This window comes from Kitasatospora aureofaciens, from assembly GCF_001188955.3.
GTDB lineage: Bacteria > Actinomycetota > Actinomycetes > Streptomycetales > Streptomycetaceae > Kitasatospora > Kitasatospora aureofaciens.
In genome coordinates, this window is record NZ_JPRF03000052.1 from 1 (window position 1) to 43,203 (window position 43,203).

The 43,203-nt window shown below is 72.5% G+C and carries 45 protein-coding genes and 1 rRNA gene; 14 read left to right on the plus strand and 32 right to left on the minus strand.

Translation table 11 applies throughout. From position 1 onward, the window contains the following. Both HS99_RS29605 and tyrS read right to left on the minus strand, forming a co-directional pair. Positions 1 to 67 (minus strand): 16S ribosomal RNA (locus tag HS99_RS29605); the annotation flags it as partial. A gap of 616 nt (positions 68 to 683) precedes the next feature. After that, the gene (gene tyrS / locus HS99_RS29610; RefSeq protein ID WP_030554564.1) at positions 684 to 1,955 is read right to left on the minus strand and encodes a tyrosine--tRNA ligase; all 1,272 of its coding nucleotides are present in this window, start codon (positions 1,953 to 1,955) and stop codon (positions 684 to 686) included. A gap of 293 nt (positions 1,956 to 2,248) precedes the next feature. On the opposite strand from tyrS, the gene HS99_RS29615 reads away from it, so the two are divergent. After that, the gene (locus tag HS99_RS29615) at positions 2,249 to 2,779 is read left to right on the plus strand and encodes an HNH endonuclease (protein WP_030554566.1); all 531 of its coding nucleotides are present in this window, start codon (positions 2,249 to 2,251) and stop codon (positions 2,777 to 2,779) included. A 39-nt stretch (positions 2,780 to 2,818) separates the two neighbouring features. Here the strand turns inward: HS99_RS29615 and HS99_RS29620 are convergent, their stop codons facing one another. The 7 genes from HS99_RS29620 to HS99_RS29650 form a co-directional block, all read right to left on the minus strand. After that, a complete protein-coding gene (locus HS99_RS29620) occupies positions 2,819 to 4,780 on the minus strand; it encodes an outer membrane protein assembly factor BamB family protein (protein WP_030554568.1) in 1,962 nt (653 codons plus the stop codon). A 110-nt stretch (positions 4,781 to 4,890) separates the two neighbouring features. Next, the gene (locus tag HS99_RS29625; RefSeq protein WP_030554570.1) at positions 4,891 to 5,196 is read right to left on the minus strand and encodes a 4a-hydroxytetrahydrobiopterin dehydratase; all 306 of its coding nucleotides are present in this window, start codon (positions 5,194 to 5,196) and stop codon (positions 4,891 to 4,893) included. A 54-nt stretch (positions 5,197 to 5,250) separates the two neighbouring features. Further along, on the minus strand, positions 5,251 to 5,430 hold the full coding sequence (locus HS99_RS29630; protein ID WP_030285724.1) for a DUF1272 domain-containing protein: 180 nt from the start codon (positions 5,428 to 5,430) through the stop codon (positions 5,251 to 5,253). A 63-nt stretch (positions 5,431 to 5,493) separates the two neighbouring features. Then, entirely contained in the window at positions 5,494 to 6,252 is a 759-nt protein-coding gene (locus tag HS99_RS29635; RefSeq protein ID WP_030285722.1) for a sulfite exporter TauE/SafE family protein, read from the minus strand. 223 nt (positions 6,253 to 6,475) lie between these two features. Then, a complete protein-coding gene (locus HS99_RS29640; RefSeq protein WP_030285720.1) occupies positions 6,476 to 7,528 on the minus strand; it encodes an SPFH domain-containing protein in 1,053 nt (350 codons plus the stop codon). 10 nt (positions 7,529 to 7,538) lie between these two features. Then, the gene (locus tag HS99_RS29645; protein WP_030285718.1) at positions 7,539 to 7,961 is read right to left on the minus strand and encodes an NfeD family protein; all 423 of its coding nucleotides are present in this window, start codon (positions 7,959 to 7,961) and stop codon (positions 7,539 to 7,541) included. 141 nt (positions 7,962 to 8,102) lie between these two features. Next, the gene (locus HS99_RS29650; RefSeq protein ID WP_030285715.1) at positions 8,103 to 8,894 is read right to left on the minus strand and encodes an ABC transporter ATP-binding protein; all 792 of its coding nucleotides are present in this window, start codon (positions 8,892 to 8,894) and stop codon (positions 8,103 to 8,105) included. Between the two features lie 149 nt (positions 8,895 to 9,043). Here HS99_RS29650 and HS99_RS29655 point away from each other — a divergent pair, with 149 nt between their 5' ends. Continuing rightward, a complete protein-coding gene (locus tag HS99_RS29655) occupies positions 9,044 to 9,856 on the plus strand; it encodes an Rv1486c family protein (RefSeq protein ID WP_030554573.1) in 813 nt (270 codons plus the stop codon). A gap of 22 nt (positions 9,857 to 9,878) precedes the next feature. On the opposite strand, the gene HS99_RS29660 is transcribed toward HS99_RS29655, so the two are convergent. From HS99_RS29660 to HS99_RS29670, 3 genes are all read right to left on the minus strand, one after another. Next, on the minus strand, positions 9,879 to 10,544 hold the full coding sequence (locus HS99_RS29660) for a response regulator (protein ID WP_030285711.1): 666 nt from the start codon (positions 10,542 to 10,544) through the stop codon (positions 9,879 to 9,881). After that, positions 10,537 to 11,733: a GAF domain-containing sensor histidine kinase gene (locus tag HS99_RS29665; protein WP_050366518.1), complete on the minus strand. Its 1,197-nt coding sequence runs from the start codon at positions 11,731 to 11,733 to the stop codon at positions 10,537 to 10,539. Before HS99_RS29665 ends, HS99_RS29660 begins: the two co-directional genes overlap by 8 nt. Positions 11,734 to 11,887: 154 nt before the next feature. Further along, positions 11,888 to 14,476 (minus strand): FHA domain-containing protein, encoded by a 2,589-nt coding sequence (locus HS99_RS29670; RefSeq protein ID WP_030285706.1) that lies wholly within the window; start codon positions 14,474 to 14,476, stop codon positions 11,888 to 11,890. 233 nt (positions 14,477 to 14,709) lie between these two features. Between HS99_RS29670 and serB the strand changes: the two genes are divergently transcribed. Then, positions 14,710 to 15,957 (plus strand): phosphoserine phosphatase SerB, encoded by a 1,248-nt coding sequence (serB, locus tag HS99_RS29675; RefSeq protein WP_030285704.1) that lies wholly within the window; start codon positions 14,710 to 14,712, stop codon positions 15,955 to 15,957. A 78-nt stretch (positions 15,958 to 16,035) separates the two neighbouring features. Here serB and HS99_RS29680 read toward each other — a convergent pair whose 3' ends face one another. The 3 genes from HS99_RS29680 to HS99_RS29685 form a co-directional block, all read right to left on the minus strand. Further along, entirely contained in the window at positions 16,036 to 16,563 is a 528-nt protein-coding gene (locus HS99_RS29680) for a SixA phosphatase family protein (protein WP_030285702.1), read from the minus strand. Between the two features lie 70 nt (positions 16,564 to 16,633). After that, on the minus strand, positions 16,634 to 16,756 hold the full coding sequence (locus HS99_RS47940) for an SGM_5486 family transporter-associated protein (RefSeq protein ID WP_094742991.1): 123 nt from the start codon (positions 16,754 to 16,756) through the stop codon (positions 16,634 to 16,636). 116 nt (positions 16,757 to 16,872) lie between these two features. Beyond that, positions 16,873 to 18,156 carry a CynX/NimT family MFS transporter gene (locus HS99_RS29685; protein WP_037830044.1) on the minus strand — a complete coding sequence of 428 codons (1,284 nt, stop codon included), beginning with the start codon at positions 18,154 to 18,156 and terminating at the stop codon, positions 16,873 to 16,875. Positions 18,157 to 18,279: 123 nt separating this feature from the next. Here HS99_RS29685 and HS99_RS29690 point away from each other — a divergent pair, with 123 nt between their 5' ends. Beyond that, positions 18,280 to 18,954, plus strand: coding sequence for a FadR/GntR family transcriptional regulator (locus HS99_RS29690; protein ID WP_030285697.1), 675 nt, complete (start codon positions 18,280 to 18,282; stop codon positions 18,952 to 18,954). Between the two features lie 86 nt (positions 18,955 to 19,040). Here HS99_RS29690 and fabI read toward each other — a convergent pair whose 3' ends face one another. Then, positions 19,041 to 19,808, minus strand: coding sequence for an enoyl-ACP reductase FabI (gene fabI / locus HS99_RS29695; RefSeq protein WP_030285695.1), 768 nt, complete (start codon positions 19,806 to 19,808; stop codon positions 19,041 to 19,043). A gap of 2 nt (positions 19,809 to 19,810) precedes the next feature. Then, positions 19,811 to 20,530 (minus strand): 3-oxoacyl-[acyl-carrier-protein] reductase, encoded by a 720-nt coding sequence (fabG, locus tag HS99_RS29700; RefSeq protein ID WP_030285693.1) that lies wholly within the window; start codon positions 20,528 to 20,530, stop codon positions 19,811 to 19,813. A 317-nt stretch (positions 20,531 to 20,847) separates the two neighbouring features. On the opposite strand from fabG, the gene HS99_RS29705 reads away from it, so the two are divergent. From HS99_RS29705 to HS99_RS29730, 6 genes are all read left to right on the plus strand, one after another. Beyond that, complete coding sequence (locus HS99_RS29705) at positions 20,848 to 21,993, plus strand: MBL fold metallo-hydrolase (protein ID WP_046385993.1); 1,146 nt, start codon at positions 20,848 to 20,850, stop codon at positions 21,991 to 21,993. Between the two features lie 166 nt (positions 21,994 to 22,159). Beyond that, a complete protein-coding gene (locus HS99_RS29710; protein WP_370863316.1) occupies positions 22,160 to 23,722 on the plus strand; it encodes a TldD/PmbA family protein in 1,563 nt (520 codons plus the stop codon). Then, on the plus strand, positions 23,722 to 25,119 hold the full coding sequence (locus HS99_RS29715) for a metallopeptidase TldD-related protein (RefSeq protein ID WP_030285686.1): 1,398 nt from the start codon (positions 23,722 to 23,724) through the stop codon (positions 25,117 to 25,119). Before HS99_RS29710 ends, HS99_RS29715 begins: the two co-directional genes overlap by 1 nt. 33 nt (positions 25,120 to 25,152) lie before the next feature. Continuing rightward, positions 25,153 to 25,701, plus strand: a complete 549-nt coding sequence (locus HS99_RS29720) for an RNA 2'-phosphotransferase (RefSeq protein ID WP_030285684.1) — start codon at positions 25,153 to 25,155, stop codon at positions 25,699 to 25,701. A gap of 145 nt (positions 25,702 to 25,846) precedes the next feature. Continuing rightward, positions 25,847 to 26,230 (plus strand): DUF3099 domain-containing protein, encoded by a 384-nt coding sequence (locus HS99_RS29725; protein ID WP_030285682.1) that lies wholly within the window; start codon positions 25,847 to 25,849, stop codon positions 26,228 to 26,230. 279 nt (positions 26,231 to 26,509) lie between these two features. Beyond that, on the plus strand, positions 26,510 to 26,728 hold the full coding sequence (locus HS99_RS29730; protein ID WP_030285680.1) for a hypothetical protein: 219 nt from the start codon (positions 26,510 to 26,512) through the stop codon (positions 26,726 to 26,728). Here the strand turns inward: HS99_RS29730 and moaA are convergent. From moaA to HS99_RS29750, 4 genes are all read right to left on the minus strand, one after another. Next, positions 26,725 to 27,714, minus strand: coding sequence for a GTP 3',8-cyclase MoaA (gene moaA, locus HS99_RS29735; protein ID WP_030285678.1), 990 nt, complete (start codon positions 27,712 to 27,714; stop codon positions 26,725 to 26,727). The two genes, HS99_RS29730 and moaA, sit on opposite strands and share 4 nt — an antisense overlap. Positions 27,715 to 27,812: 98 nt before the next feature. Beyond that, a complete protein-coding gene (locus tag HS99_RS29740; protein WP_030554582.1) occupies positions 27,813 to 29,420 on the minus strand; it encodes a monocarboxylic acid transporter in 1,608 nt (535 codons plus the stop codon). Continuing rightward, positions 29,417 to 29,773, minus strand: coding sequence for a DUF485 domain-containing protein (locus HS99_RS29745; RefSeq protein ID WP_030285674.1), 357 nt, complete (start codon positions 29,771 to 29,773; stop codon positions 29,417 to 29,419). Before HS99_RS29745 ends, HS99_RS29740 begins: the two co-directional genes overlap by 4 nt. Positions 29,774 to 30,034: 261 nt before the next feature. Further along, complete coding sequence (locus HS99_RS29750) at positions 30,035 to 31,078, minus strand: zinc-dependent alcohol dehydrogenase family protein (protein ID WP_030285672.1); 1,044 nt, start codon at positions 31,076 to 31,078, stop codon at positions 30,035 to 30,037. A gap of 145 nt (positions 31,079 to 31,223) precedes the next feature. On the opposite strand from HS99_RS29750, the gene HS99_RS29755 reads away from it, so the two are divergent. Both HS99_RS29755 and HS99_RS29760 read left to right on the plus strand, forming a co-directional pair. After that, positions 31,224 to 32,219 carry a DEDDh family exonuclease gene (locus HS99_RS29755; protein WP_078938695.1) on the plus strand — a complete coding sequence of 332 codons (996 nt, stop codon included), beginning with the start codon at positions 31,224 to 31,226 and terminating at the stop codon, positions 32,217 to 32,219. A gap of 31 nt (positions 32,220 to 32,250) precedes the next feature. Continuing rightward, positions 32,251 to 33,054 carry an SURF1 family cytochrome oxidase biogenesis protein gene (locus tag HS99_RS29760; RefSeq protein ID WP_030554591.1) on the plus strand — a complete coding sequence of 268 codons (804 nt, stop codon included), beginning with the start codon at positions 32,251 to 32,253 and terminating at the stop codon, positions 33,052 to 33,054. A gap of 42 nt (positions 33,055 to 33,096) precedes the next feature. Here HS99_RS29760 and trxA read toward each other — a convergent pair whose 3' ends face one another. Both trxA and HS99_RS29770 read right to left on the minus strand, forming a co-directional pair. Then, positions 33,097 to 33,429: a thioredoxin gene (trxA, locus tag HS99_RS29765; protein WP_030285666.1), complete on the minus strand. Its 333-nt coding sequence runs from the start codon at positions 33,427 to 33,429 to the stop codon at positions 33,097 to 33,099. Between the two features lie 3 nt (positions 33,430 to 33,432). Continuing rightward, complete coding sequence (locus tag HS99_RS29770; RefSeq protein WP_030554594.1) at positions 33,433 to 33,840, minus strand: MerR family transcriptional regulator; 408 nt, start codon at positions 33,838 to 33,840, stop codon at positions 33,433 to 33,435. Between the two features lie 109 nt (positions 33,841 to 33,949). Between HS99_RS29770 and HS99_RS29775 the strand changes: the two genes are divergently transcribed. Next, positions 33,950 to 34,711 (plus strand): SDR family oxidoreductase, encoded by a 762-nt coding sequence (locus tag HS99_RS29775; RefSeq protein WP_030554596.1) that lies wholly within the window; start codon positions 33,950 to 33,952, stop codon positions 34,709 to 34,711. Position 34,712: 1 nt separating this feature from the next. Here the strand turns inward: HS99_RS29775 and HS99_RS29780 are convergent, their stop codons facing one another. From HS99_RS29780 to HS99_RS29820, 9 genes are all read right to left on the minus strand, one after another. After that, complete coding sequence (locus HS99_RS29780) at positions 34,713 to 35,345, minus strand: Asp23/Gls24 family envelope stress response protein (RefSeq protein WP_050366519.1); 633 nt, start codon at positions 35,343 to 35,345, stop codon at positions 34,713 to 34,715. Next, the gene (locus HS99_RS29785; protein WP_191093567.1) at positions 35,342 to 35,968 is read right to left on the minus strand and encodes a DUF6286 domain-containing protein; all 627 of its coding nucleotides are present in this window, start codon (positions 35,966 to 35,968) and stop codon (positions 35,342 to 35,344) included. The genes HS99_RS29780 and HS99_RS29785 overlap by 4 nt, the downstream gene beginning before the upstream one ends. Then, the gene (locus tag HS99_RS29790; protein WP_030554601.1) at positions 35,965 to 36,318 is read right to left on the minus strand and encodes an Asp23/Gls24 family envelope stress response protein; all 354 of its coding nucleotides are present in this window, start codon (positions 36,316 to 36,318) and stop codon (positions 35,965 to 35,967) included. Before HS99_RS29790 ends, HS99_RS29785 begins: the two co-directional genes overlap by 4 nt. Beyond that, a complete protein-coding gene (locus tag HS99_RS29795; protein WP_030285647.1) occupies positions 36,318 to 36,509 on the minus strand; it encodes a hypothetical protein in 192 nt (63 codons plus the stop codon). The genes HS99_RS29790 and HS99_RS29795 overlap by 1 nt, the downstream gene beginning before the upstream one ends. Before the next feature lie 27 nt (positions 36,510 to 36,536). After that, a complete protein-coding gene (locus HS99_RS29800; protein ID WP_223885946.1) occupies positions 36,537 to 37,076 on the minus strand; it encodes an Asp23/Gls24 family envelope stress response protein in 540 nt (179 codons plus the stop codon). Between the two features lie 167 nt (positions 37,077 to 37,243). Beyond that, a complete protein-coding gene (locus HS99_RS29805) occupies positions 37,244 to 38,050 on the minus strand; it encodes an enoyl-CoA hydratase/isomerase family protein (RefSeq protein WP_030285642.1) in 807 nt (268 codons plus the stop codon). A 230-nt stretch (positions 38,051 to 38,280) separates the two neighbouring features. Continuing rightward, a complete protein-coding gene (locus HS99_RS29810) occupies positions 38,281 to 38,514 on the minus strand; it encodes a helix-turn-helix domain-containing protein (RefSeq protein WP_030285640.1) in 234 nt (77 codons plus the stop codon). A 328-nt stretch (positions 38,515 to 38,842) separates the two neighbouring features. Then, entirely contained in the window at positions 38,843 to 40,441 is a 1,599-nt protein-coding gene (locus HS99_RS29815; RefSeq protein WP_030554603.1) for an ABC-F family ATP-binding cassette domain-containing protein, read from the minus strand. A 243-nt stretch (positions 40,442 to 40,684) separates the two neighbouring features. Beyond that, entirely contained in the window at positions 40,685 to 41,683 is a 999-nt protein-coding gene (locus HS99_RS29820) for a PQQ-binding-like beta-propeller repeat protein (RefSeq protein WP_030285637.1), read from the minus strand. Positions 41,684 to 42,051: 368 nt separating this feature from the next. Here HS99_RS29820 and HS99_RS29825 point away from each other — a divergent pair. Further along, positions 42,052 to 43,203: glycoside hydrolase family 26 protein (locus HS99_RS29825; protein ID WP_107406521.1), on the plus strand; the 1,152-nt coding region annotated here is incomplete at its 3' end.

Sequence of the window (43,203 nt, forward strand, 5' to 3'; positions counted from 1 at the left end):
GTTCGACTTGCATGTGTTAAGCACGCCGCCAGCGTTCGTCCTGAGCCAGGATCAAACTCTCCGTGAATGTTTACCCGTAATCGGGTCCACACCCGCGTTGAGCGGCACGGCAACCACCGGAATAGGGTGATCCCGCGCACTGCGTCCTCGCTAGTGTTTGTTTCAAAAGGAATCTCCAACCCCGATTCAGATGATCGAGGCCGGGGATGTCAACATATCTGGCGTTGACTTTTGGCACGCTGTTGAGTTCTCAAGGAACGGACGCTTCCTTCGGACCGCCTTCCAGCGGGCCCTCCGGGCGCTTCGTTCTTTCGTGTTTCCAGCTTATCAGATGTTTTCCGCTCCATTTTCCGGAGTTTCATTCATCCAATTTCCCGAACTGGCCGGGGTCGCTTTCTGCGACGACCACCACTTTAGCGCATTCCGACAGTCAATCGAAATTCACACTCACACCCGTTGGCGGCAACGCCGACAGACCCAAGCGAATGGGCTTCGAGGTGTGAGGGTGGGTTGTGCTGAGTGAGGTGGCCGCTCCAGCGACTCGTTCAACACTAGGCCACCCGGAGGACATCGTCAAACGTCGAGGGCCGGATCTGTCCAGATCCGGCCCTCGGGGCTCAAAGCCGCAGCTCAGAGCGGGTGCGCTTTCGGCCAGTTGATCAACTGGCGGGTCCTCGGACCGGTCAGCCGGCCGCCGGGACCAGCTCCGCTGCCGCCAGGTTGCGCTTGCCACGGCGCAGCACCAGCCAACGGCCGTGCAGCAGGTCGGCCTCGGTCGGTACCGCCTCCTCGTCCGTCACCTTGACGTTGTTGAGGTAGGCACCGCCCTCCTTGATCGTCCGGCGGGCGGCCGAGCGGCTCGGCGCCAGGCCGACGGCGACCAACAGGTCGACCACCGGCTGGAGTTCGGTGACCTCGGCCTTCGGGACCTCGGCGAGGGCCGCGGCCAGGGTCGGGGCCTCCAGGTCGGCCAGGTCGCCCTGCCCGAACAGCGCCTTGGACGCGGCGACCGCGCGCTCGTACTGCTCGGCCCCGTGCACCAGCGTGGTGAGCTCCTCGGCCAGGGCACGCTGGGCGAGGCGGGCGGCGGGGCGCTCGGCGGTCTCGCGCTCCAGCTCCTCGATCTCCTCCTTCGAGCGGAAGCTGAAGATCCGCAGGAAGTTGGAGACGTCCCGGTCGTCCGCGTTCAGCCAGAACTGGTAGAAGGCGTACGGGGTGGTGAGTTCCGGGTCGAGCCAGACCGTGCCGGACTCCGTCTTGCCGAACTTGGTGCCGTCGGCCTTGACGATCAGCGGCGTGGCCAGCGCGTGCACGGACTTGCCGTCCGCCTTGCGGATCAGGTCCGTACCGGCGGTGAGGTTGCCCCACTGGTCGCTGCCGCCGGTCTGCAGGGTGCAGCCGTAGCGGCGGTTCAGCTCCAGGTAGTCCATCCCCTGGAGGATCTGGTAGCTGAACTCGGTGTAGCTGATGCCCGCGTCGGAGTTGAGCCGTCGGGCGACGGCCTCCTTGGCGATCATGTTGTTGACCCGGAAGTACTTGCCGACGTCGCGCAGCAGGCTGATGGCCGACATCCCGGAGGTCCAGTCCAGGTTGTTCACCATGCGCGCCGCGTACGGGCCCTCGAAGTCGAGGAAGCGCGAGACCTGACCGCGCAGGCGCTCGACCCAGCCGGCCACCGTCTCGGGGTCGTTGAGCACGCGCTCGGCGGTGGGCTTCGGGTCGCCGATCAGACCAGTGGCTCCGCCGACCAGGCCGAGCGGGAGGTTCCCCGCCTGCTGGATGCGGCGCATGGTGAGGATCTGGACCAGGTTGCCGAGGTGCAGGCTGGGGGCCGTCGGGTCGAAGCCGCAATAGAACGTGACCGGGCCGTCCGCGAACGCCTTGCGCAGTGCGTCCTCGTCGGTGGACAGGGCGATCAGCCCTCGCCACCGCAGCTCGTCGACGATGTCCGTCACGGTCACGCTTCTCCTTCGATCGGGCGTCCGCCCGCTGTCGGCCCGGTTCGGTCGGGCCCCGGGGTCGGTACGACTCCAGCCTGATAGAGCCTACGCGGTTCCGGCCAGCGAGTTTCCCCCGAGGCACCTCGGGCGGGCAGCCCCGTTCCCCCCGGGCTCCTCCCCCGACACCGGAAATTCCGTTGTTCGTCGGCTGTGGGCCCATTCAGAGTGGGTTCACCGCCGTGCGGCGGCAGTGACGTGTGTGGAGACGGTCGTGCCGCCGTGGCACGCCCGTGGGAAGGGTGTGCCGAGTGCGCAACACGCTGGTTCTGAACGCTAGCTACGAGCCCCTGACGACGGTGTCGCTCCAGCGCGCCGTCGTCCTGGTGCTCCAGGACAAGGCGGTGGTGGAGCAGGCGCACCCGCTGCGCTCGATCCGGGGGACGGGCGTGGCCGTCCCGGTGCCACGGGTGATCAGGCTGCAGAGGTACGTGAGAGTGCCGTTCCGACAACAGGCCCCGTGGTCGAGGCGGGGTGTCCTGGCCCGGGACCAGCACCTTTGCGCGTACTGCGGGCGCCGGGCCACCACGGTGGACCACCTCCAGCCCCGGTCGCGCGGTGGCGAGGACAGCTGGATGAACACGGTGGCGGCGTGCGCCGAGGACAACCAGCGCAAGGCCGACCGGACTCCGGAACAGGCCGGGATGAAACTGCTGCGGCGGCCGTTCGTGCCGACGCCGCAGGCCACCCTGATGCTGGCGCTCGGCCTGCGCGGCTCGGAGGCCCGCGAGCTCGCCGACTGGCTGCCCGCCGTACCGGCCCAACCGGTCACGGCGGCCTAGCCCGGGCCGGCCCGGGTGCCCTGGCCTGTCGGGCCCGGCTCAGTCCTTCGCCTGGTAGCCCGCCGCCGTGCCGTAGTTGGCCGCGTGTTCGGGCACCACGACCACCTGCCCGCCGCCGATCAGTACCCGCCCGGAGAGCAGCAGCGAGCCGGTGCCTGGCGGGAAGTTGCCGCCGACGGTCTCCTGGCCGCCCACCAGCGGGAAGCGGCCGAGGCGGGCGGGCTGGTCGCGACGCTCGTCGGCGGCGAGCACCAGCGAGCCGCCGTCGATGCCGACCGCGCGGGAGGTGCCCTTGGCGGCGGTCGGCGTCTTCCAGCGCTGCTTGCCGGTGTCCAGGTCGTAGCCGACCGCGGACACCGACCCGCCGCTGTTCGCCGGGGTCATCGCGGCGACCATCGTGCGGCCCTCGAAGAACACCTCGGGCGTGGCCGAAAACGTTCCGTGGGTGACGTTCAGCCGGCCGCCGTCGGTGACCACCGGGATCTCTACGGCCGGATCGCCGGCGGCGCCCCAGCCGAACACCCGGTCGTCCTCGGGCTTCCCGCCGGTGGTGAGCACCACCGCCGGTTCGGCGGAGAGCACCGTCACCGTCTTCGGCTGGTTGTTCAGGCCCCGCCACCAGCTGACCTTGCCGTCCGCCGCGTTCAGCGCGACGGCCTGGTCGGCGGGCGTCGAGTCGGCGCAGGAGGAGGCGACCAGCACGGTCTTTCCGGTGACGCCCCCCGACAGGGTGCAGAACTTGCCTTGCCCGGTGTACTGCCAGACGTCCTTCCCGTCCGCAGCCGCCCAGGCCGCGGCCCGGTCGTCGCCGACCGCGATCACCATGTCCTCGGTGACGCCGATCCGCGCCGAATAGGCGTCCTTGGAGTCCGAGAGGCTCTTGGTCCAGGCGGTCTTGCCGGTCTTGGTGTCCACGGCGGCGACCAGGGTGCAGGGGCTCTTCGGGTCCGCCTGCGGCCGGAACAGGGCCGCGCCCAGCCCGGCCTGGTTGACGCTCGCCGAGAGCCCGCACGGGACGGCCCCGGCCGCCGGGGGCTCGACCGACCAGGTCGGCTTGCCCGCCGTCCGGTCGTACGCGTGCACGCCCGAGCCGTCGGCGCGGACCACCGCGTCGGCCAGCAGCCAGCTGCCGACCAGCGTGTCGTCGCCCGCCTGCTGCGCGGCGGCGACGGGCTGCACCGACCAGACCTTGGTGTGCGCCACCGCGAACCCGGGTTCGCCGCCGCTGGACGCGGAGGCGCTTCCACCACCCTCGGCGCCGACCGTCAGCGCGGCGGTTATCAACACCCCGAGCGCGGCCACCCCGGCACCGGCCCGCACCAGCAGGGCCCGCCGGCTGGGCACGTGCTCCCCGGTCAGGACGGCCGCCCGGACCTTGTCCACCAGCGAGGAAGAGGAAGAGGAGGAAGGAGAAGCGGAACCGCCGTCACCACCGCGGGGGCCCCGCCGGGCGGCCCGCGAGCGCGCTCCGGGCTCGGCAGGCCCAGCGGCCTCGGCCGCCGCACCCGTCGAGGGCTGGTCGACGGCCGGTTCGGGCTCCGCCGGGGTCTCCTCGATCTGCACGTAACCGTCGGCCGAGTAGTCGGCCCCCGCCGGGACGTACAGCCCCTCCCCCACCGGCTGAGCCTGCGGTACGGCGGCGCCGTACGACTGCTGCCCGTGGTCCGGGTACTGCTGCTGGTACGGCTGGAACTGCTCCTGCCCGCCGTACGCCCCCTGCCCAGGCCCGGGCCCGTACCCGTGCGCCTGGTCCTGGAGGCCGTGGCCGTCGAAGCCCTGCCCCTGGAAGTAGCCGCCCTCGACGTACCCGGTGTGCCCGTAACCGCCCTGCTGCTCGTACGCGGCCTGGTCGTACTGCCACTGGCCGGGCGCCTGCGGCTGCGGCTGCTGCCACTGCGCGGCCTGCTGCTGCGGGTCGTAGTAGCCCTGCCAGTCCTGCCCGCCCTGGGGGTGCCACGGCTGCTGCTGGGCATGGGCGTCTCCGAAGGGCTCCTGTGCCACCGTTCCGTCCCTCCCAGCCCCCCAGCCGGCCTGCCAATTGCGGCAGTCAGCATCTCACGCCCGCCCGGGCCAGCTGCCCGGGCCCTCGACGCGGTGCCGGGGGCCGGGCCTCAGTCGGCCGACTCGGCGCGCAGGGCCTCGTCGATGCGGGCGGCGAGGGTGAAGTCCAGGCCGGTGAGCCCGCCCGCGCTGTGGGTGGACAGCACGAAGCGCAGGGTGCGCCAGCGGATGTCGATGTCGGGGTGGTGGTCGAGTTCTTGGGCCTGCTCGGCGACGGCGACGACCACCCGGATCGCGGCCGGGAAGTCGGGGGCGTCCGCGCTGCGGACGATGCTGTCGCCGTCCCGGCTCCACCTGGGCACGTCCGCCAGCGCCGCCGCGATCTCGTCCTCGCTCAGTCGTGCCCTGCTGCTCATGGGTGCGCTCCGGGTCTCGTCGGTGGTACCGGTGGGGTGCCGGTGGGGGGTTCGTCAGTCGGCCTTCCGGCGCGGACGGGCCACCAGTTCGCCGCCGCAGTTGGGGCAGTTGGCGGCCATGGCCTCGGTGCAGTCCGCGCAGAAGGTGCACTCGTAGGAACATATCGAGGCGGGGCCGTCGGCGGTCAGCGACACCTCGCAGCGCTCGCAGGTCTCACGCATCTCCAGTGCCATGGGCAGTCTCCTCCGATGTTGGCACGGTCCGACGGTCGGTCAGTAGTACGGTCCGACCGTCGTTCAACTAAGCAAAAGCTTGGTGACGGCCGCCAGTCCGACCACCACGATGACCGCGCGCAGCACGACCGGCGGAAGGCGGCGGCCGACCTTGGCGCCGAGCAGGCCGCCGACCAGCGAGCCCGCCGCGATCAGCCCGGCGGCCGTCCAGTTCACCGTCGAGGTGAACAGGAAGAACAGGGCGGCGACCCCGTTGACGATCATCGCCAGGGCGTTCTTCACCGCGTTGATGCGCTGCAGGTCCTCCTGGAGCATCATGCCCATCAGCGCCATCAGCAGGACGCCCTGCGCGGCGCCGAAGTAGCCGCCGTAGATGCCGGTGAGGAACACCCCGGCCAGCAGCACCAGGCTGCCGTCCGGGTCGCCGTCGGCCCGGCGGCGGGCCGCGACGGCCTTGGCCACCCGGGGCTGGATGACCACCAGGACGAGCGCGAGCAGGATCAGCGCCGGGACGATCGCGTCGAAGGCACCGCTCGGCAGCTTGGTCAGCAGCAGTGCGCCGAGCAGCCCGCCGAGCAGCGAGGCGGTGCCCATCCGCCGCAACCGGCGGCCCTGGCCGACCAGTTCGCGGCGGTAGCCGATCACGCCGCTGAGCGAGCCGGGCACCAGGCCGAAGGAGTTGGAGACGTTGGCGGTCACCGGCGGGATGCCGACGGCGAGCAGCACCGGGAAGGTGATCAGGGTGCCGGAGCCGACGATCACGTTGATCATCCCGGCCCCGACGCCGGCCGCCAGGACGGCGATCGCCTCCCAGAGCGTCATGTGTCACCTCTCCTAGCGGTCCTGTCCGAGGGGATCATGCCGGACCCCGCCCCGGCCGGACCAGGCCCGCCCACGATTCGGGACGTACGCCACACCGCCGGTACGCCGCACCGGCCGCACCGGCCGTACCACCGCACCGCCGCACCGCCCGTGCGCTAACCGGGAGAACGCCGAGGGCCCGCCACCACCAGGCAGCGGGCCCCCGACCGGAGAACTCGGCCGATCACTCCGGGTCGATCTTGCGGTACTCCCGCGCCGGGTCCACCCGCGGACGGGCGGCGCCCTTCTCGACGTCCACCGGCCGCGGCCCGGCCGCCGGGTCGATCGGCACCTGGGTCGCCGCCGGGGGCGTCTGCGGCACGCTCGGCGCCGCCACCGCACCGCCGTTAGCTCCCCCACCGTTGCCGGCCAGACCGGTGAAGGCACCGCCGAGGCCCTTGAGCGCGTCGCCGACCTCGCTGGGGATGATCCAGAGCTTGTTGGAGTCGCCCTTGGCCAGCTCGGGCAGGGTCTGCAGGTACTGGTAGGCGAGCAGCTTCTGGTCGGCGTCGCCGTCGTGGATGGCCTCGAAGACCGTCCGGATCGCGGCGGCCTCACCGTCGGCGCGCAGCACCGCGGCCTGCGCCTCACCCTCGGCGCGGAGCACGTCCGCCTGCTTCTCACCCTCGGCCTTGAGGATCTGCGCCTGGCGCTGGCCCTCGGCGGTGAGGATCGCGGCGCGCTTGTCACGGTCGGCGCGCATCTGCTTCTCCATCGAGTCCTGGATGGAGGTCGGCGGCTCGATCGCCTTCAGCTCGACGCGGTTGACCCGGATGCCCCACTTGCCGGTGGCCTCGTCCAGCACCCCGCGCAGACCGGCGTTGATGACCTCGCGCGAGGTCAGGGTGGACTCCAGGTCCATCGAGCCGATGATGTTGCGCAGCGTGGTGACGGTCAGCTGCTCGATGGCCTGGATGTAGCTGGCGACCTCGTAGGTGGCCGCCCGGGGGTCGGTGACCTGGTAATAGATGACGGTGTCGATGTTGACCACCAGGTTGTCCTGGGTGATCACCGGCTGCGGCGGGAACGGCACGACCTGCTCGCGCAGGTCGATGCGGTTGCGGACCCGGTCGATGAACGGGACGACGATGTTCAGCCCTGCGTTGAGCGTCCGGGTGTAGCGGCCGAAGCGCTCCACGATCGCGGCGCTGGCCTGCGGGATGACCTGGATCGTCTTGATCAGCGCGATGAAGGCCACCACGACCAGGACGACCAAAACGATAAGGACGGGTTCCACGGACTCTCCCCTAGACGACCAGGGCGGTCGCGCCCTGGATTTCGACGACGTCGACCTGCTGCCCGGGCTGGTAGACCTGGTCCGGGTGGAGCGCGCGGGCCGACCAGATCTCGCCGTTGAGCTTGATCCGTCCGCCCTCACCGTCGACGGTTTCCGCGACGACCGCGGTGGCGCCCTGGAGCGCCTCGATGCCCATCCTGATCTGCGGCCCCCGCTGCAGCTGCCGGTAGGCGATCGGACGGACGAAGGCCACCAGCGCGACCGAGACCACCAGGAAGGTCACGGCCTGGAGGACCACCCCGGCGCCCAGCCCGGCGACCCCGGCGGCCGCCAGCGCGCCGACGGCGAACATGGCGAACTCCGGCATCGCGGTGAGCACCAGCGGTATGCCGAGGGCCGCGGCGGCCAGAAGCCACCAGATCCAGCTGTCCACACGTCCATCCTAGGGAGCGAAGGGCCTCCGAGGCGGACAGTTCCCGCAGGTCGAGGGGCGGAAACCGGTCGCACGTGCGACCGGCTCCGCCAGGCCTTCGCCAGGGCCCGTCCGACGGGCCCCGGCCGGACGGACGGAGGGTCAGCCCAGCGGCAGTCCCTGGGCCGACCAGCGGTCGCCGTGGCGCTCCAGGGTCAGCGGCAGGCCGAAGCACTTGGAGAGGTTGCGTGCGGTCAGCTCGGTGTCGATCGGGCCCGCGGTGAGCACCTTGCCCTGGCGGATCATCAGCACGTGGGTGAAGCCGGGGGCGATCTCCTCGACGTGGTGGGTGACCATCGCCATGGCCGGCGCGAACTCGTCCTGAGCGAGCGCGCCGAGCCGGCGGACCAGGTCCTCGCGGCCGCCGAGGTCCAGGCCGGCCGCGGGCTCGTCGAGCAGCAGCAGCTCGGGGTCGGTCATCAGGGCGCGGGCGATCAGGGTGCGCTTGCGCTCGCCCTCGGAGAGGGTGCCGAACTTGCGGGCGGTGAGGTTGGCCATGCCCATGCGGTCGAGCAGGGCGAGGGCGCGGCCCTCGTCGGACTGCTCGTAGGTCTCCTGCCAGCTGACCGTCATGCCGTAGGCGGCGGTGAGCACGGTCTGCAGCACGGTCTGCTCGGCCGGCAGCTTGTCGAACATCGAGGCGCCGGCCAGGCCGATCCGGGAGCGCAGCTCGAAGACGTCGATCTCGTCCAGCTTCTCGCCCAGCACCGAGACCTTGCCCGAGGTCGGGAACAGGTACGAGGAGGCGATCTGCAGCAGGGTGGTCTTGCCGGCGCCGTTCGGTCCCAGGATGACCCAGCGCTCACCCTCGGAGATGGACCACGAGACCTGGTCGACCAGCGCGCGCCCCTCCCGGACCACGGATACGTCCACCAGCTCCAGCACGTCGCTCATGCCTACGCCTTCCCCAAATACAAAAATGTCGGCCGTCGGTGCGGGCGGCGAGCCTACTCCGGCGGCCGGTGGGCACGGGGTGGGTGCGCCGCACGCGCATGGGCAAACCTACGCCACGCGGATGACCGCCGATTCCGTAGGCTGGCCGGATGCTCGCGACTCCTGCCGACAATCCGTACGAAGAGCCCCGTTCGGGGCGGCTGACCGCCTGGGGCAACGCCCTGCTCAGCGGCCTGGTGCCGCCGGACAACGCCGCCGCGGCCGTGCTGGGCGCCGACGAGGGGCACCGGGTGACCGGGCTGCCCGGAGACGCCCTGGGCGAGCAGCACGGGCTGACCTGGGCGCTCGGCCGGCTGCGGGTGCTGGGCGTGAAGGGCCTGCGCCTGGCGCTGCCCTCGGCCGGGCACCCGCTGGGACTGACCGGCCCGGCGGTCTTCAACGAGCGGGCCATGGCGGCGGGGGAGGCGGTGCTCGCGGTGGGTGTACCGCTCGGCCTGGTGCCGGAGGTCACCGTGTACGGCCCGGAGGGGGACCGCTCGGCGACCGTGCTGTGGCGCTGCGCCGAGGTCAACGACGCCCCGCCGGCCGACGTGCCCTCGCTGCACGAGGCCGAGCGCGAGCTGGCGGACGGGCTGCGCGAGGCGACCGCACTGCTCACCCGGCTGGACGTGGCGGGCGCCGGCCCGGAGGCGCTGCGCGCCCTGGAGGCGTACCGCCGGCGCGGCCACACCGAGCTGCTCGCCCCCGGCTACCCGCCGCGCGCCGTAAGGGTGCTGGAGTCGGCCCGTCAGGTGTCCGCGCTGTTGGCGATCGCCTCGGCCGGCCACGGCGCGGCCGTGAGCGCCTCCGAGATGGCCGCCCGCCAGTCCGTGCTGGCCCCCCTGCGGCGCACCGCCCGCCGCGCCCAGGTGGCGGCCTACAACGCCCAGGTGGACGAGCGCGAGGACGGCCGGGACCGCTAGGACGGCGGGGCTGGCGGGACCGCTAGGACGGCGGGGCCTCGCGGGTCTCGCCGTTGCGGACGGCCCACAGTGCGGCCTGGGTGCGGTCGGCGAGGTCCAGCTTCAGCAGGATGTTCGACACGTGGGTCTTCACCGTCTTCTCCGACAGGTGGAGGCTGCGGGCGATCTCCCGGTTGGAGCGGCCGTCGGCGATGTGGCCGAGCACCTCGCGCTCGCGCTCGGTGAGGGTGCCGCCGCGGCCCTGCGGGGCGCGGGGGCCCTCGTCGGCGAGCAGCGCCTCGGCCAGTTCGGGCTGGAGCAGCACATGGCCGGCGTGCACCGAGCGGATGGCGCCGGCCAGCGCCTCCGGGTCCACGTCCTTGTAGACGTACCCGGCGGCGCCGGCCCGCAGCGCGGGGACCATGGTGCGGTGCTCGGTGAAGCTGGTGACGATCAGGATCCGGGCCCGGCTGCCCCCGCCCTTGAGCGTGCGCAGCGCCTCGATGCCGTCGACGCCGGGCATCTTGAGGTCCATCAGGACGACGTCCGGGTCGAGTTCGCGGGCGCGCTCCACGCCCTCGGCCCCGTCGGCGGCCTCCCCCACCACCTCGATGTCGTCCTGGACCTCCAGGAAGGTGCGCAGTCCGCGGCGGACCACCTGGTGGTCGTCGACCAGCAGGACGCGGATCGACGGCGTGCTCTCAGGCACCGGGGACCTCCATCTCGACGAGCGTCCCCTTGCCGGGGGCGGACTCCAGGGTGAGCGTGCCGCCGACGGCGGCCGCGCGGTCGCGCATCGAGGCCAGGCCGAGGTGTCGGCCGGCCCGGCGGACGGAATCGGGGTCGAAGCCGCGTCCGTCGTCGCGCACCCGCAGCACGGCGCCGCGGGCGGGGGTGCCGGTGAGGGTGACGGTGACCCGGCGGGCCCCGGAGTGGCGCAGCGCGTTGTGCAGCGCCTCCTGGGCGACCCTCAGCAGCGCGGCCTCCTGGGCGGGCGGCAGGGCGCGGACGCCGTCGGCGGCGAAGGCCAGGTCGGCGGTGTGCGCGCGGTCGAGGACCTGCACCTGGGAGGCGAGGGTGGCGCTCAGCCCGTCCTCCTCCAGGGCGGCGGGGCGCAGTTCGACCACCACGGCGCGCAGTTCGTCGGCGGCCTCGGCGGCGAGCCGGGAGACCTCGGCGAGTTCGACACGGGCGCGGGCCGGGTCGCGGTCGACGAGCTTGGCGGCGGCGTTGGCGGTCAGCCTCAGCGAGAAGAGTTTCTGCGAGACGGCGTCGTGCAGGTCGTGGGCGATCCGGGCGCGCTCGCCGGCCAGGGTGAGTTCGCGGCTGCGTTCGTACAGGCGGGCGTTGGACAGGGCGAGGGCGGCGTGCGCGGCGAGGATCCGCAGGAGTTCCTCGTCGTGGTCGGTGAACAGGCCGCCACCGCGCTTGTTGGCGAGGAAGATGACGCCCATCACCCGCGGTTCGTCCTCGGCGGCGTCGGTGTCCAGGACGGGCATGCCGAGGAAGGCGTCCATCTCGGGGTGGGCGGTGGGCCAGCCCTCGAAGGCGGGGGCCTTGCGGACGTCGACGAGGCGGGTCGGACCGGTCTCGTGGAGCAGTTCGGCGAGCACGCCGTGCTGACGGGGCAGCGGGCCGATCGCCCGCCACTGCTCGTCGGTGACGCCGTCGACCACGAACTGGGCGAAGCCGCCGTGGTCGTCGGGCACGCCGAGGGCCGCGTACTCGGCGTCGAGCAGGTCGCGGGCGGAGGCGGTGATGCGGCGCAGCACCTCGCGGACCTCCAGGTGCCGGCTCATCGCGAGCAGGGCCTGGCTGACGGCTTCGATGCCGGCCAGCGGGTCGCAGGCGGTGGGCGGGCCTTCGGGGGTCCGGTGGTCACCGGTGGTGCTGGGCATACCGCCAAACTACCGCCGCGGCGGAGGCGTCCGCGTCCGTCTCCGGACGCCCCGGACGCAGGTCCGGGGGCCTAGGCCGGTGGGACCACGACCACCGAACGACAGCGGGCGGCCCTCCCCTCGCGGGGAGAGCCGCCCTGTGCGGCGAAGGGCGTCAGCCCTTCTGCATGACCTCCGGCTCGTGCCGGCGCTGCAGCCGGGTCACGATCACGCCGATCACGATGGAGATGACGACCAGCACGCTCGCGTCGATCGCCCACTGGGCGACGGAGTGCTTCCACAGCGGGTCGTAGTTCGGGTGCTGGAAGTCCTTGTTCCAGGGGCCCATGAGCTCCGACAGGTTGAGCGTGGTGGAGACGATGCCGGTGCCCCAGCGGGCGGGCATCAGCCAGGCGACCTGCTCCAGGCCGGGCTTGCCGAAGATCTGGAAGAGGCAGCCGGTGAAGACGACCTGGACGATGGCGAACATGACCAGCAGCGGCATGGTCTTCTCGGCGGTCTTCACCAGCGCGGAGATCATCAGACCGAACATCATCGCGGCGAAGCTCAGCAGGATCATGCCGATGGTCATCTCGATCATCGGCATGTTCTGGACGATCAGGCCGTGCTCGGGGAGCTTGCGCGGCAGGAAGCCGACCGCGGAGATGATCGCGCCCTGGATCACCGAGAAGATGCCCAGCACGATGATCTTGGACATCATGTACGCCGAGCGGGACAGGCCGGTGGCCCGTTCCCGTTCGTAGATCGCCCGTTCCTTGATCAGCTCGCGGACCGAGTTGGCCGCTCCGGAGAAGCAGGCGCCGATCGCCAGGATCAGCAGGATCGTCGCGGCCCCGTTGTTGAGGTGGAGCTGTGTCTTCGGGTTGGGTGCGAGGCCCGGTTCGTTGGGGATCAGCACGCTGACCGCGCCGATGACCGCGGGCAGCAGCACCGACAGCGCCAGGAAGCCGCGGTCGGAGGCGAGCACCGACATGTAGCGGCGCATCAGCGTCCACAGCTGCGAGCCCCAGCTCTGCGGCTTGGGCGGCTTGATCGCCTCCTGGGCGACCTGGACGTGCTGCACCTCGCCCGCCTCGACGGTCGGGGCGGAGTACTGCTGGTAGTGCACCGAGCCGCGGTAACGGCCGGCCCAGTCGTGGTCCGGATAGTTCTCGAAGGCCTGGAAGACATCCGCCCAGGTCTCGTACCCGAAGAAGTGCAGGGCCTCGTCCGGCGGGCCGAAGTAGGCCACCGAGCCGCCCGGCGCCATCACCAACAGCCGGTCGCAGAGCGCGAGTTCGGCCACCGAGTGGGTGACGACCAGGATCGTTCGGCCGTCGTCGGCGAGGCCGCGCAGCATCTGCATGACCTCGCGGTCCATACCCGGGTCGAGGCCCGAGGTGGGCTCGTCCAGGAAGATCAGCGAGGGCTTGGTGAGCAGCTCCAGCGCGACCGAGACGCGCTTCTGCTGGCCGCCGGAGAGCGCGGTGATCTTGTTGTCGGCGCGCTTGTCCAGGCGCAGTTCGTACAGCACCTCGTCGATCCGGGCGTCGCGCTCTCGGGCCTCGGTGTCGCCGGGGAAGCGCAGCCGGGCCGCGTACTTGAGGCCCTTGCGGACGGTGAGCTCGCGGTGCAGGATCTCCGACTGCGGCACCAGGCCGATGCGGGAGCGCAGTTCGGCGAACTGCTTGTAGAGGTTGCGGCCGTCGTACAGCACCTCGCCGCGGTCGGCCGGGCGGTAGCCGGTGAGGGCGCGCAGCAGGGTCGACTTGCCGGAGCCGGACGGGCCGATGACGGCCACCAGGGACTTCTCCGGGACGCCGAAGCTGACGTCGTTGAGCAGGATCTTCTTGGCGCCCTTGTGCTCGACCTCAACGGTCAGGTGGCGGGCGGAGAAGGAGACCTCGCCGGTGTCGACGAACTCCTGCAGCTGGTCGCCGACCAGCACGAAGCTGGAGTGGCCGACGGTCAGCCGGTCCTGCGGGCCCATCAGCTGGCGCTGCACCGGCTGGCCGTTGAGGAAGATGCCGTTGTGGCTGCCGAGGTCGACGATCTCGTAGCGGCCGTCCGGCAGCTGGCGCAGCTCGGCGTGGTGGCGGGAGACCTGGAGGTCGGACACCACGATGTCGTTGTCCAGCGCACGGCCGATCCTGACGGTGCGCATGCCCGCCGTCAGGTTGCGGATCATGGTCGGCTGCGGGCCGCCGCCACCGCCGTGCTGCGGCGCGGCCGGGAAGCCCTGCTGCTGCGGGAACCCGCCGTGCTGCGGCGGCTGCTGGTCCTGCGGCTGCGGCGCGTACGGCTGCTGCGGCGGCACGTACTGCTGCTGGGCCGGCCAGGCCTGCTGCGGCTGCTGGTACGGGTCCTGACCCGGCCACGGCTGCTGCGGGGCGGGCGGCTGGGGCGTCGGACCGGGGCTGCGGCTGGTCACGGCCTCGTGCACCGGGGAGGGCTGCGGGGCGGTGGCCTGGGCGGGCGCGGAGAAGGTGAGCCGGGGCCCGTTCTGCGGGTTGCCCAGGTTGACGACGCCACCGGGGAACAGCTGGGCCTGCATGGTGCGGGCGCCGGCCACGTACGTGCCGTTGGTGCTGCCGTGGTCGTCCAGCTGCCAACCGCTGCCGTTGAAGCTGATGGTCCCGTGCTGCCAGGAGACCCTGGCGTCGTCGAACGGGAAGTCCGACTGCGGGTTGCGTCCGATGGTGTAGGACCGCCCGGGCTCAAGAGTCCGCTGCTGTCCGTTGATCTCAATGACGAGTTGCGGCACTGCTCGCCTGCCCCGCTCTCTCGGTTCCCCCGAATTCGGCCCCCGGCCGGGGTGCGCTGTTCCTCTGACTGACGGGGGAATCATTCCAGCCCGCCGTCCGCCGATGAAAGTCACCCCGGGTGACTGTGACCAGGCTGCTACCGGCGGCGGGCGGCCGGGCCCCGGCCGCGCGCGTCCGCGACGTGGGACGGGTGCCCTCGGCCGGGCGGCCGACGGGTAGCGTGGGAGTCACCATGAACGCATCGCCCTTGGCCGCTGAGCCCCTCCCCGCCGCCCAGCCCCGGACCGCGGACGAGCGCACCCTGCTCGTCAAGGTGTTCGGCAAGGACCGCCCCGGCATCACCGCCGGCCTCTTCGCCACCCTGGCCGGCTTCGGCGTCGACGTGATCGACATCGAGCAGGTCGTCACCCGCGGCCGCATCACGCTGTGCGCCCTGGTCACCCCGCCCCACGCGCCCGGCGCCGAGGGCGGCCTGCGGGCCACCGTGCACCGCTGGGCCGAGGAGCAGAAGCTGCAGGCCGAGATCCTCTCCGGCATCGGCGACAACCGGCCGCGCCGCGAGGGCCGTTCGCACGTCACGGTGCTCGGCAACCCGCTGACCGCCTCCGCCGTGTCCGCGCTGACCTCCCGGATCACCGCGGCGGGCGGCAACATCGACCGCGTCTTCCGGCTCGCGAAGTACCCGGTGACGGCGGTCGAACTGGCCGTCTCCGGGGTGGCCACCGAGGAGCTGCGGGCCGAGCTGGCCCAGGAGGCGGCCGCCCAGCGGGTGGACGTCGCGGTGGTGGCCGCCGGGCTGGAGCGCCGCGCCAAGCGTCTGATCGTGATGGACGTGGACTCCACGCTGATCCAGGACGAGGTGATCGAGCTGTTCGCGGCCCACGCGGGCTGCGAGGAGCAGGTGGCCGAGGTGACGGCGGCGGCGATGCGCGGCGAGCTGGACTTCGCCGAGTCGCTGCGGGCCCGGGTCGCGCTGCTGGCCGGGCTGGACGCCTCGGTCACCGAGAAGGTCCGCGCGGAGGTCCGCTTCACGCCGGGTGCGCGCACCCTGATCCGCACCCTGCAGCGCCTGGGCTTCCAGGTCGCGGTGGTCTCCGGCGGCTTCACCCAGGTCACCGACCACCTGGTGGAACAGCTGGGGCTGGACTTCGCGGCGGCCAACACCCTGGAGGTGGTGGACGGGAAGTTCACCGGCCGGGTGGTCGGCGAGATCGTGGACCGGGCCGGCAAGGCCCGCTGGCTGGCCCGGTTCGCCGAGCAGGCGAAGGTGCCGCTGCAGCAGACGGTGGCGATCGGCGACGGCGCCAACGACCTGGACATGCTGAACGCGGCCGGGCTCGGGGTGGCCTTCAATGCCAAGCCGGTGGTGCGCGAGGCCGCCGACACCGCGGTGAACGTGCCTTTCCTGGACACCGTGCTCTACCTGCTGGGCATCACCCGCGAGGAGGTCGAGGCCGCCGACGGCCTCCCGATCGAGTAGCTCCGGACAGGGGGCCTGTGGACGTACGTGAGGGGCGCGCGGATCCGGTCCGCGAGCCCCTCACCTGTGTGTCGGACGTCAGTCCTGCGGCGTGTGGTAGGAGACCAGCTCGGCCACGCCCGGCTCGACGCCCTTCCAGGAGCCGCTGAAGCTGAGCACCGCGATCGCCGCCGTCGGGAAGCCGCCCAGGCGCAGCCGCTCCAGCGCGTCCCGGTCGCCGGCGTCCCCGGCCAGCACCTGGGTCAGGCCCAGCACCCCGGGGTTGTGGCCGACCAGCACCACGTCCGCGTACTCCTCCGGGGTCTCATGGAGGACGGCGATGATCTCGCCTGGGCTGGCCTCGTAGATCCGGTCCTCGTACACCGTCTTGCGGGTCCGCTTGGGCAGCTCGTGCGCCGCCAGCTTCCAGGTCTCGCGGGTGCGCAGGGCGGTGGAGCAGAGCACGAAGTCGGGGTTGATGCCGGAATCGGCCAGCCAGCGGCCGGCGTCCGGGGCCTGGTGGCGGCCCCGGTCGGCCAACGGCCGCTCATGGTCGTCCACGCCGTTCGGCCAGTCGGCCTTGGCGTGACGGAGAACGATGATCCTGCGGGGCGTGTCGGCGCTCATACCCAACAAGCTTGGCAGAAAAGCGGCCCGGGGGCGCGACGCCCCCGGTCGCCGCCACTCCCCCGGGGGGTCAGCCCATCGAGGCGGCGACGGTGGCGATGACCGCCACCAGCACCACGATGGCGCCGAAGGCGAGGGCGATGCGGCCGAGCTGCTTGCGGCCGTCGGTGGGATTCGGGTCGAGAACGGGCATGCCGGGATTCTCCCACCCCGAACACGCCCGTCGTCCGCTGGCCCCACCGCCTTGGCTTGGCCTTGACCTGGCCGGTCAGGCCTTGACCCGGGAGCCCGTCCGGTGGACCTCGCCGGTCAGGCCCTGACCCGCTCGGCGTGGTGGACGGCCTCGTCCTCGATGTGCCGGGCCCGCGCGGCGCGCAGGCCGAACAGCATCTGCGGCACCAGCAGCAGCGCCAGGAAGCCCAGCGGCCCGTACCACCGGCCGGTGGCCTGGTAGATCCACCCGACCAGGATCGGGCCCGGGATGGAGATCAGGTAGCCGACGCCCTGGGCGAAGACGGACAGCTGCGCCACCCCGCCCGCGGTCCGGGCGCGCAGCCCGATCATGGTCAGCACCAGCGGGAAGGCGCAGTTGGACAGGCCCACCAGCACCGCCCAGACCCACGGCGCCCCGGCCGGGGCGAACGCCAGACCGGCGTACCCGGCGATGCCGAAGGAGGCCAGCACGACCACGAACAGCCGCTGGTCGCCGCGCCGGGCGGCCAGGTTGGGCAGCACGAAGGAGACCGGCACGCCGATCACCATGGTGACCGCGAGCAGCGCCCCGGAGGTGCCCTTGTCGATGCCGGAGTCCTGGAAGATCTTGGACAGGAAGCCCATCACCACGTACGCGCCGGTGGCCTGGAGGCCGAAGTAGCCGGCCATCGCCCAGGCGGTGCGGCTGCGGGTGATCGGCAGCTTGGCGGGGGCGCCGGCACTCCCGGCGCGCTCGCCGCGCTCGCGCTTGGCGATCAGCACCGGCAGCCAGAGCACCAGGGCGAGCGCGCCCAGGCCGGCCCAGACGCCCAGGCCGTAGCGCCAGTCGCCACCGAGGGCGCTGGTCAGCGGCACGCTGACCAGCGCGGCCAGGGCGGTGCCCGCGGACAGCGCCATGGAGTACAGGCCGATCATCGGACCGACCTTCTCCGGGAAGTACCGCTTGATCACCACCGGCAGCAGCACGTTGGAGACCGCCACTCCGGCCAGCGCGAGCGCGGTGAGCAGCAGGAACACCGCGGTGCCGCCGGCGAAGGAGCGGGCCAGCACGCCCGCGGTGATCGCGCCCATGCCGGCCGTGATCACCGCGATCGGGCCGATCCGGCGGGCCGCCGCGGGGGCGAGGAAGCCGAACAGCGCGAAGCACAGCGCCGGCACGGCGGCGAGCAGTCCGGCCAGCGTCGAGCTCATCCCGAGGTCGGCGCGGACGGGGTCGAGCAGCGGCCCGAGGCTGGTGACCACGGGACGGAGGTTGACGGCGGCGGCGGCGATCGCGACGGCGAACAGCACGCCGAGGTACTTGGCGGGGGCGGAGGGCCGCTCGGTCTGCGGCCGGGCACCGGTTCGTGGGGAGGCGGTGGTGTCTGCTGCGGGAGGCATGTGCGCCATCATAGAATGATGGGATGAATTGATGCACCTTGGAATTGGCATGATGTGCCGATCGTTCATCCACCGGCCACCTCCCTCCAGGGGCCACCCACCCCGTAGCCGCAAGGAGTCCCCGTGGCGCTGTCCTCGCCGAGGCGCACCCCGCTGTCCGACCAGGTGATCGCGCAGCTGCGCGCCCAGATCACCTCCGGGGAGTGGCCCGTCGGCTCGCGCATCCCCACCGAGGCCGCCCTGGTCGAGCAGCTGGGAGTGGCCCGCAACACCGTCCGCGAGGCCGTCCGCGCCCTCGCCCACAACGGGCTGCTCGACATCCGCCAGGGCTCCGGCACGTACGTGCTCGCCACCAGCGAGCTCGCCGGGGTGATGCACCGCCGCTTCGCCGACGCCGACCAGGCGCAGGTGGCCGAACTGCGGGCGGCCCTGGAGACCTCCGCGGCCGGCCTGGCCGCGGTCCGCCGCACCGACCGGGACCTCGGCCTGCTGGAGGCCGCGCTGGAGCGGCGCGAGGCCGCCTGGCGCTCCGGCGACGCCGAGGACTTCGTCCAGGCCGACGCCGCCTTCCACCAGGCCGTGGTGGCCGCCGCCCACAACGACGTGCTGCTGGCCGTCTACTCCGACCTCGGCGAGGTCACCCGCGAGCACCTGCGCAACGACGTCGGCCCCGAGCTGATCGCCGAGCGCTACATCGGCCACGACACCATCCGGGACGCCATCCGGGACGGCGACCCCCAGCGCGCCTCGGTCGAGGCCGGCCGGGCCATCGGCGCCTGCGCGACCGCGGAGGCGTGACCCGCGGTGACCCGCCCGCCCGCCGGAGAACGCCGCTGCCCGGCACCCCCTCGGAGGGGGTGCCGGGCAGCGGCGGTGTCAACCGGTCAGGCGCCGATGGCGTGCAGGCCGCCGTCCACGTGGACGATCTCGCCGGTGGTCTTCGGGAACCACTCCGACAGCAGCGCGACGATGGCGCGGCCGGCCGGCTCCGGGTCGCTCAGGTCCCACTTCAGCGGGGAGCGGTGGTTCCAGGTGTCGGCCAGGTCGCCGAAGCCCGGGATGGACTTGGCGGCCATCGAGCCGAGCGGGCCGGCCGAGACCAGGTTGCAGCGGATGTCCCGCTCGCCCAGGTAGCGCGCCAGGTAGCGGTTGGTCGCCTCCAGCGCGGCCTTGGCCGGGCCCATCCAGTCGTACTGCGGCCAGGCGAACTGCGCGTCGAAGGTCAGGCCGACGACCGCGCCGCCGTCCTGCATCAGCGGCAGCAGCGCCATGGTCAGCGACTTCAGCGAGTACGCCGAGACGTGCATCGCGGTGGCCACGGACTCCCACGGGGTGTCCAGGAAGTTGCCGCCCAGTGCGTCCTGCGGGGCGAAGCCGATCGAGTGGACGATGCCGTCCAGGGTCGGCAGGGTCTCGCGGACCTGGTCGGCGATGCCGGCCAGGTGCTCCGGGTTGGAGACGTCCAGCTCCAGCACCTTGACCGGCTTCGGCAGCTTCTTGGCGATCCGCTCGGTCAGGCTCGGGCGCGGGAAGGCGGTGAGGATGATCTCCGCGCCCTGCTCCTGGGCGAGCTTGGCGGCGTGGAACGCGATGGAGGACTCCATCAGCACGCCGGTGATCAGGATCCGCTTGCCCTCGAGGATTCCACTCATGATCAGTGACCCATGCCCAATCCGCCGTCGACGGGAATGACGGCTCCGGTGATGTACGCGGCCTCGTCCGACGAGAGGAACCGCACGGTGGAGGCGACCTCGGCGGGCGCCGCGTAGCGGCCCAGCGGCACGCCCGAGACGATCTCCGCGCGGCGCTCGTCGCTGAGCACGGCGGTCATGTCGGTGTCGACGAAGCCGGGGGCGACCACGTTGACGGTGATGTTGCGCGGGCCGAGCTCGCGCGCCAGCGAGCGGGCGAAGCCGACCAGGCCGGCCTTGGAGGCGGCGTAGTTGGCCTGGCCCGGCGAGCCGGAGAGGCCCACCACGGAGGAGATCAGCACCATGCGGCCCTTCTTGGCCCGCATCATCAGCTTCGACGCGCGCTTGACCACCCGGAAGGTGCCGGTCAGGTTGGTGTCGACGACGGAGGTGAAGTCCTCCTCGGACATCCGCAGCAGCAGGGTGTCGTTGGTGATGCCCGCGTTGGCGACCAGCACCTCGACCGCGCCGTGCTTCTGCTCGATCTCGGTGAAGGCGGCGTCGACCTGCGCGGCGTCCGTGATGTCGCAGCGCACCGCGAGGACGTCGTACTTGGCCAGCGCCTCGGGCACCTCACCCGAGCGGCTGGTGACGGCCACCTTGTCGCCCGCTTCGGCGAAGGCCTGGGCGATCGCGAGGCCGATGCCCCGGTTTCCTCCGGTGACGAGAACCGAGCGGCTCAACGATCCACCTCTCTCCGTGTGTGAGCGTGTACGTCGGAGTGCGTACGCAGTGTGACGCTATCGGGCGGTCGGCGGCGGCGGCGAATCGGGCTCCCACAGCGCCGCACCTGCGGAACTGTCGCAATCCGACAATCCGCACCCGCAGCACCGGGCCCCCCGGGGCCGTCCGCCGCAGGCCGGAGCCCCGCCCGGATCGGGGCGGGCTGTCCGGGAACAACACGGGCGGGCGTGCCCGTTGCCCCCGTGGTGCGAACCGCCCCGGGGCCGGCCGTTACCCTTCCCCGAAGAGTCCCGGCGAGGAAACGAAGGCAGGGCGCATGACCAAGGCACGGCCCGGGAGCACCCCCCGGCGCGGACGACTGCTGGCCCTCACCGCCCTGGCGGCGGGCCTTGGAGCCACCGCCTGGTCGCTGCGCGACCTGCCGGCGGCGTTCGGGCGCCGCCCGGACGGCGAGCGCGAGGAGCGGGTGCGCAACTCCCCCCAGTACCGCGACGGCGTCTTCCACAACGCGCCCTCGGAGTTGGCCCGGGCCGGCAGCACGCCGGACTTCGACCGCGACACCGTCCGCCGGATGCTGTTCCAGCGCGAGGGCCGCGTCCCGGCCCTCCCGGTGCCCACGATGCGCCCCGCCCCCGCGACCGGTCCGGCCGCCGAGGGGGTGGAGATCACCTGGTACGGGCACGCCTCCGCGCTGGTGGAGATCGAGGGCTCGCGCGTCCTGCTCGACCCGGTCTGGAGCGACCGCTGCTCCCCCTCCGCCCACGTCGGCCCCAAGCGGCTGCACCCGGTGCCGGTCGAGCTGGAGGAACTGCCGCCGGTCGACGCGGTGCTGATCTCGCACGACCACTACGACCACCTCGACATGGCCACCGTCAAGCGCCTGGTGCGCAGCCAGTCCGCGCCCTTCGCGGTGCCGCTGGGCATCGGCGGCCACCTGCGCCGCTGGGGCGTCCCCGAGCACCGGATCATCGAGCTGGACTGGGACGAGACCTGCACCCTGGGCGAGCTGGTGCTCACCCTCACCTCCGCGCACCACTTCTCCGGCCGCGGCCTGACCCGCAACACCACCCTGTGGGGCTCCTGGGTGATCGCCGGCCCGAGCCGCAAGGTCTTCTACACCGGCGACTCCGGCTACTTCGAGGGCTACGCCCGGATCGGCGAGCAGCACGGCCCCTTCGACGCCGCCCTGGTGCAGATCGGCGCCTACGACGCGGCCTGGGCGGACATCCACATGACCCCCGAGGACGCCGTCCTCGCCCACCGGGATCTCGGCGCCGGGCTGCTGGTGCCGGTCCACTGGTGCACCTTCAACCTGGGCCTGCACCCGTGGGCCGAGCCGATCGAACGGCTGGTCAAGGAGGCCAAGACCCAGGCCGTCCCGCTGGCCGTCCCGCGCCCCGGCGAGCGGGTCGACGTGGACAACCCGCCGGAGCTGGACGGCTGGTGGGAGGCCGTCTCCTGAAAGGGAGTCCGACGGTTCCCACCGGGCGCGCGACGCCGGGGCCCTGGCCGAAACCGCAACGCACCGGGCCGAATACGCTGGCCGGAAACCCGGTGGACGGGAAATGATGCGGTGCGGACGCCCCTGCGGCGCCCGCACCGCCACCCTCCGCGACCTGGGAGCCCGATTGCCTCCGATCCCTCCGGCCGACACCGCCGGCGCCCCGCGCGAGCGCGCCGTCGACCCGCTGTTCCTCGCCCTCCCACTGCGCTCCCTCGCCGACGCCGCCCTCACCCGGGCCCGTCAACTGGGCGCCGGCCATGCCGACTTCCGCCTGGAGCGGGTCCGCAGCGCCTCCTGGCGGCTGCGCGACGCCCGCCCGGCCGGCACCTCCGACAGCGTGCAGCTGGGCTTCGCCGTCCGGGTGCTGCTGGACGGCGCCTGGGGCTTCGCCGCCGGGGTGGACCTCACCCCCGAGGCCGCGGCGGAGGTCGCCGCCCAGGCCGTCGCGGTGGCCCGGCTCTCCGGCGGGATCAGCCGCGCGGCCGGCTCCACCGAGCGGGTCGAGCTGGCCGACGAGCCGGTCCACCGCGACGTCACCTGGGTCTCCTCGTACGAGGTCAACCCCTTCGAGGTGCCGGACGCCGAGAAGACCGCCCTGCTCGCCGAGCGCAGCTCCCGGCTGCTGGCCGCCCCGGGCGTCTCGCACGTCCAGGCCGCGCTGCTGACGGTGCAGGAGAACAAGTTCTACGCCGACACCGCGGGCACCATGACGACCCAACAGCGGGTCCGGCTCTACTCCGACCTGGAGGCCACCTCGGTCGACGAGCGCACCGGCGCCTTCGACTCGATGCGCACCCTGGCCCCGCCGGTCGGCCGCGGGTACGAGTACCTGACCGGGAGCGAGTGGGACTGGGACGCGGAGCTCGCCGAACTGCCCGTCCTGCTGGCCGAGAAGATGAAGGCCCCGAGCGTCCGGGCCGGCCGGTACGACCTGGTCATCGACCCGTCCAACCTCTGGCTGACCATCCACGAGTCGATCGGCCACGCCACCGAGCTGGACCGCGCGCTCGGCTACGAGGCCGCCTACGCCGGCACCTCCTTCGCCACCTTCGACCAGCTCGGCAGCCTCCGCTACGGCTCCGACCTGATGCACGTCACCGGCGACCGCACCGCCGAGCACGGCCTGTCCACCATCGGCTACGACGACGAGGGCGTCGCCACCCAGTCCTGGGACCTGATCCGGGACGGCGTCCTGGTCGGCTACCAACTCGATCGCGCAATGGCGAAGTTGAAGGGCTTCGGGCGCTCCAACGGCTGCGCCTTCGCGGACTCCCCCGCGCACGTCCCGGTCCAGCGGATGGCCAATGTCTCGCTCCGGCCCGCCGCCGACGGTCCCGACACCGAGGGCCTGTTCGCCGGGGTGGAGAACGGCCTGTACATCGTCGGCGACCGCTCCTGGTCGATCGACATGCAGCGCTACAACTTCCAGTTCACCGGCCAGCGCGCCTACGCCATCAAGAACGGCGAACTCGCCGGTCAGGTCAAGGACTTCGCCTACCAGGCCACCACCACCGACTTCTGGGGTTCGATGGCGGCGGTCGGCGGCCCGCAGACCTACGTCCTCGGCGGTGCCTTCAACTGCGGCAAGGCGCAGCCCGGCCAGGTCGCGGCGGTCAGCCACGGCTGCCCGTCGGCGCTGTTCCGCAACGTCAACGTGCTCAACACCCAGCAGGAGGCGGGTCACTGATGACCGCGATGCAGCCCCACGAACTCGTCGAGCTGGCACTCGGCCTCTCCCGCACCGACGGCTGCGTGGTGATCGCCGACGAGGAGTCCACCGCCAACCTGCGCTGGGCCGGCAACGCCCTGACCACCAACGGCGTCACCCGCGGCCGCCGCCTCACCGTGATCGCCACCGTCGCCGGCGCCGAGGGCACCGCCTCCGGCGTGGTCTCGCGCGAGGCCGTCACCGCCGAGGACGTCGAGGGCCTGGTGCGGGCCGCCGAGGAGGCCGCCCGCGCGGCCGGCCCCGCCGAGGACGCCCAGCCGCTGGTCGCCGACCGGCCGCAGTCCCCGGACTTCACCGCGCCGCCCGCGGAGACCTCGATCGAGGTGTTCGACGCCTTCGGCCCCGCCCTCGGCGAGGCCTTCGCCCGCGCCGCCGCCCGGGGCGAACTGCTATACGGCTTCGCCCGCCACGAGGTCACCACCAGCTACCTCGGCAGCTCCACCGGCCTGCGGCTGCGCCACGACCAGCCCACCGGCATGGTCGAGATCAACGGCAAGACGGCCGACCTCACCGGCTCGGCCTGGGTCGGCGCCGCCACCCGGGACTTCACCGACATCGACGTCCCGGCCCTGCACGCCGAGCTCACCAAGCGCCTCGGCTGGGGCGCCCGCAAGGTCGATCTGCCGGCCGGACGGTACGAGACGCTGCTGCCGCCCTCGGCCGTCGCCGACCTGATGATCTACCTCCACTGGTCCTCCGGCGGCCGGGACGCCCACGAGGGCCGGACGGTCTTCTCCAAGCCCGGCGGCGGCACCCGGCTCGGCGACAAGCTCGCCGGCCTGCCGCTGACCCTGCGCGCCGACCCGGACGAACCCGGCCTGGAGGCCGCCCCGTTCGTGCTGGCGCACAGCTCCGGCGGCGACGTCTCGGTCTTCGACAACGGCGCGCCGATCACGGCCACCGACTGGATCCGCGACGGCGTGCTGACCGATCTGATCACCAGCCGCCACGCGGCCGGCCTCACCGGCCTGCCGCTGCGCCCGGCGGTCGACAACCTGGTGCTGGAGACGGCCGACCAGGAGTCCGCGCCGACCCTGGACGAGATGATCGCCCGCACCGAGCGCGGCCTGCTGCTCACCTGCCTCTGGTACATCCGCGAGGTGGACCCGGCGACGCTGCTGCTCACCGGCCTCACCCGGGACGGCGTCTACCTGGTGGAGAACGGCGAAGTGGTCGGCGCGGTGAACAACTTCCGGTTCAACGAGTCCCCGGTCGACCTGCTCGGCCGGATCACCGAGGCGGGCCGCACCGAGCGCTGCCTGCCGCGCGAGTGGAGCGACTACTTCACCCGCACCGCGATGCCACCCGTGCGTGTCGCGGACTTCAACATGAGTTCGGTCAGCCAGGCCTCATAGTCGCTGGCCAACGGGGGGATAACGAAGAACATGATGGACGAGAAGCGGCTGGTCAGATCGAGCAAGATGCTGTCGCGCATCCTGCGCCACGAGCCGGAGCTGGTGGGCATCACGCTGGACGGCTCCGGCTGGGTCCGGGTCGAGGTCCTGCTCGACGCCCTCGCGGCGAAGGGCCGGCCGCTCACCAGGGCCGAGCTCGACCACGTCGTGGCCACCAACAACAAGCGCCGCTTCGGCTTCTCGCCGGACGGCCTCTCCATCCGCGCCAACCAGGGCCACACGGTGGCGGTCGACCTCGGTCTGACCGCCACCGTGCCGCCCCACGTGCTCTACCACGGCACGGCCGACCGCCACCTGGCGTCGATCTTCCGCGAGGGCCTGCGCCCGATGACACGGCAGGACGTGCACCTCTCGGCGGACACCGAGACCGCGACCCGGGTCGGTGCCCGGCACGGCCGCCCGGTGGTGCTGACCGTGAACGCGGCCGCGATGGCGGCGGCCGGCCACGAGTTCCGGCTCAGCGAGAACGGCGTCTGGCTCACCGACGCCGTACCCCCGCAGTACCTCTCCCGCCGCTCCTGACAACCGGTGGAGCCGTACGGCCCTCCTATCACGCCCGACCGGGTGGGCCCCGCCCACCCGGTCTCGTCGTCCCCGGTGCCCGGGCGTACCGTGAGATGGCCGCGCGACACGGCGCGCGGGTGCGTGGACGAGGGCGGTAGGACACATGGGCAAGAGCGCCGAAGGCGGGCGGGTCTACCGGATCACCGGGGCGCGCAGCAGCCTCACCGAGGACGTCCGGGGTCGCCAGCGCCGCTACGTCATCTCGATGCTGATCCGCACCCTCTGCGTGCTGCTCGCGGTGGCACTGTGGGACGTCCAGCGCTGGCTCGCCTTCACGGCGCTGGCGGGCGGCGTGCTGCTGCCGTACTTCGCGGTACTGGTCGCCAACGCGGGCCGGGAGCAGCCGCCGTCGCTGCCGAGCACCTTCGACTTCCCCTCCGAGACCCCGCTGATGCTCGGCCCGGGTGGTACGGGTGGGGCTGGTGCGGCCGCTGGTACAGAACAGGCAAAGGCCGCCGGCACCGGAACGTCACCGGGCACGGACTGACCGCCCGGTTCACGGCGGTTGAGCCCGAATCGACTGGACGAAAGCTCAAAAGAACCTCAGATTAATCATGCAAGACCTCCCCATCCGAGGGTCTCGGCGTGACATACTGCGTACGCGCTCCGCATCCCCCGTCGGAGCGACGGACCGACGCCGGGCGGCTCCCCCCGTGGCTGCCCGGCGTCGCCATGCCCGGATCCCGGCGGGCCCGGAGGGCGCGGCGCGGCGGCGTGACAGACTGGCGGTGACGACGCACCCGCCGAGCACCGAGGACGGCCCCCGATGGACACCCCGCAGACCCCGATCTGCTCCGCCAAGGGCTGCCGGGCGGACGCCCGTTGGGTGCTGGTGTGGAACAACCCGAAGCTGCACACCCCGGACCGCCGCAAGACCTGGCTAGCCTGCGAGGAGCACCGCGAGCACCTGTCCCAGTTCCTGGGCGTGCGCGGCTTCCTGAAGGAGGTCGTCGCCTTCGCCGACTGGACCTCCGAAGAGGGCTAGCCGCCGATCGCCGACATCGGCCGCTCGGGCTGGTGGAACTCCGGGTCGTCGATCCCGGCCCCGGCCTTCTTGCCCCACATCGCCGCCCGCCACAGCGCGGCCAGCTCCGCGTCGTCCGCGCCCGAGCGCAGCGCGGTGCGCAGGTCGGTCTCCCCGGTCGCGAAGAGGCAGTTGCGCACCTGACCGTCGGCGGTCAGCCGGGTCCGGTCGCAGGCCCGGCAGAACGGGCGGGTGACGGAGGCGATCACGCCGACCCGGCCCGGGCCGCCGTCCACCACCCAGCGCTCGGCGGGCGCCGCGCCCCGGCGCGCGGAGGACTCCGGGGTGAGCTCGAAGCGGGCCCGCAGCAGTTCGAGGATCTCGCCGGCGGTGACCATCGACGAGCGGTCCCAGCCGTGCTGGGCGTCCAGCGGCATCTGCTCGATGAAGCGCAGCTCGTACCCCCGCTCCAGGCACCAGGCCAGCAGGTCGGCCGCCTCGTGGTCGTTGACCCCGCGCATCAGCACCGCGTTCAGCTTGACCGGCGCCAGCCCGGCCGCCTCGGCGGCGGCCAGCCCGTCCAGCACGTCCTGGTGGCGCCTACGGCGGGTGAGGGTGAGGAACACCTCGGGGTCGAGGGTGTCCAGGGAGACGTTGACCCGGTCGAGCCCGGCCTCGCGCAGCGCGGTGGCCGTCCGGGCCAGCCCGATGCCGTTGGTGGTCAGCGACAGCTCGGGGCGCGGTTCCAGCTCCGAGCAGGCGGCCACGATCGCGGCCAGTCCGGGGCGCAGCAGCGGCTCGCCGCCGGTGAAGCGGACCTCGCGCACGCCGAGGTCGCGCACGGCCAGGGTGACCAGCCGGACGATCTCCTCGTCGGTCAGCAGGTCGGGCTTGGCCAGCCACTGCAGGCCCTCCTCCGGCATGCAGTACGTGCAGCGGAGGTTGCACCGGTCGGTCAGGGAGACGCGCAGGTCGACGGCCTGTCGTCCGAAGGTGTCGAGCAGCACGTCGCTTCCCTTCCCGAAGAGCGGCCGATTCCCCTGGAAAGCGGCCGGCCCGGCCACCGTCGCGGCGGGGCCGGGCCAGCATAGTCATGCCGTGACGATCAGTGGGCGCCCAGCCCGGTGAGCGAGCGGACCTCGAGTTCAGCGTACTTCGCCGGGTCGGGACGTTCCCTGGACAGGAGGGTGCCCAGCCACCCGGCCAGGAATCCGATCGGGATGGAGACCAGGCCGGGGTTCTCCAGCGGGAACCAGTGGAAGTCGGAGTGCGGGAAGAGCGAGGTCGCCTTGCCCGAGACCACCGGGGAGAAGACCACCAGCAGCACCGAGCCGACCAACCCGGCGTAGACCGAGCTGACCGCGCCGGTGGTGGTGAAGCGCTTCCAGAACAGCGAGTAGAGCAGTGTCGGCAGGTTCGCCGAGGCCGCCACCGCGAAGGCCAGTGCGACCAGGGCGGCGGTGTTGAGCTTGTCCGCGTAGAGGCTGAGCACGATCGAGACCGCGCCGATCCCGACGGCCGCCCACTTGGCCGATCGCACCTCCTCCCGCTCGCTCGCCTTCCCGCGCCGGATCACGTTGGCATACAGGTCGTGCGCGAAGGAAGCCGAGGAGGCCAGGGTGAGCCCGGCGACCACGGCCAGGATGGTGGCGAAGGCGACCGCCGAGATCACCGCGAGCAGGATCGCCCCGCCGGTGCTGCCGCTGCCGCCGCCGAGCGCCTCGGCCAGCTGAGGGGCGGCCGTGTTGCCGGCCGCGTTGGCCGCCTTGATCTGCTTGGAACCGACCAGAGCCGCCGCGCCGAAGCCGAGCGCCAGGGTCATCAGGTAGAAGACGCCGATGATGCCGATCGCCCAGAGCACCGACTTCCGGGCCGCCTTGGCCGTGGGCACCGTGTAGAAGCGGACCAGGATGTGCGGCAGGCCCGCGGTGCCGAGGACCAGTGCGATGCCGAGGCTGATGAAGTCGAGCTTGGCGGTGCCGGTGCCGTACTTCTGCCCGGGTTGGAGGAAGGCCTCGCCCTTGCCGCTGGCGCTCGCCGCCGCGCCGAGCAGCTCGGAGGGGTTGAAGTGGTACTTGGCCAGCACCAGGACGGTCATCAGCGCGGCACCGGCGATCAGCAGCACCGCCTTGACGATCTGCACCCAGGTGGTGCCCTTCATGCCTCCTATCACCACGTAGATGATCATCAGCGCGCCGACCGCGACGACTGTCCAGCGCTTGGCGGCGTTCCCCTCGACCCCGAGCAGCAGGGCCACCAGCGTCCCGGCGCCGACCATCTGGGCCAGCAGGTAGAAGATCGACACCACGATGGTGGACACGCCGGCGGCGGTGCGCACCGGGCGCTGTCGCATCCGGAAGGCCAGCACGTCCGCCATGGTGAACCGGCCGGAGTTGCGCAGCGGCTCGGCGATCAGCAGCAGCGCGACCAGCCAGGCGACCAGGAAGCCGATCGAGTACAGGAAGCCGTCGTACCCGGCCAGTGCGATGGTGCCGGCGATGCCGAGGAAGGAGGCGGCGGACATGTAGTCGCCGGAGATGGCCAGGCCGTTCTGGAAGCCGGTGAACCCGCGGCCGCCCGCATAGAAGTCGGCGGCGCTGCGGTTCCGCCGCCCGGCCCACAGGGTGATGGCCAGGGTCGTCAGCACGAAGAGTCCGAACAGGGCCATCGTCAGGCCGCGGTGCTCGGTGGCGGAGCTGGCGAGCAAGGTCATTCGGCGGCCTCCCGGGGGGCGTGGACGACGGCACCGTGGGCCTCGCGGATCGCGGCGGCGGGCGGGTCGATCCGCCGGTCCGCGTAGCGGGCGTACCAGCCGGCGATGACGAAGGTGGTGGCGAACTGCAGCAGCCCGAGCACCAGGGCCACGTTGACGTGCCCGAGGACCTTGGTGCCCATCAGACCGGGGGCGTAGCAGGAGAGCAGGACGTAGAGCAGGTACCAGAGCACGAAGCCGATGGTGACCGGGAAGGCGAAGCTCCGGAACGAGCGCCGCAGGGTACGGAACTCCTCGCTGTCGTCGATGAGTTGGACGTCCGTGGCGGCAGTGGTGATCGGCGGCGAATCCACTCTGTCTCCTCACTCCTTCGGCAGTGGCGGCCACACGAGGGAAAGAATCGAACGTGAGGGGCGTCACATTCCTCGTGTGCGCCGCGCAATGCTAGGAGCGTCGCGCCCGCCCCGGAAGGGGTTGGCCGCGATCGGCCGGTCGTTCACCCCCTCGCATCATCCAATTGGCTGAAAAACATCTCTCCCGTCACTCATGGATCCGGCCCCGGCGACCGAAAAGGGGCGGCACCGTCCAACGGCGCCGCCCCTGTTGACGTAGCGTCAGAACGCGATCCGGACCTTCAGCGCGGAGCGGTCGTCCATCGCCCGGTAGCCGTCCGGCACGCCGTCCAGGCCAACCGTCCGGTCGAACACCAGGCCGGGCTCGATCGCTCCCGAGAGCACGTCCGGAAGGAGCTCGGGAATGTACGCACGGGCCGGCGCGACGCCACCGTTGAGCGAAACGTTTCGGCCGAACATCTGACCGATGTCGACGCCCGCACTGCCGCCATGCGGCACACCCACGTAGCCGACCGCGCCGCCGTCCCGGGTGATCGAGATCGCCGTCCGCATCGACTCCTCGGTGCCCACCGCCTCCAGCACCGCGTGCGCGCCCAGCCCGCCGGTCAGCTCCTTCACCGCCTCGATCGCGGCCTCGCCGCGCTCGGCCACCACGTCCGTCGCCCCGAAGCGGCGGGCCAGCTCGGTCCGGGCAGGGTGCCGGCCCAGCGCGATGATCCGGCCCGCGCCCAGCCGGTTGGCCGCCAGCACGCCGCACAGGCCCACCGCGCCGTCGCCGACCACCGCGACCGTCGCGCCCGGGCGCACCCGCGCCGACACGGCGGCGTGGTGCCCGGTGGACATCACGTCGGACAGCGCCAGCAGCCCCGGCAGCAGTTTCTCGTCACCCGCCGCCTCCTTGGGCAGCTTCACCAGCGTCCCGTCCGCGAACGGCACCCGGACCGCCTCGCCCTGGCCGCCGTCCGAGCCGACCTGCCCCCAGAACCCGCCGTGCGGGCAGGACGTCTGCAGCCCTTCGAGACAGAACTCACAGACGCCGTCCGACCAGACGAAGGGGGCGACCACCAGGTCGCCCTTCGTGAAGCCGCGGACCTCGGCGCCGACCTCCTCGACCACGCCCAGGAACTCGTGCCCGATCCGCTGTCCGGCCACCCGCTCCGCCACCCCGCGGTAGGCCCACAGGTCGCTGCCGCAGATGCAGGCGTTCACCACCCGCAGCACCACGTCCGTCGGGTGCTGGATCACCGGGTCCGGTACCTCTTCGATCCGGATGTCGTTCGGTCCGTGGATCACCGTGGCGCGCATGCGTTCTTCCTCACACAAATCCGACCGGGCGGCCGGAAACGATCTCGACCAGATGTACGACACCCCCGCCGACCACTCTATTCCGGCCGTCCGACCGGAACATTTCGACCGGACCCCGGCAGCCCGCCCCTTATCCTGTTGGACCATGCAACCGATCCAGCCCGAGACGTACGGCGCGCCGCGGACCGCCCCGGTCCCCGCCCAGCGCTCCGCCGCCCCCGCCGAGGGCTTCGCGGTCGTCGACGTCGAGACCACCGGTCTCGGCCGCTCCGACCGCGTCATCTCGGCGGGCGTCTACCAGCTGGACCACGACGGCGAGGTCACCGACCACTGGTACACCCTGGTCAACCCCGAGCGGGACCCGGGCCCGGTCTGGATCCACGGCCTCACCGCCGAGTTGCTCTCCGGCGCGCCCACCTTCCCCGAGATCGCCGACGAGTTCGCCGCACGCCTGGAGAACCGCGTGCTGGTCGCGCACAACGCGCTCTTCGACTGGAACATGATCTCCCGCGAGTTCTCCCGGGCCGGCCGCCGCGCCCCGGTCGAACAGCGGGTGTGCACCATGGTGCTCTCCCGCGACCTGCGCCTCCCGCTGCCCAACGGCAAGCTCGCCTCGCTCGCCGCCCACTTCGGCGTCCAGCAGCGCCACGCCCACAACGCCCTGGACGACGCCCGGGTGCTCGCCGAGGCGTTCCGCCCCAGCCTCCAGTTGGCCCGCCTGGCCGGCGTCCCGCTGCCGCTGCAGACCTGCGTCGCGGTCACCGACCTCGGCGAGGAGGAGCCCGCCACCCCCGGCCGCAGCAACTGGACCGGCTCCCAGTACCGCCAGGCCAAGAAGCGCCCGCCCTGCCCGTACCCAAACCCGGGTCGCTGGGAGGACGGCAAGCCGCTGGTCCAGGGCATGCGGGTGGCCTTCACCGGCGACACCGCCACCGACCGCGAGGTGCTGGAGGACCGCGCCGTGGAGGCCGGCCTGCACATCGCCACCTCGGTCAGCCGGCTCACCAGCCTGCTGGTCACCAACGAGCCGGCCAGCTGGAGCGGCAAGGCCCGCAAGGCCCGCGACGTCGGCACCCCCGTCGTCACCGAGGACGCCTTCCTCCAGCTGCTGCGCGAGGTCGCCCCGCACCCCGGTGCGTGAGCCGGTTGTGAGGTCGGCGTACCGTTCCCATGTGTACCGATTTCTGCTGACCCGCCAGTGGCTGATCACCATGCTGATCGGGCTGCTGCTGATCCCCGCGACGATCAAGCTGGGCTTCTGGCAGCTGCACCGCCACGAGGCGCGGGTGGCCCGGAACGAGCTGATCGGCAAGGCCCTGACGGCATCACCGGTGCCCTTCGACAGCCTGTCCGCGGCCCCCGGCGCCGCGGTGCCCTCCGCCCTCACCTGGCGCGCCGTGACGGCCACCGGGCAGTACGACCCGGCACACGAGTTCGTGGTCCGCAAGCGGACCGACTCCAACGGCACCCTCGGCTACTTCGTCGTCACCCCGCTGAAGCTCTCCGACGGCAAGGGCACCGTCCTGGTCAACCGCGGCTGGGTCCCCTCCGGCGACGGCGCCACCGAGTACCCGCCCGTCCCGGCCGCCCCGGCCGGCGAGGTCACCCTCACCGGCAGGCTGCGCGCCGACGAGACCACCGGCAGCAGCGGCGGCTGGGTCAAGGACCGGGCCGGCCTCCCCGCCCGCCAGTTCAACCTGATCAACACCGAACAGCAGTCGAAGGAGACCGGCACCACCCTCCTCGGCGGCTACCTGGAGCTGACCGCCACCAACCCGGCCCCGGCCGACCAGCCCGAGCTGATCCCCGCGCCCGACCACTCGGACATCGGCCCTCACATGGCCTACGCCATCCAGTGGTGGCTGTTCACCGCGATGATCCCGGTCGGCGTCTGGGTCCTCATCCGCCGCGAGGCCAAGGACCGCGCCAAGCAGGCCGCCGAGCCCGAGGTCGAGCTCGACGCCCTGCCCGCCTGAGGGCCCGGCGGCGCTGGAGGACGTCCTGGTACTGCAGCAGGACTAGAGGACGTCCTCCAGCTCCCGCAGCAGCCGCGCCTTCGCCCGGGCACCCACCACCGACCGCACCGGCCGGCCGTCCCGGAACACCATCAGCGTCGGCATCGACAGCACCCCGTACGCCGCCTGGGTCCGGGGGTTGTGGTCCACGTCGACGCTCACCACCCGCAGGCGGTGGGCCTCCTCCCGCGCGACGTCCGCCAGCACCGGCGCCATCATCCGGCACGGCGGGCACCAGTCCGCCGTGAAGTCGACCAGCACCGGCCCCTCGGCCGCCAGCACCTCCGCGGCGAAGGTCTCGTCCGTCACCGCCGGCACACCCGCGATCCGTACCATCGTCTACTCCTCCGTCAGTTCACACTGGGGCGGCTGCTCGGCGACCGCGAGGTCGTCCCGCGCCCGGACGGCCCGGGCGAACTGCCCGGCCACCTGCTCGCGCACCTCCTGGAGCCGCCCGATGCACTCGTCCAGCTCGGCGAGCTTGCGCCGGTAGACCTCCAGCGAGGCCGGGCAGGAATCCCCGTCCGGGTGCCCGGCCCGCAGGCACTCCACGAACGGCCGGGTCTCCTTCAGCCCGAAGCCGAAGTCCTGGAGCATCCGGATCTCCCGCAGCAGCCGGAGGTCCCCCTCGTCGTACGCCCGGTACCCGTTGCCCGCCCGCCGGGCCGGCAACAGTCCCAACTGCTCGTAGTACCGCAACGCCCGCGTGGTCGTCCCCGCCCGCTCCGCCAACTCCCCGATCCGCACGCCGAACCACTCCTCCCGAACAGCCGGTACCGACCGTAAACCTTCCCCCCGACGTCAACGCCAGTGCGAATCCGCGGGCGGCCCGGATCCTGTCCGGCAAGATGTCCCCATGGATCTCGGACTGAAGAACAAGGCCTACGTCGTCACCGGCGCCACCCGGGGCCTCGGCCTCGCCACCGCCCGCGAACTCGTCGCCGAAGGCGCCCATGTGCTCGTCAGCGGCCGCACCCAGGATGCCGTCGACGCCGCCGTCACCGAGCTCGCCGCCCTCGGCACCGCCCACGGCCTGGTCGCCGACAACGCCGGCCCGGACACCGCCGACCGCCTGATCGCCGAGGCGAACGAGCGCTTCGGCCGCTTCGACGGCATCCTGATCAGCGTCGGCGGCCCCCAGGCCGGCCCGGTCGAGACCACCCCCGAGTCCGCCTGGCGCGACGCCTTCGAGTCCGTCTTCCTCGGCGCGCTGCGCCTCGCCCGCACCGCGGCCGCCGCCCTGCCCTCCGGCGGCGTGATCGGCTTCGTGCTCTCCAGCTCGGTCCGCCAGCCGATCCCCGGCCTCGGCATCTCCAACGGCCTGCGCCCCGGCCTCGCCATGGCCGCCAAGTCCCTCGCCGACGAGCTCGGCCCGCGCGGCATCCGGGTTCTCGGCCTGCTCCCGGGACGGATCGACACCGACCGGGTCCGCGAACTCGACGCGCTCGCCCCCGACCCGGCGGCCGCCCGCGCCGAGGCCGGCGCGACCATCCCGCTCCGCCGCTACGGCACCCCCCAGGAGTTCGGCAGGGTCGCCGCGTTCCTGCTCTCCCCCGCCGCCTCCTACCTGACCGGCGTGATGGTCCCCGTCGACGGTGGTGCTCTCCGCTCCCTCTGAGCTACTCCAGCTGACGGTGCCTCCGCCGACCCCGCCGCCGCTCGGCGGGGGCCTCCCGCACCCGGATCCGCAGGTCGGCCGGCAGTTCCGCCAGCCCCAGGCTGCGGACGGCGTCCACCCGCGGGCCGTCCTCGAAGTGCTCCACCAGCCCCACCGGATCCCCGCCCGGTGTCAGCCGTACGGCCCCGCGCAGCCGGGGGTGTCCGGGAGCCCGCACCAAACGCACCCTGGCCCGCTCGACCTCCGGCAGCACCGACGTGCCGTGCTCCAGCGCCTCCTCCAGCGCCCGGGCGCTCACCTTCAGCCGCAGTCCGCCCGCCCCCGGAGTCGGCACGTCGATCCGGTGCAGACCGGTCCGCCGTAGCTGCGCGACCAGCCACCACGCCATCCCCGCCACCAGCACCGCCAGCGCGCCGATCACCGTCGGCCACCACCAGGAGGACTCCACCCAACGCCTCCGGGAGCGCGCGCTGAGCACCGGCTGGTCCGGCGAGGTCAGCGGCCACCAGCCCGGCGGATGGACACCCAGCCGCCGGTACAGGTCCAGTCCGCCCGCCAGCACCAGCACCCCGAACCCCAGCAGCACCGACCCCACCAGCCCCAGCAGCACCCGGTTGACGACCGTCCGCCTCACCCCGCCGCCTCCCCCGCCCGGTCGTCCGGCTGATCGGGTGCGCCGTCGGCCACCCCTCCGGCCGCCCCGCGCCAGGACCGCACGTCCAGCCGCAGCGGCCGCGCCAGGCCGACCCGTCCCAGTTCCTCCCGCAGCTGCCGCTGCACCACCGCCGGATCCACCGGCCCGCTCACCGACACCCGCACCCGCCGCCGCCCGACCCTGATCCGCAGGTGGTCGATGCCCCTCAGCCCTGCGGCCCGGTCCGCCAGCAGGTGCCCGATCCCGGCCCGCTCGATCGCCGCGTCCGTCCCCCCGTACGGCCGCAGCACCAGCCACCGCCGAAGCCCGGGAGTGATCGCCAGCCACAGCAGCCAGCCGCCCAGAAGGACCGAGACCCCGGCCCCGAGCAGCACCCACACGTCGTCCAGGTGACGCGTGGCCAGCTCGTCCGCGACCTGCGCCCGCCACCGCCGGGCCGGCTGCCCGGCCCGCACCGCGACCACGTCGTACAGCAGCGCCCCCGCCACCACCAGCACCACCGTGGCGACCATCGCCGCCGTAGCCGCCCGCCCCGCCCACAGCCGGGGCGCCTTCCGCACCGAGCCGGCCCCGGGGTCGGTCCGCTCCCCGTCCCGGCTCACCACGCTCCCCCGGCGACCAACTTCTCGACCTCCACGACCACTTCGGACACCCTGGTCCCGGTCAGCCCGACCACCCGCGTCGCCACCCGCTCCCGTACGGCCCGGGCGAGGCCCGCGAGGTCCGCGGGGAAGGGCGCGTCGACGGCCACCCGGACGGTCACCGTGCTGCCCGGCCGGGCCACCGTCACCCGGGGCGGCGCCCCCCTCACCGACCGCCCGGCCCACGCCTCGGCGAGCACCTCCCGGGCCGCCTTCCCCGCGATCCGTGCGTACACCCGGTCGGCGACCCGGAGCCGCCCCCGGCGGGCCGTGCCGGGGGCGGGGGCGGGGGCGGGAACCGAGGTCCCCATCAGCGCCGCCGGTCGCGGCCGCGGAGCAGGTCGCCGAGGTCACCCAGGTCGATGTCGCTCTCCAGCAGCCGCCCGGCCACGAAGCCGACCAGTCCGAGCGCCGCCACCAGCAGGAACGCCGCGAACCCGCCGAAGTACCCGGCGAAGCCGAGGGCCATGCCCACCACCAGGCCGACGATGGCCAGGTTCATCCGCTACTCCCTCGTCCTCGCCGGGCTTTACTTGAGCCTGGGCCGCTGCCCGGGTGCCGTTACCTGCTCCTCTTCCTCCTCGAACTCCGGTTCGTCCGGGAGGTGGACGTCGTTGACGGCGATGTTGACCTCGACGACCTCGAGGCCGGTCATCCGTTCGACCGCGTCGATGATGTTCTCCCGCACCTGGCGGGCGAGTTCGGGGATCACCACGCCGTACTCCACCACCAGGGCGATGTCGATCGCGGTCTGCTTCTCGCCGATCTCGGCCTTGATCCCGCGCCCGACGCTGGACTTGCCGCCGGGCACCCGGTCCCGCATCGCGCCGAAGGTGCGGGCCAGGCCGGAGCCCAGCGCGTGGATGCCGGAGACCTCGCGGGCGGCCATCCCGGCGACCTTCTCCACCACGCCGACGGCCAGAGCCGTACGGCCGCGCTCACCGGCCGACCGTCCGCCGTCGCCGCCCGGGCTCGTGCCCGGTGCGGGTCGGGCACCGGCGAGCGGTCCGGGCGCCGTCGCACCGCCGGTGGTCTTGTGCATGGTCGCTGGCGTCGGAGTTTCAGGCATGGGGCATCTCCCTCGTAGCGGCTCCAGCTATATCGCAAACCTCTCCAACTCTGGCATTTCGCCACGACCCCCGCCCGCCGAGCGTGCCCTCGGGAACGTCCGGAAACGCCGGGAGGCCCGGCACCGGGGTTCTCCCCGGGCCGGGCCTCCCAGCACCTCAACGGCGGTCAGTCGCCGATACCGGCGAGCTCCCGCAGCCGTCGCGCCTGTGCCACCCGTTCGGCCGAACGCTGCTCGTCGTACGACCGGCCGCAGGCGCCCTGGAGCAGCGCCTTGGTCTCGATCACGGCCCCGCGCGGAGCGGCCAGCAGGGCGGCGGCGAGGTCCCGGGCGGCGGAGTCCAGTTCCGCGCCGGAGACGGCCAGGTTGGCCAGTCCGGTCGCGACGGCCTCCTCCGCGCCGACCCAGCGGCCGGTCGCGCAGATCTCCAGCGCCCGGGCGTAGCCGACGAGTTCGACCAGCGGCTTGGTGCCGGCCAGGTCGGGGACCAGGCCGAGCGAGGTCTCCTTCATCGCGAACTGGACGTCGTCGGCGACCACCCGCAGGTCACATCCGAGCGCGAGCTGGAAGCCCGCCCCCACGGCGTGGCCCTGGACGACCGCGATGGAGACCAGGTCGGCGCGCCGCCACCAGGTGAAGGCCTCCTGGTACGAGGCGATGGCCTCGTCCAGCTCCTTGTCCGCGGAGCCGGCCAGCTGGAGGAAGGTGGGCTCGCCGGGGATGCCCTCGGGGGTGAACATGGCCCGGTCCAGCCCGGCCGAGAAGGAGACGCCCTCGGCGCGCAGCAGCACCACCCGCACGCTGCCGGGCAGTTCGCGCCCTGCCTGGGCGAGGGCGCGCCACAGCGCGGGCGACTGGGCGTTGCGCCGCTTGGGCTGACAGAGGGTGACGACGGCGAGTTCGCCGTCGATCTCCAGGCGGACGCCGTCCCGCTCCCAGCTCGGGGCCTGCGGGTCGGTGGCGGGGGCGGTCATGCGGAAACCTCCGGTGGCGGGGGACGTGGCTACCGGAGAGTAACAAACCTGGGAGCGGACGGGCAGGGCCCTGGCCCGAAAGATCGGAACGGGTGCGGAGCCCGGGATCCGGACATGACGATCGGCGGCCGGTCCACTCGACCCGAGGGCGGACGCCCGGCCGTGGTCAGCCGTCGTCTCCCCGGTCGGCGTCCTGCCGCCGCGCCATCCAGCTCAAAGCCGACGGACCGTCAGGAACCGGCCGCGGCAGTCGCCTTGTTCTTGCCCCGCGTGGCACCACCGCGGCCCCGGAGGATCACTCCGGACTCGCTCAGCATCCGGTGCACGAAGCCGTACGAACGACCGGTCTCCTCCGCGAGAGCGCGAATGCTCGCCCCGGAGTCGTACTTCTTCTTGAGATCGGCCGCGAGCTTCTCACGCGCGGCACCGGTCACCCGGCTGCCCTTTTTCAGAGTCTCGGCCACCCGTGCCTCCTCGTAGCGTTGCTCGGTCAGATTCCCATGATCACCCATCGACCGCGTCCTGGCCACCCATTCGACAAGGTCGATGTCGCAAATGCGTGGTCCTGCGGTGGTGATCCGAGCGCACCAGGGCGCTCACGCTGAGTGCACGCCCCCGGGCGGGTACCGCCGGGTGCCGAGAAAGAGCTGATCAGCAGCGTCGGCCCGACCACGATCGAGTGGCGGGCCGACAGGAAGTGCTTAAACGGAATCCGGGTCTTCTTCATTCCCGGACACGCCGAAAGGACTAGATTTTCTGGTCCGAAAAGCGGATGGGGCGTCTACTTCCCGGTCAGGCCAGCGAGACCAGGTCGGCGTACGACGGGTTCCACAGGTCCTCCACCCCGTCGGGCAGCAGGATGATCCGCTCCGGGTCGAGCGCCTCGACCGCGCCCTCGTCGTGGGTGACCAGCACGACCGCGCCGGAGAACTCGCGCAGCGCGCCCAGGATCTCCTCGCGGCTGGCCGGGTCGAGGTTGTTGGTGGGCTCGTCCAGCAGCAGCACGTTGGCGGAGGAGACCACCAGGGTCGCCAGGGCCAGACGGGTCTTCTCACCACCGGAGAGCACCCCGGCCGGCTTGTCCACGTCGTCACCGGAGAACAGGAAAGACCCGAGGATCTTGCGGATCTGCACCAGGTCGGTGTCCGGCGCGGCAGAACGCATGTTCTCCAGGACGCTGCGCTCCGCGTCGAGCGTCTCGTGCTCCTGGGCGTAGTAGCCGATCTTCAGGCCGTGACCCGGGATCACCTCGCCGGTGTCCGGCGCCTCCACCCCGGCCAGCATCCGCAGCAGGGTGGTCTTGCCGGCGCCGTTGAAGCCGAGCACGACGACCCGGGAACCCCGGTCGATCGCCAGGTCGACGTCGGTGAAGATCTCCAGCGAGCCGTAGGACTTGGACAGGCCGCTGGCGGTCAGCGGGGTCTTGCCGCAGGGGGCCGGGTCCGGGAAGCGCAGCTTGGCGACCTTGTCGTTCGCCCGGACCTGCTCCAGCCCGGCGAGCAGCTTGTCGGCGCGGCGGGCCATGTTCTGGGCGGCCACCGTCTTGGTCGCCTTGGCACGCATCTTGTCGGCCTGGGCGTTCAGGGTCGCGGCCTTCTTCTCGGCGTTGGCCCGCTCGCGCTTGCGGCGCTTCTCGTCGTCCTCGCGCTGCTGCTGGTACTGCTTCCAGCCCATGTTGTAGACGTCGATGGCGGAGCGGTTGGCGTCCAGGTAGAAGACCTTGTTGACGACCGTCTCGACCAGGTCGACGTCGTGCGAGATGACGATGAAGCCGCCCTTGTAGGTCTTCAGGAAGTCCCGCAGCCAGACGATCGAGTCGGCGTCCAGGTGGTTGGTGGGCTCGTCGAGCAGCAGCACGTCGGAGTCCGAGAACAGGATCCGGGCCAGCTCGACGCGGCGGCGCTGACCACCGGAGAGGGTGTGCAGCGGCTGGCCGAGGATGCGGTCCGGCAGGCCCAGCGCGGCGGCGATGGTGGCGGCCTCGGCCTCGGCGGCGTACCCGCCCTTGGTGAGGAACTCGGTCTCCAGGCGCGCGTACTTCTTCATCGCGTTGTCCCGGGTGGCGCCCTTGCCGTTGGCCATCCGGTCCTCGTTCTCGCGCATCTTCTTCAGCACGGTGTCGAGGCCGCGGGCGGAGAGGATGCGGTCCTTGGCGAGGACGTCCAGGTCACCGGTGCGCGGGTCCTGCGGGAGGTAGCCGACCTCTCCCGAACGGGTGACCGTACCGGCGGCGGGCAGACCCTCGCCGGCCAGCACCTTGGTGAGCGTCGTCTTGCCGGCGCCGTTGCGCCCGACCAGACCGATCCGGTCGCCGGCGGCGACCTTGAAGCTCGCGGACTCGATCAGGATCCGGGCACCGGCGCGCAGCTCGAGGGCGTTGGCGGAAATCATGGCTGGGACTACTCCTGGGACGTGGGCGGGCGGCCGGGTACGGGCCCGGGCAGCGGGAAGTGGGGCTTCATCGGCGGTCGGCGCCGTGGAACTGGGCGCCGCCGCCCGCTATTGCCCGGAGAAGATAGCCATGACGGCCAGTCTACCGGGCCGCGCGAAACGCCCCGGGGCACTACCACCCGGGGGTACCCGCGGGGGCTCCGGTCGCGGCCCGTCCGGCGGATCCTGCCGGACCGGCCGGCCCTACTGCTGCGCGGCCGCCTGGTCGGTGGCCGACGCCGTCGGGGCGGCCGGGGTCGGCGGGACGGTCGCCGCCGGGCTCGCCGACGGGTCGGCGCAGCCGCCCTGCGGGCGGACCGCGGCGAACGGGGCGTCCACGCTGGAGCAGGCCGTCTCGGGGGCCGCCGCCTTGGTGTCGAAGACCTTGGGGGGCACGATCGGACCGTCGGTGATCTCCACCCGGCTGCGGCCCAGCACCTTCACCGTCGCGGCCGGACCGGTGATCATCGACCACCCGTTGCTGTCCAGCCGGTAGCCCGTGATGCCACCGGAGACGGCCACCCCGCTGCTGTTGGTACAGGTGCGCGGGATGAGCACGGCGTAGTCGGTGTGGACGGTGCGCAGCGGGTCGTAGAGGCAGCCGTTGGAGGGCCGGTCGTTGTAGCGCAGGTCGCCGTCGGCGTCGCGCAGGCCCATGGTCAGTTTCGGCGTCACCACGGCCAGCCAGGGCGAGCCGTCCCGCTGGACGGTGTGCAGCGCGGCCTCGGCCCGCTGCACGGCGGTGTCCCTGCGCTGGGCGTCGGTCCGCTTGTCCGCTCCCGGATCACCGTCGGCGCGCAGGTAGTCCGCGAGGCCCGGCACGGCGCGGTGCCAGCGCACCTCGTGGTCGCCCGGGCGCACCGAGGTGACCAGGCCGTCGTCCCAGACCACGATCGCGTTGTCCCCGGCCATCGCCAGGTAGAGCGCCTCGGCGCCCTCGCGACGGTACGTCCAGGCCCGCTCGCCGGTCTGCTTGTGGTACGCCTCCAGACCGGGACCGACCACCTTGAGGTCCAGGTCGGCCGAGCTGACCGACTGGGAGTTCACCGGGGTCGCGTCCGCGTCGGCGGGCCCCGCCACCCGGTCGCCGAACGGCACCGGCTTGTTCGCGTGCGCCGCCGCACCGGCCGCAAGGACCAGCATCACCGCCAGGGCAGGCAGGATCGAGCGGGGGGTGAGGACACGCGGCGGCTTCCAGGACACGGCCGGAGCGTACCTTTCACCGGGTGCGCGAGTCAGCCGGAATCGCGCCGGGGCCCGCCCGCCCGCCGCACGCCCGATCGTGCGCGCCCGTCCCGTACTCCCGCCCGCCCACCTGCGCCGTCGGCTCCCCGGTCGGTCGGCCGGGCCCTGCGCGGCGGGCCCCGTCGGCCCCGCCGGACCGTTACAGAGCTGATACACGCGGCCGGGCCGGAGGGAGCTTGTGGCAGACGGCGTTCGAATATCGCCCACTTTAGGGTGACATTCGGCTTTCCCGTCCATCGCCTGGCCTACTGTCGGCGAGCGCGGCGCCACCGTCCGTCGACCTGGCCACCGCCCGCCCCGCCCCCGCGACGTCCGGAGGACAGACCATGCGCATCGGTCGCCTGACGCTGGCAGCCGCCGCTCTGCTGCTGATGGCCACGGCCGGCGTCCCGGCCGGGACGCCGCTCAGCCAGACCGAACGGCACGCCCTCTCCTCCGACGCCTTCGAACCGCGCGGCGCGGCCCCCCGCCCGCCGGTGCACCGGCCCGGGCACGAGCCACCGTTCGGCGCCTTCGTCGGCTCCTGGGACAGGTACATCCCGCAGATCGGCAAGTACTCCCAGTGGCTCGGCAACGCGAACCTGCAGGTCGGCCACACCTATCTGGCGGGCAACAGCTGGGCGGACATCGAGGGCGAGCCGGCGGTGCTCGGCATGTGGTCCCAGTGGCGGCTGGCCGACCCGTCCCGGCTGCTGGTGCTCGGCGTGCCGATGCTGGTGCCCAACGAGGCGCAGGTGCCGGACGGCGAGGTCGCCCGGCTGCTGGACCGGGGCGCGCACGGGGACTTCGACAGCCACTTCGTCCGGCTCGCCCGCCGACTGGTGGCGCTCGGCGGCGCGGACACCGTGATCACCCTCGGCTGGGAGATGAACGGCGTCACCTACACCCACCGCTGCAAGCCCGACCCCACCGCCTGGAAGGCGTACTGGCGGCGGATCGTCGGGGTGATGCGCTCGGTGCCCGGGCAGCGGTTCCGCTTCGACTTCGCCCCCAACCGGGGCCTGGACGCCGTCCCGTGGACCAAGTGCTACCCCGGCGACGACGTGGTCGACATCATCGGCATGGACAGCTACGACCAGCCCGCCGGCAGCACCTTCGAGGACTACGTGCGCGAGCCGTACGGCCTCCAGGACCAGGTGGAGTTCGCGGCCAGGCGCGGCAAGCCGGTCTCGTACCCGGAGTGGGGGCTGTTCCGCAACGGCGACAACCCCGAGTTCGTCCGGCGGATGGTCGACTGGATGCGCACCCACGACACCGCCTACCAGACCGTCACCGACTACTGCCCGCACGGCTTCTTCCAGTGCCGGAGCAATCCGCGCTCGACCGCGGTGTTCAAGCAGCTGATGTCCGGTTCGCCGGGGGCGCCGCTCGTACTGCCGTCGGTGCCCCCGGCCCCGGTCGTGCCCGTAGCACCCAACCCGCCGACCGTGCCGGCCGTGCCGGGCCTGCCGGGTCGGCCCGCCCTGCCGGGCGCGACC

What these genes read in the sequence shown, in the direction of transcription:
- HS99_RS29625 (WP_030554570.1), bottom strand. Translation starts at nt 5,196, where the DNA reads ATGAGCAGCAGGGCACGACTGAGCGAGGACGAGATCGCGGCGGCGCTG.
- HS99_RS29630 (WP_030285724.1), bottom strand. Translation starts at nt 5,430, where the DNA reads ATGGCACTGGAGATGCGTGAGACCTGCGAGCGCTGCGAGGTGTCGCTG.
- HS99_RS29635 (WP_030285722.1), bottom strand. Translation starts at nt 6,252, where the DNA reads ATGACGCTCTGGGAGGCGATCGCCGTCCTGGCGGCCGGCGTCGGGGCC.
- HS99_RS29650 (WP_030285715.1), bottom strand. Translation starts at nt 8,894, where the DNA reads ATGAGCGACGTGCTGGAGCTGGTGGACGTATCCGTGGTCCGGGAGGGG.
- HS99_RS29655 (WP_030554573.1), top strand. Translation starts at nt 9,044, where the DNA reads ATGCTCGCGACTCCTGCCGACAATCCGTACGAAGAGCCCCGTTCGGGG.
- HS99_RS29665 (WP_050366518.1), bottom strand. Translation starts at nt 11,733, where the DNA reads ATGCCCAGCACCACCGGTGACCACCGGACCCCCGAAGGCCCGCCCACC.
- serB (WP_030285704.1), top strand. Translation starts at nt 14,710, where the DNA reads ATGAACGCATCGCCCTTGGCCGCTGAGCCCCTCCCCGCCGCCCAGCCC.
- HS99_RS29680 (WP_030285702.1), bottom strand. Translation starts at nt 16,563, where the DNA reads ATGAGCGCCGACACGCCCCGCAGGATCATCGTTCTCCGTCACGCCAAG.
- HS99_RS47940 (WP_094742991.1), bottom strand. Translation starts at nt 16,756, where the DNA reads ATGCCCGTTCTCGACCCGAATCCCACCGACGGCCGCAAGCAGCTCGGC.
- HS99_RS29685 (WP_037830044.1), bottom strand. Translation starts at nt 18,156, where the DNA reads ATGCCTCCCGCAGCAGACACCACCGCCTCCCCACGAACCGGTGCCCGG.
- fabI (WP_030285695.1), bottom strand. Translation starts at nt 19,808, where the DNA reads ATGAGTGGAATCCTCGAGGGCAAGCGGATCCTGATCACCGGCGTGCTG.
- HS99_RS29705 (WP_046385993.1), top strand. Translation starts at nt 20,848, where the DNA reads ATGACCAAGGCACGGCCCGGGAGCACCCCCCGGCGCGGACGACTGCTG.
- HS99_RS29715 (WP_030285686.1), top strand. Translation starts at nt 23,722, where the DNA reads ATGACCGCGATGCAGCCCCACGAACTCGTCGAGCTGGCACTCGGCCTC.
- HS99_RS29720 (WP_030285684.1), top strand. Translation starts at nt 25,153, where the DNA reads ATGGACGAGAAGCGGCTGGTCAGATCGAGCAAGATGCTGTCGCGCATC.
- HS99_RS29725 (WP_030285682.1), top strand. Translation starts at nt 25,847, where the DNA reads ATGGGCAAGAGCGCCGAAGGCGGGCGGGTCTACCGGATCACCGGGGCG.
- HS99_RS29730 (WP_030285680.1), top strand. Translation starts at nt 26,510, where the DNA reads ATGGACACCCCGCAGACCCCGATCTGCTCCGCCAAGGGCTGCCGGGCG.
- HS99_RS29740 (WP_030554582.1), bottom strand. Translation starts at nt 29,420, where the DNA reads ATGACCTTGCTCGCCAGCTCCGCCACCGAGCACCGCGGCCTGACGATG.
- HS99_RS29750 (WP_030285672.1), bottom strand. Translation starts at nt 31,078, where the DNA reads ATGCGCGCCACGGTGATCCACGGACCGAACGACATCCGGATCGAAGAG.
- HS99_RS29755 (WP_078938695.1), top strand. Translation starts at nt 31,224, where the DNA reads ATGCAACCGATCCAGCCCGAGACGTACGGCGCGCCGCGGACCGCCCCG.
- trxA (WP_030285666.1), bottom strand. Translation starts at nt 33,429, where the DNA reads ATGGTACGGATCGCGGGTGTGCCGGCGGTGACGGACGAGACCTTCGCC.
- HS99_RS29775 (WP_030554596.1), top strand. Translation starts at nt 33,950, where the DNA reads ATGGATCTCGGACTGAAGAACAAGGCCTACGTCGTCACCGGCGCCACC.
- HS99_RS29790 (WP_030554601.1), bottom strand. Translation starts at nt 36,318, where the DNA reads ATGGGGACCTCGGTTCCCGCCCCCGCCCCCGCCCCCGGCACGGCCCGC.
- HS99_RS29795 (WP_030285647.1), bottom strand. Translation starts at nt 36,509, where the DNA reads ATGAACCTGGCCATCGTCGGCCTGGTGGTGGGCATGGCCCTCGGCTTC.
- HS99_RS29800 (WP_223885946.1), bottom strand. Translation starts at nt 37,076, where the DNA reads ATGCCTGAAACTCCGACGCCAGCGACCATGCACAAGACCACCGGCGGT.
- HS99_RS29805 (WP_030285642.1), bottom strand. Translation starts at nt 38,050, where the DNA reads ATGACCGCCCCCGCCACCGACCCGCAGGCCCCGAGCTGGGAGCGGGAC.
- HS99_RS29815 (WP_030554603.1), bottom strand. Translation starts at nt 40,441, where the DNA reads ATGATTTCCGCCAACGCCCTCGAGCTGCGCGCCGGTGCCCGGATCCTG.